Origin of the sequence: Actinomadura sp. RB99, from assembly GCF_014706005.1 — a bacterium.
GTDB lineage: Bacteria > Actinomycetota > Actinomycetes > Streptosporangiales > Streptosporangiaceae > Spirillospora.
The window spans coordinates 1-57671 of the sequence record NZ_JABMCA010000020.1 but is presented as its reverse complement, the minus strand read 5'-3'; the positions used below and the strand labels follow the sequence as shown (position 1 = coordinate 57671).

The 57671-nt window shown below is 72.8% G+C and carries 52 protein-coding genes (1 of these 52 running past the window's edge); 33 read left to right on the top strand and 19 right to left on the bottom strand.

Annotated elements, in window-relative coordinates:
• Together amrb99_RS19940 and amrb99_RS19935 are read left to right on the top strand one after the other, a co-directional pair.
• Positions 1-1012, top strand: partial view of a SpoIIE family protein phosphatase gene (locus amrb99_RS19940; protein WP_190858004.1) — the final stretch only. 1124 nt of this gene lie to the left of the window's left edge; the window shows 1012 of its 2136 coding nt (coding positions 1125-2136); its start codon lies beyond the left edge, outside the window; the stop codon is at positions 1010-1012.
• Between the two features lie 261 nt (positions 1013-1273).
• Complete coding sequence (locus amrb99_RS19935; protein WP_190858002.1) at positions 1274-2926, top strand: RNA polymerase sigma factor; 1653 nt, start codon at positions 1274-1276, stop codon at positions 2924-2926.
• Between the two features lie 87 nt (positions 2927-3013).
• On the opposite strand, the gene amrb99_RS19930 is transcribed toward amrb99_RS19935, so the two are convergent.
• Positions 3014-3754, bottom strand: coding sequence for a peroxide stress protein YaaA (locus tag amrb99_RS19930; RefSeq protein WP_190858000.1), 741 nt, complete (start codon positions 3752-3754; stop codon positions 3014-3016).
• A 26-nt stretch (positions 3755-3780) separates the two neighbouring features.
• Between amrb99_RS19930 and amrb99_RS19925 the strand changes: the two genes are divergently transcribed.
• Positions 3781-4524: a GNAT family N-acetyltransferase gene (locus amrb99_RS19925; protein WP_190857998.1), complete on the top strand. Its 744-nt coding sequence runs from the start codon at positions 3781-3783 to the stop codon at positions 4522-4524.
• Positions 4525-4712: 188 nt separating this feature from the next.
• Here the strand turns inward: amrb99_RS19925 and amrb99_RS51205 are convergent, their stop codons facing one another.
• The 3 genes from amrb99_RS51205 to amrb99_RS19915 form a co-directional block, all read right to left on the bottom strand.
• On the bottom strand, positions 4713-4943 hold the full coding sequence (locus tag amrb99_RS51205; protein WP_347256757.1) for a hypothetical protein: 231 nt from the start codon (positions 4941-4943) through the stop codon (positions 4713-4715).
• 140 nt (positions 4944-5083) lie between these two features.
• Complete coding sequence (locus amrb99_RS19920) at positions 5084-6157, bottom strand: ABC transporter permease (protein ID WP_347256756.1); 1074 nt, start codon at positions 6155-6157, stop codon at positions 5084-5086.
• On the bottom strand, positions 6154-7056 hold the full coding sequence (locus tag amrb99_RS19915) for an ABC transporter ATP-binding protein (RefSeq protein ID WP_190857996.1): 903 nt from the start codon (positions 7054-7056) through the stop codon (positions 6154-6156). Before amrb99_RS19915 ends, amrb99_RS19920 begins: the two co-directional genes overlap by 4 nt.
• A gap of 250 nt (positions 7057-7306) precedes the next feature.
• Here amrb99_RS19915 and amrb99_RS19910 point away from each other — a divergent pair, with 250 nt between their 5' ends.
• Positions 7307-9373 (top strand): DNA topoisomerase IV subunit B, encoded by a 2067-nt coding sequence (locus tag amrb99_RS19910; protein WP_190858164.1) that lies wholly within the window; start codon positions 7307-7309, stop codon positions 9371-9373.
• 108 nt (positions 9374-9481) lie between these two features.
• Here the strand turns inward: amrb99_RS19910 and amrb99_RS19905 are convergent, their stop codons facing one another.
• Positions 9482-10354, bottom strand: coding sequence for a hypothetical protein (locus tag amrb99_RS19905; RefSeq protein ID WP_190857994.1), 873 nt, complete (start codon positions 10352-10354; stop codon positions 9482-9484).
• A gap of 255 nt (positions 10355-10609) precedes the next feature.
• Here amrb99_RS19905 and amrb99_RS19900 point away from each other — a divergent pair, with 255 nt between their 5' ends.
• The 4 genes from amrb99_RS19900 (at position 10610) to amrb99_RS19885 (ending at position 13505) form a co-directional block, all read left to right on the top strand.
• Complete coding sequence (locus amrb99_RS19900) at positions 10610-11092, top strand: DUF1453 domain-containing protein (RefSeq protein WP_190857992.1); 483 nt, start codon at positions 10610-10612, stop codon at positions 11090-11092.
• Positions 11089-12225, top strand: coding sequence for a sensor histidine kinase (locus amrb99_RS19895; RefSeq protein ID WP_206700018.1), 1137 nt, complete (start codon positions 11089-11091; stop codon positions 12223-12225). Before amrb99_RS19900 ends, amrb99_RS19895 begins: the two co-directional genes overlap by 4 nt.
• 28 nt (positions 12226-12253) lie before the next feature.
• Entirely contained in the window at positions 12254-12916 is a 663-nt protein-coding gene (locus amrb99_RS19890; RefSeq protein WP_190857990.1) for a response regulator, read from the top strand.
• Positions 12917-13037: 121 nt separating this feature from the next.
• Entirely contained in the window at positions 13038-13505 is a 468-nt protein-coding gene (locus amrb99_RS19885; protein WP_190857988.1) for a hypothetical protein, read from the top strand.
• Here amrb99_RS19885 and amrb99_RS19880 read toward each other — a convergent pair.
• Positions 13502-14155, bottom strand: coding sequence for a TetR/AcrR family transcriptional regulator (locus tag amrb99_RS19880; protein WP_190857986.1), 654 nt, complete (start codon positions 14153-14155; stop codon positions 13502-13504). The two genes, amrb99_RS19885 and amrb99_RS19880, sit on opposite strands and share 4 nt — an antisense overlap.
• Positions 14156-14291: 136 nt before the next feature.
• Here amrb99_RS19880 and amrb99_RS19875 point away from each other — a divergent pair, with 136 nt between their 5' ends.
• From amrb99_RS19875 to amrb99_RS19860, 4 genes are all read left to right on the top strand, one after another.
• Positions 14292-14654 carry a nuclear transport factor 2 family protein gene (locus tag amrb99_RS19875; protein ID WP_190857984.1) on the top strand — a complete coding sequence of 121 codons (363 nt, stop codon included), beginning with the start codon at positions 14292-14294 and terminating at the stop codon, positions 14652-14654.
• 45 nt (positions 14655-14699) lie between these two features.
• Positions 14700-15251, top strand: coding sequence for a flavoprotein (locus amrb99_RS19870; RefSeq protein WP_190857982.1), 552 nt, complete (start codon positions 14700-14702; stop codon positions 15249-15251).
• 195 nt (positions 15252-15446) lie between these two features.
• Positions 15447-17126 carry a histidine kinase gene (locus tag amrb99_RS19865; RefSeq protein WP_190857980.1) on the top strand — a complete coding sequence of 560 codons (1680 nt, stop codon included), beginning with the start codon at positions 15447-15449 and terminating at the stop codon, positions 17124-17126.
• Positions 17123-17719, top strand: coding sequence for an isochorismatase family cysteine hydrolase (locus amrb99_RS19860; RefSeq protein ID WP_190857978.1), 597 nt, complete (start codon positions 17123-17125; stop codon positions 17717-17719). Before amrb99_RS19865 ends, amrb99_RS19860 begins: the two co-directional genes overlap by 4 nt.
• A 52-nt stretch (positions 17720-17771) precedes the next feature.
• Here amrb99_RS19860 and amrb99_RS19855 read toward each other — a convergent pair whose 3' ends face one another.
• On the bottom strand, positions 17772-20285 hold the full coding sequence (locus tag amrb99_RS19855; protein WP_190857976.1) for a DNA topoisomerase IV subunit A: 2514 nt from the start codon (positions 20283-20285) through the stop codon (positions 17772-17774).
• A gap of 175 nt (positions 20286-20460) precedes the next feature.
• Here amrb99_RS19855 and amrb99_RS19850 point away from each other — a divergent pair, with 175 nt between their 5' ends.
• On the top strand, positions 20461-21627 hold the full coding sequence (locus amrb99_RS19850; protein ID WP_190857974.1) for a lactate 2-monooxygenase: 1167 nt from the start codon (positions 20461-20463) through the stop codon (positions 21625-21627).
• Here amrb99_RS19850 and amrb99_RS19845 read toward each other — a convergent pair.
• A complete protein-coding gene (locus amrb99_RS19845; RefSeq protein WP_190857973.1) occupies positions 21581-23134 on the bottom strand; it encodes an FUSC family protein in 1554 nt (517 codons plus the stop codon). The two genes, amrb99_RS19850 and amrb99_RS19845, sit on opposite strands and share 47 nt — an antisense overlap.
• A 40-nt stretch (positions 23135-23174) precedes the next feature.
• On the opposite strand from amrb99_RS19845, the gene amrb99_RS19840 reads away from it, so the two are divergent.
• From amrb99_RS19840 to amrb99_RS19820, 5 genes are all read left to right on the top strand, one after another.
• Complete coding sequence (locus amrb99_RS19840) at positions 23175-23618, top strand: MarR family transcriptional regulator (RefSeq protein ID WP_206700017.1); 444 nt, start codon at positions 23175-23177, stop codon at positions 23616-23618.
• 53 nt (positions 23619-23671) lie between these two features.
• Positions 23672-24964 (top strand): alpha-amylase family protein, encoded by a 1293-nt coding sequence (locus amrb99_RS19835; RefSeq protein ID WP_190857971.1) that lies wholly within the window; start codon positions 23672-23674, stop codon positions 24962-24964.
• Between the two features lie 91 nt (positions 24965-25055).
• A complete protein-coding gene (locus amrb99_RS19830; RefSeq protein WP_190857969.1) occupies positions 25056-25760 on the top strand; it encodes an ABC transporter ATP-binding protein in 705 nt (234 codons plus the stop codon).
• A gap of 122 nt (positions 25761-25882) precedes the next feature.
• The gene (locus amrb99_RS19825) at positions 25883-27019 is read left to right on the top strand and encodes a histidine kinase (RefSeq protein ID WP_190857967.1); all 1137 of its coding nucleotides are present in this window, start codon (positions 25883-25885) and stop codon (positions 27017-27019) included.
• Positions 27016-27621 carry a response regulator transcription factor gene (locus amrb99_RS19820; protein ID WP_190857965.1) on the top strand — a complete coding sequence of 202 codons (606 nt, stop codon included), beginning with the start codon at positions 27016-27018 and terminating at the stop codon, positions 27619-27621. Before amrb99_RS19825 ends, amrb99_RS19820 begins: the two co-directional genes overlap by 4 nt.
• Before the next feature lie 306 nt (positions 27622-27927).
• On the opposite strand, the gene amrb99_RS19815 is transcribed toward amrb99_RS19820, so the two are convergent.
• The 5 genes from amrb99_RS19815 to amrb99_RS19795 form a co-directional block, all read right to left on the bottom strand.
• Positions 27928-28617: a class I SAM-dependent methyltransferase gene (locus amrb99_RS19815; RefSeq protein WP_190857963.1), complete on the bottom strand. Its 690-nt coding sequence runs from the start codon at positions 28615-28617 to the stop codon at positions 27928-27930.
• 38 nt (positions 28618-28655) lie between these two features.
• A complete protein-coding gene (locus tag amrb99_RS19810; protein WP_190857961.1) occupies positions 28656-29417 on the bottom strand; it encodes an SDR family oxidoreductase in 762 nt (253 codons plus the stop codon).
• Positions 29418-29618: 201 nt separating this feature from the next.
• Positions 29619-30200, bottom strand: a complete 582-nt coding sequence (locus tag amrb99_RS19805; RefSeq protein WP_190857959.1) for a TetR/AcrR family transcriptional regulator — start codon at positions 30198-30200, stop codon at positions 29619-29621.
• A gap of 39 nt (positions 30201-30239) precedes the next feature.
• The gene (locus amrb99_RS19800) at positions 30240-30812 is read right to left on the bottom strand and encodes a hypothetical protein (RefSeq protein ID WP_190857957.1); all 573 of its coding nucleotides are present in this window, start codon (positions 30810-30812) and stop codon (positions 30240-30242) included.
• Positions 30813-30907: 95 nt separating this feature from the next.
• Positions 30908-32092, bottom strand: a complete 1185-nt coding sequence (locus amrb99_RS19795) for a hypothetical protein (protein ID WP_190857955.1) — start codon at positions 32090-32092, stop codon at positions 30908-30910.
• Positions 32093-32265: 173 nt separating this feature from the next.
• Here amrb99_RS19795 and amrb99_RS19790 point away from each other — a divergent pair, with 173 nt between their 5' ends.
• The 12 genes from amrb99_RS19790 to amrb99_RS19735 all read left to right on the top strand — a co-directional run bounded on the left by amrb99_RS19790 (position 32266) and on the right by amrb99_RS19735 (position 44058).
• The gene (locus amrb99_RS19790; protein WP_190857953.1) at positions 32266-33537 is read left to right on the top strand and encodes a sensor histidine kinase; all 1272 of its coding nucleotides are present in this window, start codon (positions 32266-32268) and stop codon (positions 33535-33537) included.
• A complete protein-coding gene (locus amrb99_RS19785; protein ID WP_190857950.1) occupies positions 33525-34172 on the top strand; it encodes a response regulator in 648 nt (215 codons plus the stop codon). The genes amrb99_RS19790 and amrb99_RS19785 overlap by 13 nt, the downstream gene beginning before the upstream one ends.
• Entirely contained in the window at positions 34169-35041 is an 873-nt protein-coding gene (locus amrb99_RS19780) for a DUF4097 family beta strand repeat-containing protein (protein WP_190857948.1), read from the top strand. The genes amrb99_RS19785 and amrb99_RS19780 overlap by 4 nt, the downstream gene beginning before the upstream one ends.
• 667 nt (positions 35042-35708) lie before the next feature.
• Positions 35709-36773 (top strand): ATP-binding cassette domain-containing protein, encoded by a 1065-nt coding sequence (locus amrb99_RS19775; protein ID WP_190857946.1) that lies wholly within the window; start codon positions 35709-35711, stop codon positions 36771-36773.
• Positions 36770-37426, top strand: a complete 657-nt coding sequence (locus tag amrb99_RS19770) for a methionine ABC transporter permease (RefSeq protein ID WP_190857943.1) — start codon at positions 36770-36772, stop codon at positions 37424-37426. The genes amrb99_RS19775 and amrb99_RS19770 overlap by 4 nt, the downstream gene beginning before the upstream one ends.
• A 32-nt stretch (positions 37427-37458) precedes the next feature.
• A complete protein-coding gene (locus amrb99_RS19765; protein WP_190857940.1) occupies positions 37459-38274 on the top strand; it encodes a MetQ/NlpA family ABC transporter substrate-binding protein in 816 nt (271 codons plus the stop codon).
• A gap of 113 nt (positions 38275-38387) precedes the next feature.
• Positions 38388-39362 (top strand): STM4015 family protein, encoded by a 975-nt coding sequence (locus tag amrb99_RS19760; protein WP_190857938.1) that lies wholly within the window; start codon positions 38388-38390, stop codon positions 39360-39362.
• A 34-nt stretch (positions 39363-39396) separates the two neighbouring features.
• Positions 39397-40470 (top strand): STM4014 family protein, encoded by a 1074-nt coding sequence (locus tag amrb99_RS19755; RefSeq protein WP_347256755.1) that lies wholly within the window; start codon positions 39397-39399, stop codon positions 40468-40470.
• Positions 40467-41258, top strand: coding sequence for an STM4013/SEN3800 family hydrolase (locus amrb99_RS19750; RefSeq protein WP_241755713.1), 792 nt, complete (start codon positions 40467-40469; stop codon positions 41256-41258). The genes amrb99_RS19755 and amrb99_RS19750 overlap by 4 nt, the downstream gene beginning before the upstream one ends.
• Positions 41255-42547, top strand: coding sequence for an STM4012 family radical SAM protein (locus tag amrb99_RS19745; RefSeq protein WP_347256754.1), 1293 nt, complete (start codon positions 41255-41257; stop codon positions 42545-42547). The genes amrb99_RS19750 and amrb99_RS19745 overlap by 4 nt, the downstream gene beginning before the upstream one ends.
• Entirely contained in the window at positions 42547-43401 is an 855-nt protein-coding gene (locus tag amrb99_RS19740; protein ID WP_190857931.1) for an STM4011 family radical SAM protein, read from the top strand. The genes amrb99_RS19745 and amrb99_RS19740 overlap by 1 nt, the downstream gene beginning before the upstream one ends.
• Positions 43402-43671: 270 nt before the next feature.
• Entirely contained in the window at positions 43672-44058 is a 387-nt protein-coding gene (locus tag amrb99_RS19735) for an ATP-binding protein (protein ID WP_347256753.1), read from the top strand.
• Positions 44059-44193: 135 nt separating this feature from the next.
• On the opposite strand, the gene amrb99_RS19730 is transcribed toward amrb99_RS19735, so the two are convergent.
• Genes amrb99_RS19730 through amrb99_RS19720 form a run of 3 tightly spaced genes read right to left on the bottom strand, consistent with a single transcriptional unit; the run spans position 44194 to position 47092 of the window.
• Positions 44194-45345 carry a DUF6745 domain-containing protein gene (locus amrb99_RS19730; protein ID WP_241755712.1) on the bottom strand — a complete coding sequence of 384 codons (1152 nt, stop codon included), beginning with the start codon at positions 45343-45345 and terminating at the stop codon, positions 44194-44196.
• A gap of 12 nt (positions 45346-45357) precedes the next feature.
• The gene (locus amrb99_RS19725; protein ID WP_190857927.1) at positions 45358-45684 is read right to left on the bottom strand and encodes a hypothetical protein; all 327 of its coding nucleotides are present in this window, start codon (positions 45682-45684) and stop codon (positions 45358-45360) included.
• Positions 45685-45739: 55 nt separating this feature from the next.
• A complete protein-coding gene (locus amrb99_RS19720) occupies positions 45740-47092 on the bottom strand; it encodes a threonine/serine exporter family protein (RefSeq protein ID WP_241755711.1) in 1353 nt (450 codons plus the stop codon).
• Positions 47093-47259: 167 nt separating this feature from the next.
• On the opposite strand from amrb99_RS19720, the gene amrb99_RS19715 reads away from it, so the two are divergent.
• Entirely contained in the window at positions 47260-49353 is a 2094-nt protein-coding gene (locus amrb99_RS19715; RefSeq protein ID WP_190857920.1) for a RecQ family ATP-dependent DNA helicase, read from the top strand.
• 47 nt (positions 49354-49400) lie between these two features.
• On the opposite strand, the gene amrb99_RS19710 is transcribed toward amrb99_RS19715, so the two are convergent.
• On the bottom strand, positions 49401-50306 hold the full coding sequence (locus tag amrb99_RS19710; RefSeq protein ID WP_190857918.1) for an NADP-dependent oxidoreductase: 906 nt from the start codon (positions 50304-50306) through the stop codon (positions 49401-49403).
• Positions 50307-52257: 1951 nt separating this feature from the next.
• Complete coding sequence (locus amrb99_RS19705; protein WP_190857916.1) at positions 52258-52467, bottom strand: hypothetical protein; 210 nt, start codon at positions 52465-52467, stop codon at positions 52258-52260.
• A gap of 183 nt (positions 52468-52650) precedes the next feature.
• Between amrb99_RS19705 and amrb99_RS19700 the strand changes: the two genes are divergently transcribed.
• Positions 52651-53676 (top strand): LysR family transcriptional regulator, encoded by a 1026-nt coding sequence (locus tag amrb99_RS19700; protein WP_206700016.1) that lies wholly within the window; start codon positions 52651-52653, stop codon positions 53674-53676.
• A 283-nt stretch (positions 53677-53959) separates the two neighbouring features.
• Here the strand turns inward: amrb99_RS19700 and amrb99_RS19695 are convergent, their stop codons facing one another.
• Entirely contained in the window at positions 53960-54883 is a 924-nt protein-coding gene (locus amrb99_RS19695; protein WP_190857913.1) for a sugar kinase, read from the bottom strand.
• A 163-nt stretch (positions 54884-55046) separates the two neighbouring features.
• Between amrb99_RS19695 and amrb99_RS19690 the strand changes: the two genes are divergently transcribed.
• Positions 55047-57500: a GNAT family N-acetyltransferase gene (locus tag amrb99_RS19690; protein WP_347256752.1), complete on the top strand. Its 2454-nt coding sequence runs from the start codon at positions 55047-55049 to the stop codon at positions 57498-57500.
• Positions 57501-57671 lie beyond the last annotated feature (171 nt).

The following is a 57671-nucleotide window of genomic DNA, read 5'->3' as shown; positions in this document are numbered from 1 at the left end:
GACCGTCATGTCGGTGGCGGTGCGCGAGAGCCGGCCGTTCCTGGCCGAGCATCCCGACAGCCTCCGCCTCCAGCTCGGCCGCGACGAGAAGGAGCTGTTCGCCCAGCACCCCGAGGAGCGCGCCTGGGTCGGACTGCCGCTGCTGGCGGCGGGCGCCCCGATCGGCGCGCTGCGCTTCTCCTTCACCCGCCCCAGGGAGATCACCGAGGAGGAGCGGGTCTTCCTGGAGGCCCTCGCCGGGCAGTGCGCCCTGGCGGTGGAGCGCGCGCTGCTGTTCGAGCGCGAGCACAGGACCGCCGAGGAGCTCCAGCGCAGCCTGCTGCCCAGCGACCTTCCCCAGCTCCCCGGAATGGTGCTGGCGGCCCGGTACAACCCGGCCACCCGCCATGTCCAGGTCGGCGGCGACTGGTACGACGTGTTCCGCCTCCCCGACGACCGGCTCGCGGTCGCGGTGGGCGACGTCATGGGCAAGGGCGTGCTCGCCGCGGCCGGAATGGGACGCGTCCGCAACGCGCTGCGCGCGCTCGCGCTGAACGACCCGCGGCCCGCCGCGGTGCTCGCTGGCCTCGACCGGCTGTTCAGCGCCACCGAGGACGAGGAGCAGTTCACCACGGTCGCCTACGCGGTCATCGACCCGGAGACCGGACGCGGCGCCTTCAGCAACGCCGGGCACCCGCCACCCCTGCTGATCTCCCCGGACGCCCCCGCGCGCGTGAGCACGCGGGAGCCCGGCACGCCGCTCGGCTGGCCGAGCCAGCGGCAGCAGACAAGTTTTTCCATCGAGACCGGCAACACTGTGGTCTTCTATTCCGATGGACTTGTGGAGAACCGTAGGCGTGGGGTGGACGCCGGGCTCGAGGAACTCGTGGCCACGGCCGCGGACGCCCCACCTGAAGTGGTAGGAGATCCCGAAAGACTCGTCGACTTCCTGGTCGATCGGATGCTTGCCGGGTACGAGCAGGTAGACGATGTGACCGTGCTTGCGCTGCACGTCCCGCCCAAGTCCAGGTGAAACCGGGGTGAAGCCCGCCGGAGACGGAGAGAAGTCGGTCCCGTCCGTACGAAGGACCGTCCGGCGCCCTCTAAGGTGGAGTGTTACCGGGTAGGACATCAGGGTGGAATGCGCAGCAGTGCCAGAATGCTTGACCCAGTCAGAGCGGGTACGCTGCGGTCCCGCACCGGAGGTCCGCCGTGTGTGGTCCCACCCAGTGTGAGGCCGGGCCCGTCAGGGCACTTGGGTCAACCAAGCCACACGTTCGTTCGAGAGGTATTTGTGTCGCCTGCTAGCTCGACCTCGAAAGCGTCAGATCTGCACGATCACGTCATCGCGCAACTGATCGAGCGTGGACGGTCCCAGGGTTACCTCGAAGCCGACGACGTACGCCGTACGTTCGAGGAGGCCGACATCCCCGTGTCGAAGGCCTCCAGCATTCTGCGGAGCCTCAGCAAGGAGGGTGTGACCGTCGTGGTGAGCGCTGCCGATTCCGCGGCGCCCAAGCGTTCGCGCAAGCGCGCGGCGCCGCCGGCGCGTAGGCCCAGGACCGCTGCTGCCGCGAAGGAGCAGCCCGACACGGTGACCGCGGTCGTCGCCGACGACGCGGCGCCCGAGGAGCCCGCGCCGCGCCGGGAGGCCCCGCGGCCCGCGGCGCCCAAGCCCGCCCCGCCGAAGTCGGCCAAGGCCAAGCCGAAGAAGGCCGCGCCCGCCAAGAAGGCCGCCGCGGAGCCCGCCGCCAAGGCGGCCGCCCCGGCCAAGAAGGCCGCCGACGACCCCGAGCTCGAGGACGACGTCGACGTCGACCTCGACGAGGACCTGAACGACCTCGAGGTCGACCTCGAAGAGGACGCGCCCGAGGTCGAGGAGGCGCCGGAGAGCGACGAGGAGGAGGCCCCGGCCGTCTCCGCGGAGAAGGCTCCGGCCGGCAAGAAGCCCGGCGACACTCCCACCGAGGAGGAGGGCTTCACCCTCGGCGACGACGACGAGGACGCGCCCGCCCAGCAGATCGCCGCGGCCGGCGCCACCGCCGACCCGGTCAAGGACTACCTCAAGCAGATCGGCAAGGTCCCGCTGCTCAACGCCGAGCAGGAGGTCGAGCTCGCCAAGCGGATCGAGGCCGGCCTGTTCGCCGAGGAGCGGCTCGCCGCCGACGGCCCCGCGCTGTCGGAGGAGGACCTCGAGGACTTCGAGTGGATCGCCGAGGACGGCCGCCGCGCCAAGAACCACCTGCTGGAGGCCAACCTCCGGCTGGTGGTCTCGCTGGCCAAGCGCTACACCGGGCGCGGCATGCTGTTCCTGGACCTGATCCAGGAGGGCAACCTCGGCCTGATCCGCGCGGTCGAGAAGTTCGACTACACCAAGGGCTACAAGTTCTCCACGTACGCCACCTGGTGGATCCGGCAGGCGATCACCCGCGCGATGGCCGACCAGGCCCGCACCATCCGTATCCCGGTGCACATGGTCGAGGTCATCAACAAGCTGGCCCGCGTGCAGCGCCAGATGCTCCAGGACCTGGGCCGCGAGCCCACCCCGGAGGAGCTGGCCAAGGAGCTCGACATGACCCCGGAGAAGGTCGTCGAGGTGCAGAAGTACGGCCGCGAGCCGATCTCGCTGCACACCCCGCTCGGTGAGGACGGCGACAGCGAGTTCGGCGACCTGATCGAGGACTCCGAGGCGATCGTCCCGGCCGACGCGGTCAGCTTCACGCTGCTGCAGGAGCAGCTCCACTCGGTGCTCGACACGCTCAGCGAGCGTGAGGCGGGCGTGGTGTCGATGCGGTTCGGGCTGACCGACGGCCAGCCGAAGACGCTGGACGAGATCGGCAAGGTGTACGGGGTGACCCGGGAGCGCATCCGGCAGATCGAGTCCAAGACGATGTCGAAGCTGCGCCACCCGTCCCGCTCGCAGGTGCTGCGGGACTACCTCGACTGACACATTTTCCTTACTCGGAAGCCCCCGTCCGCTGGACGGGGGCCTTCGAGTACGTGCCGTGGGCGGCCCCCCTGCGCGGGGGTCTCGTCAGGACGTGAGGATCACGTCGAGGTGGGTGCCGTTGAGCTCGACGGTGTATCCGAGGTCGGCGACGGTCTTCAGCAGCTCCTCGGGCGTGGCGGGGTCGGCCCCGGCGTCCAGCAGGTCATGGGCGATCGCCCCGCGGGTCGCCTTCGCCATGTGGCTGACGACCGTCCGCTTGGGGACTCCGCCGGTGACCGTCTCGCGGAACACGCGGACCGCCACGGCCGGTATAGGGGCCTTCCACGCCGCCGCGTACGGCCCGGAGCGCATGTCGACGATCAGCCCGGACGGCCGGAGGGCCTTCGTCATCGCCGGCTTCCAGAACGTCCCCAGACGGCCGAGGGGCGGGAGCGAGACCGACATGGACAACCGGTACGGCGGGACGCGGTCGGTGAGCCGTAGGGCGCCCCACAGGCCCGAGAAGACCACGACGCGCTCGGCGGCGGCCTCCGGGTCCAGGCTCGGCAGGTCGAGGTTGTCGTAGAGGACGCCGGTGTAGAGCCGTGCCACGGGCAGCGCGGGCGCCTCCTTCAGCGCCTTGTTGCGCGCGAGGGCCTCGTCGACCTGGCCCGCCGGCAGGCCGAGCGTCTCGGGCGCGTCCCTGCGGCGGCACGCCCTGGTCAGGGCGGTGATGACCCGCTTGCGCGCCGCGGTGAGCTCCGGGAAGCTCAGCGAGGCCAGGTCGAGGGGCGGGCCGTCGCCCTCGATAGCCTTCTTCTCCGACGGCGGCAGCAGGATGTGCACGATCCCCCCGAAAGCGGTGCTCTTCGATGACTCGGTGCGCGGCGGTCCCCGGGCCGCGGGACCTGGACGGACTCGTGGGCGCGGCGTGGCCGGCGCGGTCCGTCCAGGATATTGGCGGGTGGCTGCTGCGCCACGCCGACGGTGTCACCAAGCGCGCCAACTCCGTCCTGCCCCTGGACGCTCCCCGCGACCTGGACGCCGCGCTCGCGCGCGCGGAGCTCTTCTATGGGGAGCGTGGGCTGCCGACAGTGTTCTCGCTGAGTGAGAGGGCGCGGCCGGAGGGGCTCGACGCGGTCCTGGAGGCGCGGGGCTACGAGGTGGTCGACCCCACGCTCGGCATGGCGGCCGATCTCGCGGGCCCGTACGAGCGGGACGGCGTGGAGATCGCGGACGAGCCGTCCCCCGGCTGGCTGGACGTGTGGTGGTCCGTGGACGGCCGGTACGACCACCAGCTGCCCGTCGCGACGGAGATCCTCACCGGCGTGCCGGCCGGATACGCGTCCCTGGACGGCGTCGCCGTCGGACGGGGCGTGCCGCAGGGGGAGTGGCTCGGGATCTACGCGATGGCGGTGGCGCCGGAGGCGCGCCGGCGCGGGCTGGGACGGCGCGTCCTGCGCGCGCTGCTCGGCTGGGGCCGGGAGCAGGGGTGCGAGCGGGCGTACCTGGTGGTGGTCGAGCGGAACGCCGCGGCGCGTGCGATGTACGCGGCCGAGGGGTTCGCCGAATCCGGCGGATACCACTATCGCGTGAAGACGATCAGCGGCGGCTGAGAAAACGGCGAACGCGTGGCGGCGCGTCACCCGGGCGCGTGAAAGTTCGATACGCAGAGTGAGGAATTGATCACTCTGTGAATCCATTTCGCGATGCCCCGTGATGGGGGCCGATGGGGGTGGCGACTGAAATGCGAACGGCGGCCACCGTCTCCGGTGGCCGCCGCAGCGGGCGTGCTATTCGATCCCTACCGCTCATCTTCCGTAGCGGTAGCCGGGGTTTCGGTCAGCCTGTCGGTCTCATCCTGTATGTCGGCCCCGTTGGCGCGCAGGGCCTCCGCGTACTTACGCCCGTGGTGGGCGCAGAACAGAAGGTCGCCGCCGCCTACAAGGACCGCACGGACGTAGGCCTGGGCGCCGCAGCGGTCGCACCGGTCGGCGACGGTCAGCGGCTTGGTCGGGGCAAGGGCTCCAGTCACGGCACCTTCCTCATGCTCGGGGTCGGTACTTAGGACAACATCTAACCCGACGTGGACGTTCCCAACCTGTTTCTTCGTACGCCCACAGCGGAATGGCTCGATTAGTGACCGAGGTCACACCGTCCCGCCATGGTGGAATGTCACGCGCTGTCCCAGCGGAAGAGGCGCATGGCGACGAGCCCGCCCACCACCGCGAATCCGAGCAGGATTCCCATCTGCGGCAGCGCGGACATCGGCCCCAGTCCGCGGCCCATCACGTTCAGCATCCCGGTGTTCAGGTACCGCAGCGGGAAGATGTACGCCAGCGTCCGCATCCACGGGGGCGAGGCGTCCAGCGGGAAGAACGAGCCGCCCAGGAACGCCATCGGCAGCACCACCAGCTGCGTCACGGCCTGCGCCGTCTCCTGCGTCTTCGCCCAGGCGCCGATCACCATCCCGATCGCCAGGAAGGCCAGCACCCCCGACATCACCATCGGGACGGCCATCCACCAGTAGTGGCCGAGCTTCAGGCCGAAGAACGGCAGCTGCGCTACCGCCACGAACAGGGCGAACTGCACCAGCGCCACGGCCAGGCTCACGGCCACACGCGCGGCGAACACCGTGGGGATCGGCGCCGGGGACAGCTGGAGGCGGCGCAGGATGCCCTTCGTGCGCCACGTCACGAGCGTCTGGGAGGCCCCGAACACGCCCGCCGACGCCAGCGCCCAGCCGAGCAGGCTCGGGGTGAAGAACTGGATCGCCTTCAGCGAATCGTCCTCCACCTGCTGCGAGGCAACCTGGTAGGCGGGCGGCTTGCCGGTCGCCGCCTGGTTCGCGCCCTGGACGATCGAGTTCATCAGGCCCTGCACGGTCCCGGACTTCACCTGGTCGGCCGCCGAGTAGTGCACGACCAGCCGGTTCCCCTGCTGCTCCACCGCCGCGTCGGCGTCGCCCTTGGTGACCTTGTGCAGCGCGTCGTGCCGGTCGGAGGTCCTGGTCAGCTTCATGGTCTTGCCCAGGTCGGCCGACTTGTCCGCCATCGCCTGGTCCAGGATCGGCACCCGGCCGATCTCCTGCACCTTGACCTTGGAGGTGCTCTGGTGGCCGAACACGCCACCGAAGATCACCAGGAACATCAGCGGGAACAGCACGGTGAAGAACAGCGCGCCGCGGTCCCGCCGGAAGCCCAGGAACATCGCCCGGGACAGGCTCTTGAAACTCTCGAGTGTGCTCACGCCCTGTACTCCCGTCCGGTGAGCTCCAGAAAGACGTCCTCGAGGGTGGCGCCGCGGATCTGCACCCCGTCCAGCGCGTCCTTCGCGGCCATGGCCGCCACCACCGCCGAGGGGTCCCGGGTGGAGATGATCAGCGAGACGCCGTCGTCCTCGACGTCGTCGGCGCCCGGCAGCGCGCGGGCGTCCGCCGCGTCCAGCAGGCCGCTGGCGATGCTGATCCGGGCCGGCGCGTCGAGGCCGCGCACCAGCACCGCGGGCGGGCCGAGCCTCAGGATCCGGCCCGCGTCCATGATCGCGACGCGGTCGCAGAGCGCCTCCGCCTCGTCCATGTAGTGGGTGGTGAGGACGATGGTGCGGCCCTCGGTGTTGATGGCGCTCAGCACGTCCCAGAGGTTGCGCCGGGCCTGCGGGTCCAGCGCGGCGGTCGGCTCGTCGAGGAAGACCAGCTCCGGGTCGTGCACGAGCGCGCAGGCGATCGACAGCCGCTGCGCCTGCCCGCCCGACAGCTTCTCCACCCGCACGTCCGCCTTGTCGGCGAGACCCACGGTCTCCAGCATCGCGTCGGCCTTCTTCGCCGGGACGCCGTAGAGCGACCCGAACGTCTGGAGCTGCTCGCGCGCGGTGAGCCGCTCGAAGAACGACGACGCCTGCAGCTGCACGCCGATCCGGGGCAGCAGCCGGGGGTTGCGCGGCCACGGCGGGAGCCCGAGGACGGAGACCGCGCCCTCGTCGGCCTCGCGGAGCCCCTCGACGATCTCCAGGGTCGTCGTCTTGCCGGCCCCGTTGGGCCCGAGGATCCCGAAGAACTCGCCCTCGGCGACGGAGAAGGTCACCCCGTCGACCGCGTTGACGTCCCCGTAGCGCTTGCGGAGCCCGCTGACCTCGATCGTTTCTGCCATGACCAGGACATTAGGGAAATCACGCGACCCCGTGCACCCACCTAGAGGTGGACGTTGCGGTACTCCACCCTGGGTTGGGCGGGAAACGCCCGGACGGCGCGGCGGCGCCCGCGGGCTCGGTGCCGCGGAGGTGCCCGGACGCCCGCGGCGGCGAGCCTTTCGAACGTTTGTCGGTGCTCGGGGGTACCCTCGTGCCGAATGTCCTACCCCCGAGGAGCACACGCAGTTGACCGCCGCGACCGCCGAAGCGATGACCGATGACCCGCACGGCTACTCCGCCCGGCACCTCTCGGTGCTGGAGGGGCTGGAGGCCGTGCGGAAGCGACCCGGAATGTACATCGGGTCGACCGACAGCCGTGGCCTGGCGCACTGCCTGTGGGAGATCGTCGACAACAGTGTCGACGAGGCCCTGGCCGGGTACTGCACGCACATCAGCGTGACGCTGCACGCCGACGGGTCGTTCGAGGTGGGCGACAACGGCCGCGGCATCCCGGTCGACCTGGAGCCGAAGACGGGCCTGCCCGGCGTGGAGCTGGTGATGACCCGGCTGCACGCGGGCGGCAAGTTCGGCGGGGTGTCCTACACCGCCTCCGGCGGCCTGCACGGCGTCGGCGCCTCCGTGGTGAACGCGCTGTCGGCCCGGATGGACGTCGAGGTCGACCGCGAGGGCCACACCCACGCGATCAGCTTCCGGCGCGGGCTGCCGGGCGAGTTCGCCGACGAGGGCCGCCCGAACGCCCGGTTCAAGAAGAAGTCGGGCCTGCGGCAGATCCGCAAGGTCGCCAGGAAGGTCACGGGCTGCCGCGTCCGGTTCTGGCCCGACATGCAGATCTTCCTCGCGGACGCGACGGTCGAGCAGTCCCTCGTCCTGGACCGGATGCGCCAGACCGCCTTCCTCATCCCGGGCCTCACCATCGACGTCCGCGACGAGCGCGGCGAGGAGGTCGTCGAGGAGACGTTCCGCTTCGACGGCGGCATCAGCGAGTACTGCACCTACCTGGCCAAGGACGCCGCCCTCATCGAGGTGCTGCGGCTGCAGGGCCGCGGGCACTTCACCGAGACCGTCCCGGTGCTGGACGAGCAGGGCCACCTGACCCCCACGGACGTCGAGCGCGACCTGGAGGTCGACGTCGCGCTGCGCTGGGGCACCGGCTACGACACGACCACCCGGTCGTTCGTGAACGTGATCGCCACCCCGAAGGGCGGCACCCACGTGCGCGGGTTCGACCGGGCGGTGCTCAAGGTCGTCAACGAGCAGCTGCGCGCGACGAAGCTGCTGAAGAACGGCGACGAGGACGTCATCAAGGAGGACGTCCTGGAGGGCCTGACCGCCGTGGTGACGGTCCGGCTGCCCGAGCCGCAGTTCGAGGGGCAGACCAAGGAGATCCTCGGCACCTCGGCGGCCACCCGGATCGTCTCGCAGGTGGTCACCCGGGAGCTGAAGGCGGTCTTCGAGAACCCGCCGCGCGGCCAGAAGCAGCCGCTGCGCGCCGTGCTGGAGAAGGTCGCGGGGGCGGCCAAGACCCGGATCGCGGCCCGCACGCAGCGCGACAACCAGCGCCGCAAGAACGCGCTGGAGAACTCGGCGCTGCCGGCGAAGCTGGTCGACTGCCGCAACGCCGACGACCGCAGCGAGCTGTTCATCGTCGAGGGCGACTCGGCGCTCGGCACCGCGAAGCTGGCCCGCAACTCCGAGTTCCAGGCGCTGCTGCCGATCCGGGGCAAGATCCTCAACGTGCAGAAGGCGTCCGTCGCGGACATGCTGAAGAACGCCGAGTGCGCGGCGATCATCCAGGTGATCGGGGCCGGGTCGGGCCGCACGTTCGACCTCGACGCCGCCCGCTACGGGCGGATCATCCTGATGGCGGACGCCGACGTCGACGGCTCGCACATCCGCACCCTGCTGCTGACGCTGCTGTTCCGCTACATGCGGCCGATGCTGGAGGCGGGGCGGGTGTTCACGGCGGTCCCGCCGCTGCACCGGATCGAGCTGGTCAAGCCCAAGAAGGGCCAGGACAAGTACGTCTACTGCTACAGCGACGGCGAGCTGACCCGCAAGCTGGTGGAGTTCGAGCGCAAGGGGCAGCGCTGGAAGGAGCCCGTCCAGCGCTACAAGGGCCTCGGCGAGATGGACGCCGACCAGCTGGCCGAGACGACGATGGACCCGCGCCACCGGATCCTGCGCCGGATCCGGGTGGAGGACGCCGACGCGGCGGCGAAGATCTTCGATCTGCTGATGGGCAGCGACGTGGCGCCGCGCCGGGAGTTCATCACGGCCGGCGCGTCCGAGCTGGACACCGAGCGCATCGACATGTAGCCGGGCCACCGGGGGTGGTGCGGGTGCCACCCCCGGCCGGGTCACGCGGTGCCGCGCCGGTGCGGGGCCGGGGCCGTCAGGTCGTGCACGGCCCCGGGGAGGGGTGCGTCAGCTCTTGATGTGCAGGTTGCGCAGCTGCTGGATCGGGTCCTGCGCCGCCTTGCGCCGCACGGCGGCCGAGGGCCACGGGGCGTACGGCGCGAGGGCGAGGTAGGTGTCGAACGACGCGGCGTTGTTGCCCGCCGCCGAGGGCAGCCCGGCCTTCCAGTCGATCACCGGCCCGAACAGCCCGCAGCCGTCCGTCTTCGGCACCGCGAAGGCGTTGTCGGCGGCCGGGGTGTGCAGGATCGGCGGGTGGTGGAACGAGTCGGCGGGGTCGCCCTCGTCGACCACGCTGATCTGGCCGAGGTCGACGCCGAGGTTCAGCTTGACCGGGTCCTTCTTGGAGCCGATCGTGCAGCCCTTCCCGACCGCGTCGTTGATGATCTTGATCTTCATCTCCAGGCCCGCGTTCGGCAGGTTGAAGGTGAAGCCGCCGGTGTACTTCGGCTGCACCTGCACCTTGTTGAACGGCAGGTCGTCGAGGCCGGGCACGTTGAGGCCGAGGAGGCCGAGCACGCCGCCGGGGACGGTCATCGGCTTGCCGGTCAGCGTGACGCTGGTGAACTCCGAGTTCGACGAGGCGTCGGCCTGCACCGACTGGACGGTGATCCGCATCGGCTGGGTGATGGTCTGGCTGATCCCGCCGAGCTTCATGGAGCCGCCGGTCACCACCATCTGCATGCACAGGCCGAGCGTCGGGTCGATGCCGGCGGGCAGCGGCGGGCAGTCCTTGGCGAAGTCGAACGCCGGGACGCCGGGGGCCTGCGCCTCGGTGGCCGTCGCGGGGGCCTGGGGGGACGCCTGGGCCGGTGCGGCGACCGCGCCGAGCGCCAGGGTGAGGGGCGCCGCCACGGCGGCGGCGCGGAGGAGGGATTTCACGGGTTCTGGACGCGCCTTTCGGTGGAGATGCGCGGACGGCGTTGGGGCGATCCACGCGCGGTTGGTACCCGATTCAAAAACGCGAACGTTTCTCGAATCAAGATCGCACACCTGACCGGATTCGGCCAGCTCGCACTGGCGGTGTCCGGGTGGTGAGCCGCCGCTCACGGAGGGTTCTCCACCCGCCGGTGGAGACCCCGATGTCCAGCCGCGCGCCGATCCCCGGGCCGGCCGCCCCGGCCTACCGTCGATCCCATGAACACCGCCGACAACGTGCTCCTCGCGCTCGCCGTCCTCGGGCTGGTCCTCTACCGGCAGCTGCGCTCCCGGCCGGTCGGCGAGCGGCGGCTCTACACCGTCCCGGCCGTCCTCGCCGTGGTCGGCGTGGCGCAGGGCGGCCTGCTCGACGACGCGCACCCGGCGCTCAGCGTCGCGCTCCTCGCCGGGGAGGTCGTCGCCGCGGTCGCGTTCGGCGCGCTGCGGGCGCTGACCGTCCGGCTGTGGCGCGAGAGCGACGGCGAGCTGTGGCGCCGCGGCACCGGCTGGACCCTCGCGGCCTGGCTCGTGTCGATCCTGAGCCGCGTCGGGTTCCTCGCCGCCGGGCACGCGCTCGGCCTCAGGCTCGGCTCGAACCTCTTCCTGCTCTTCCTCGCCCTGACGCTGATCGTCCAGAACCTGCTGGTGGTGTGGCGTGGACGGCGGATCACCGTGACCGCACCGGCTAGCGTCGCATCGTGAGGTTCGGACCCTTCACCCTCGAGGACCGGCTCGTCCGGACCATCGCGATCACGATCGCGCTGATCTGGGGAGCCGTGGCCTACCTCCGCGGGCTGCTGCACTCGACCCCCGCGCCGGCCCTGCACGGCACGGGCCTCGCGGTGGTCCTCCTCAACACCGCGACGTTCGCCCTCCTCGGGACCGGCCTGTGGGTGGGGCGCGCGAAGCGCTCCCGCCTGCGCTCGGCCGGTAACGCGCTGCTCCTGGGCGCGATGGGCACGTCGCTCTCGCTGTACGCCGTCGCCCCGCACGGCGGCGGCGGGTACTTCTTCTCGCTGGCCGCCATGTGGGCCCTGGTGATGCGGACGAAGGTGCGCTGGGGCCTCGCCATCGGCGCAGTCACCGTGATCGTCGTGGCCGCGCTGGGGGAGGCCTACGACAGCGGTCCGGACTACGGGCTGCTGGCCGCGTTCATCGGCCTGACCCTCGGCGCCCTCGCGAGCCGGCAGAACGTCCTCGCGCAGGAGGCCACCCGCCGCGCCGAGGCGGCCAACGCGGTCCTGGCCGAGCGGTCGCACATCGCGCGCGAGATCCACGACATCCTCGCCCACTCGCTGTCGGCGCAGATCGTCCACCTGGAGGGCGCGCGCCTGCTGCTGTCGCGGGACGGCGACCGGGTCCAGGCCCTCGACCGGGTCGAGCGCGCGCGCAACCTCGCCAAGTCCGGCCTGGAGGAGACCAGGCGCGCGCTGGCGACGCTGCGCGGCGAGATCCCCGAGCCGAAGGAGGTCATCGCGGAACTGGCGGAGGAGTTCTACGCCAGCACCGGCCGCCCCTGCGACGTCCGGGTGACCGGTGTGCCGCGCGAGCTGCCCCCGCAGGCGGGGCTCGCGGTCGTCCGGACCGCCCAGGAGGCGCTCACCAACGTCCGCAAGCACGCGCCCGGCGCCCGCGCGCGCATCACGCTGCGCTATCTCGGCGACGCCGTCGGGCTGGAGGTGACCGACACCGGCGCGACCGAGCCGGTCCTGGAGATCGAGGGCGGCGGCTACGGGCTGGTCGGCATGCGGGAGCGCGCGGAGCTGATCGGTGGGACCCTGGAGACCGGGCCGGAGGGCAAGGGGTTCCGCGTCGCCCTCCGGGTGCCGGCGTGACGCGGGACGGGGCACGGGACGAGGCACGGTGAGCGACGAGACGAGGATCCTGGTCGTCGACGACCAGACGGTGGTGCGGGAGGGCCTGGTCCTGCTGCTGGAGCTGCTGCCGGGCATCGAGGTGGCCGGGTCGGCGGGCGACGGCGAGCAGGCCGTCGCCATGGTCGCCGAGCTGCGGCCCGACGTGGTGCTGATGGACCTGCGGATGCCGCGGGTGGACGGGGTGGAGGCGACCCGGCGGATCAAGCAGGCGCACCCGGAGGTCGAGGTCGTCGTGCTGACCACCTACGCCGACGACGAGTCGATCTTCGCGGCGCTGCGCGCCGGGGCCCGCGGGTACCTCACCAAGGACGCCGGCGCCGACGAGATCGCCCGCGCGGTCGCCGCGGTGCGCGGCGGCGCGGCGCAGCTCGACCCGGCGATCCAGCGCCGGCTGGTCGAGGCGGTCGCCGCCGACCAGCGGCCCGTGCGCGCCGCCCGCGGCGAGCTGCCCGACGGGCTGACCCGGCGCGAGGCGGAGGTGCTCGCGCTGATCGCGCAGGGCCGGTCGAACACCGAGATCGCCGGCGACCTGTTCATCAGCGAGGCGACGGTGAAGACCCACATCAACAACCTGTTCGCCAAGGCGGGGCTGCGGGACCGCGCGCAGGCCGTCACCTACGCCTTCCGGCACGGGCTGGCCGGGTCCTAGGCACCGCCGCCGGGCCGGGACGATCAATCGGTCAGCGGGCGGCAAGACCTCGGTCAAGGCGCCCGCCCGCCGGCGGCGCCGTCCGCAGCATGGGAGGTCCCGGAGACCGGAAGGACCTCGCGTGCACCGAACCGTGATGATCGCGGAGTACCTGCGCCCGTACGCGCAGTGGCGGATCGCCCGCCCCGACCCCGCCGACGACTGCCGCAACGCCCGCGCCGCGATCGGGCTCATCGACGCGGCCGCCTACGTGGCCGAGCTGGACGACTGCGACCGCGTGATCGTCCGGATGGCCGTCGCCGGCTGCTTCGCCAAGGGCCGCTTCGACCCCGGCCCCGAGGGGGAGGCCCTCGTCCGCCACTGGCACTACGACGAGGCCGCCGGCGGCGCGGCGGACCTTCTCGAGGGCCTGGCCGCCTGCGCCGAGCGCGCCGCGTCCGACGAGCCCGCCGGGCGCGCCGCGTCCGAGGAGCGTGCCGGGGGCGCGGTGTCCGTCGAGCGCGCCGCGTCCGTCGAGCACGCCGCGTCCGTCGAGCGCGCGGTGTCCGTCGAGCGCGCCGGGCGCGCGGCCGCCTTCAGCCTGCGCTAGGGCGCCGGCGGTTCGGCGGCGGCCTCCTCGCGCTCCAGCGCGCGGACGAGCGCCTCGAACCCGGCGTCGGCGCCGCCGGCGTCGCCGCTGATCAGCCGCTCCAGCAGGAACCCGCGCAGCGTCGCGAGGATCATCTCGCCGACCTGGAGCCTGCGCGCCTCGGACCAGTCCGGCGGGCAGAAGGATCCCAGGATCGGGATGTACTGCCGGGACGCCCCGCGGCCGAGCTCGCCGTGCCGGTCCACGTCGTACATGGCGAGGCCCATGGCCTGGTCGAGGACCCGCCGCAGTCCCGGGTCCTCGTCCGTCAGGGACCGCCAGACGGCCCGCACCCGGTCCGCCAGCGTCCCGCCGCCGTGCTCCGCGGCGGCGGCGAGCGCGTTGCCGATGCGCCGGTCGCGCAGCCGGGCGACCGCCTGCCGGAGCAGGTCGTCGGCGCCCTCGAAGTGGTAGAGCAGGACCTTGTGCGTGGTTCCGGCCGCGCGGGCGGCGCGCCGCAGCGAGAAGTCGACGAGCCCGTTCACCGCGAGGTCGTCGGTGACGCGTTCGAGCAGCTCGCGCCGCCTCGCCTCGCCGCGCGGCGATCCCGCCGACCGCCGGTAGGCCGCCTTCTTCGGCGGCTCCCCGGTGGCCCGTGCGGCGTCCGTCATCGCTCCTCCGGTTCGTGTCGGGCCTTCCCGTCACGCAGCAGCCTAAGGTCGCCGCCCTCCGCCCGGGCAGGCGTGGCCATCATGACCCGGATGCCGCGAACGGGTAGCCAAGCGGGCGCTTGGTAGCCTCGGTCGCATGCCGACCCAGGAACAGATGAAGAGCACGCTCCAGGCCTATGTCGACGGCTTCAACTCCGGCGACCCCGCGGCCGTCACCGGCCTGTTCGCCGACGACGCCGTCGTGGTCGACCCGGTCGGCAACCCGCCGATGGAGGGCCGCGCCGCGATCGACGAGTTCTACGGCAACGCCGTCGCCGCCGGCGCGAAGCTCTCGCTCGACGCCCCCATCCGCGGCTCGCACGGCGACCGCGCCGCGATGGCCTTCACCGTGACGGTCCCCGGCATGCGCGTCCGCGTCATCGACGTCATGACGTTCGGCGCCGACGGCAAGATCGTCCGCATGGAGGCGCACTGGGGACCCGACGACGTCGAGACCTGACCCGGACGTGGGAGGCTGGAACCCGATCGGAACCGAGGAGGTCGGGTGCCCGCACGTCCGGTGCTGTACGTGATCGCCTGCGGCGGGCGCCCCGCCGCGGAGCTGCCCTCGTTCGTCGAGCGGCTCCTCGGCGACGGCTGGACGGTCTGCGCCGTCGCGACGCCGGCCGCCACGAGGTTCGTCGACGCCGCGCGGCTGTCCGAGCTGACGGGCCTGCCCGTCCGCTCGGACTACAAGCGGCCCGAGGAGCCCGACGTCCTGCCGCCCGCCGACGCGTTCGCCGTCGTCCCGGCGACGTTCAACACCGTCAACAAGTGGGCGCACGGCATCAGCGACACGCTGGCGCTCGGCCTGCTCAACGAGGCCGTCGGCCAGGGACGCCCGATCGTCGCCGCGCCGTGGCCCAACGCGGCGCTCGCCCGCCACCCGGTCTTCTCGCGCAGCGTCGCCGAGCTCCGCGCCTGGGGCGTCACCGTCCTCCTCGACACCGACCGCCTCCCGAACCCCGACTCGGACGAACCGAGCGGCGCGACGTTCCCCTGGGCGGACCTGCGCGACCACCTGCGCTCACTCCGCGCCCGCCTGACAGAGGGGTGACTCCGGCGGCAGGACCGGCCGAAACCCGCCGCGACCCGGCGCATGCGGCCCCCGCCGGTGCGAACCCGCACGCCAGAGCCCCTTCGCCGCGCGACGAATCGGCGTAACGGGGCGCAACGGGTTCCGACACCCCGGAGAAACATCCCGTTCCTAGCTTCTGCGGTGCCCGCCGCCCCGCTAGGAAAGGAGCCGGGTTTGGATCTGGCAGAGAACCCGCAGATGGAGGACTACTCCCTGCGGTACACGCCCAGCGCGTTCCGCACCTGGTCGCCGTGGATGGTGTTCCTGAGCTGCCTGGTGGGCCTGTCCGCCATGGCGGGATACGCGCTGGACGCCGCGTTCGTCAACGAGTTCGGCTTCGGCAGCTCGCTGCTCGGGTTCGCCGTCGCGAGCGTGGTCACGCTGCCGCTGACCGTCGTCATCGCGTTCGCCATCACCCGCAGGCACATCGACATTGACCTGCTCACCCGCGGCTCCGGGTTCGGCTACCTGGGCTCCACGGTCACCTCGCTGGTCTACGCGACCTACACGCTGATCTTTCTCGCCTACGAGGGCGCGATCATGGCGCAGGCGGTGACCGCGCTCTTCCACGTCGACGTGCACATCTCGTACGTGATCGTCTCGGCCGTCATGGTGCCGCTGACGCTCTACGGGATGACCTTCAGCTCGAAGTTCCAGGCGTGGACGTGGCCGCTGTGGATCCTGCTGATCGGGTTCGCCCTGGTCATCGCGGCGACCTCGCCCTCCGCCGGCCACCACATGGTCCACCCGGTCACCGCGCACGGGGCGGCGGCCGTCGGCGGCCTCACGCTGACCGCGGTGTTCACCATCGCCGCCGCGCAGCTGTCGTTCGCGGTGCAGATCGGTGAACAGGGCGACTACCTGCGGCTGATGCCCGACCCGAAGGGCGCGGCGGGGCGCCGCAGATGGCGGCTGGCGGTGCTGATGGGCGGCCCCGGCCTGTCCCTGTTCGCCATCGTCATCTTCTTCGCGTCCACGCTGCTCGTCGGCTACGCCGGCACCGAGACGACGCCCGACCACGTCGCGGTCCCGGTCGACCTGTTCACGGTCGTGTACGAGCGCGCGGTCGGCGACCACACGGTGGCGCTCGTCCTCGCGGGCGTCCTGGTGCTGCTCTCGCAGATCAAGATCAACATCATGAACACCTACTCGGGCTCGCTGTCGTGGTCGAACTTCTTCTCCCGGCTGCTGCACCGGCACCCCGGCCGCGCGGTGTGGGTGATCCTCCAGGTCGCGCTCGCGCTGGTCCTCATGGAGATCGACATCTTCGCCCACATCGTCACCGTGCTGGCCTGGTACGCCAACATCGGCATCGCCTGGATCGCCGCGATGGCGTCCGACCTGGTCATCAACAAGCGGTGGCTGGGCCTCAGCCCGCCCGAGGTGGAGTTCCGCCGCGCCCACCTGTACAACGTGAACCCGGTCGGCTTCGGCTCGATGGTCGCCGCCGCGGCCGTCTCGATCGTCGCCTACTACGGCGCGTTCGGCTCCACGGCCGCCGACCTGTCGCCCTTCATCGCCTTCGTTCTCGCACTGGCGCTGCCGCCCCTCGTCGCGGCGGCCACCCGGGGCCGCTGGTACATCGCGCGGACGAGCGTCTTCCCCGAGGGCGTGACCGAACTGCCCTGCGCGGTGTGCGGCGGGTCCTACGACGTCGCGGACATGGCCACCTGCCCGTTCCACGAAGGGCACATCTGCTCGCTGTGCTGCTCCACCGAGGGCTCCTGCCGGGACGCCTGCAAGCCCAGCGCGTGGCGTCCGCCGAAGGGCCCCGTCCTGCTCGGCATGCCCGGCACGGCGCCGGCCCCGTCCGTCTCCACCTCCCTCGAACAGACCCCGGAGGCACTCCGATGACCAGCGTCCTCATCGTCGTCGACATGCAGAACGGGTTCGTCCACCCGGACGGATCGCTCCCCACCCTCGGCATGGCCCTCGCCGACACGGGCCGCGCCGTACGGCAGTGCGCCGCGGCGGTGGCCGCCGCCCGTGCCGCGGGGACGCCCGTGGTCTTCACCCGCCACGTCTACCGGCCAGGCCGCGCCGACGAGGGCGCCAACCTCGGCGGCGCCCACCCGGCCCTGGCGGAGATCTCCGCCCTGGCCGCGGGCAGCTGGGACGCGGAGGTCGCTGACGAGCTGGGCTGCGGCCCCGACGACCTGGTGGTGGACAAGGCCCGTTTCGACGCCTTCCTCTGGACGTCCCTCGACCCGCTCCTCCGCGGCCTCGGCGCCGACCACCTTCTCGTCTGCGGCGTCGTCACCAACATCTGCGTGGAGTCCACCGTCCGGGCCGCCTACATGCGCGACTACCGGGTCACGGTGCTCGGCGACGCCTGCGCGGCCCTCACCCCGCGCCTCCACGAGATCGGCCTGGAGGTGATGCGCGACTGCGGCTTCGCCACCGTCACCACGGTGACCGAAGCCCTCACCGCCGCCCCCGCCGCCTGACCGCCACGAGCCGATGTGAGCCGGGCCCGCCGACCGCGGGCCCGGCTCACCGTCATGCCTCGTCGGCGTCGGTGTCGGCCTCGGTGCCGGTGTCGGTGTCCGGCGGGACGGGGCCGATCGGGCCGCTGATCGACACGATGCGGGTGCTCAGCTTCTCGCCCGACCCGTCGCGGCGGCCGAGCGTCGCGTTCAGCGTCGCGGGCTTGCCGTTCGCGCCGGCGGCGCGCAGCGGCGTCGGCGCCGCCCACGCCTGGAGCAGCACGTCCTCGCCCTTCAGGAACCGGTGCGCTCGGACGCCGCCGGTCGCGCGGCCCTTGGCGGGGAAGTCCGCGAAGTCGGCCAGCTTGATCGCGCCCGTCTGGGTGCCGGGCAGCGCCGACGACGACCCGGAGACCGTGATCACCCGCGCCTCGCGGCCGGGGTCGAGCGCGCCGAACCACAGCACCTGGGCCCCGGCGGCCAGCTTGATGCCGGCCATGCCGCCGGCGGCGCGGCCCTGCGGCCGCACGTTGGACGCGGCGAAGTGCAGCAGCTGCGCGTCGGTGGTGATGAAGACGAGGTGCTGGTCCTCCGACAGCAGCTGGACGGCGCCGATGACCTGGTCGCCCTCCTTGAGCCCGATGACCTCGAACTCGTCGCGGTTGGCGGGGAAGTCGGGGACGACCCGCTTGACCACGCCCTGCGCCGTGCCGAGGGCGAGCCCGCCGCCCTCCTCCGACAGCGCCGCCACGCCCACGACCGTCTCGTCCGGTTCCAGGTCGACGTACTCGGTCACCGGCGCGCCGCCCGCCAGGGACGGCGGCGTCGCCGAGGGCGGCAGCGTCGGCAGGTCGAGGACGTCGACGCGGATCATCCGCCCGAGCGAGGTCACCGCGCCGACCTGGCCGCGGGCCGTCGCCGGGACGACCGAGATCAGCACGTCGTGCGGCGCGCGCGGGCCGCTGTCCGGCAGCGGCTCGGGGCCGTGTGTGCGCGCCATCAGCCCGGTGGACGACAGCAGCACCGTGCACGGGTCGTCCGCGACCTCCAGGGGCACGGCGGCCGCGGCGGTGTGGCCGGAGGACTCCAGCAGGATCGTGCGGCGCGGGGTGGTGTACTCGGAGGCGACCTCGCCGAGCTCCTTGGACACCAGGCCGCGCAGCTTCCGCTCCGACTCCAGGATCGCGGTCAGCTTCGCGATCTCCTTGGCCAGCTGCTCCTTCTCCTTCTCCAGCTCGAGCCGGTCGTAGCGGGTGAGGCGGCGCAGCGGGGTGTCCAGGATGTACTGGGCCTGGATCTCCGACAGCTCGAAGATCTGCATCAGCCGCTGCTTGGCCTGCCCGGCGTCGTCGCTCTGCCGGATGACCTGGATGACCTCGTCGATGTTGAGCAGCGCGACCAGCAGGCCGTCGACGAGGTGGAGGCGGTCCTCGCGCTTCTTGCGGCGGAACATCGACCGGCGCCGCACGACCTCGATGCGGTGGTCGACGTACACCTGGAGCAGCTCGCGCAGGCCGAGCGTGCGCGGCCGGCCGTCGACGAGCGCGACGTTGTTGATGCCGAAGGTCTCCTCCATCGGCGTGAGCCGGTAGAGGTCCTGCAGGACGGCCTCAGGGTTGAAGCCGTTCTTGATCTCGATGACCAGGCGCAGGCCGACGTTGCGGTCGGTGAGGTCCTTCAGGTCGGCGATGCCCTGGATCTTCTTGGCGTTGACCAGTTCCTTGATCTTGGCCTTGACGCGCTCCGGGCCGACCGCGTACGGCAGCTCGCTGACCACGATGCCCTTGCGGCGCGGCGTGACGTTCTCGATGGTCGTGGTGGCGCGGGTGCGGAACGTCCCGCGGCCCTTCTCGTAGGCGTCGCGGATGCCGTCCAGGCCGACGATCATGCCGCCGGTGGGCAGGTCGGGGCCGGGGACGAAGCGCATCAGGTCGTCGAGCGTGGCGTCGGGGTGGTCGATCAGGTGCCGGGCCGCCGCGACCACCTCGCCGAGGTTGTGCGGGGCCATGTTGGTGGCCATCCCGACCGCGATGCCGGACGCGCCGTTGACCAGCAGGTTCGGGAAGGCGGCGGGCAGCACCTCCGGTTCCTGCTCCTGGCCGTCGTAGTTCGGCCGGAAGTCGACGGTGTCCTCGTCGATGGAGGCGACCATCATCAGCGCCTCGCGGGACATGCGGGCCTCGGTGTACCGCATGGCGGCGGGCAGGTCGTCGCCGCCGAGCGAACCGAAGTTGCCGTGCCCGTCGACCAGCGGCATCCGCATCGCCCAGGGCTGGGCCATCCGCACCATCGCGTCGTAGATCGCGCTGTCGCCGTGCGGGTGCAGCTTGCCCATGACCTCGCCGACGACGCGCGCGCACTTGACGTGCCCGCGGTCGGGGCGCAGCCCCATCTCGTTCATCGAGTACAGGATCCGCCGCTGGACGGGCTTCAGCCCGTCGCGGGCGTCGGGAAGCGCCCGCTGGTAGATCACCGAGTACGCGTACTCGAGGTAGCTGCCGCGCATCTCCTCGGAGACGTCGACGTCGACGATGTTCTCCTCGAAGTCCGGCGGCGGGGGAGGGGCTTGGGATCCGCGTCGTGCCATGCCCCACATTGTGGCCGGTCCCGCCGACATCTTTCGCCCGCCCCACCGGATGGGCCGCGGATCGGATCCCGGCGCCCTCGCCCCGCGCGATCCGGTCAGCGGCCGTGGCAGATTGGTCCCGGACGGTTCCCACCCCGCGGCCGCACCCCGGCCGCGTCCCCCGCGGAGGTACCCGATGAGCGCGCTGGCCGACTTTCAGAACTCGATCTACCTGCAGGGACTCGGTGACGTGCGGCCGCCGCTGCCGACCGACCTGACCAAACTGGAGGGGCTCGCCGAGGGGGTCCTGTCGGCGCAGGCGTTCGGGTACGTGGCGGGATCGGCGGGCAGCGAGGCGACCGCGCGGGCCAACCGGGACGCGTTCGACCGGTGGCGGATCGTCCCGAGGTTCCTGCGCGACGTGGCGCACCGCGACCTGTCGGTGGAGGTCCTCGGCACCGCGATGCCCTCGCCGGTCCTGCTCGCGCCGATCGGCGTGCAGTCGATCTTCCACCCGGACGGGGAGCTCGCCACCGCGCGCGCGGCGGGCGCCGAGGGGCTCACCATGGTGCTCAGCACCGCCTCGTCCCACTCCATCGAGGAGGTCGCGGAGGCCAACGGCGACGGCGCGCCCCGCTGGTACCAGCTCTACTGGCCGAAGGACCGGGACCTCGCCGTCAGCTTCCTGGAGCGGGCCAAGGCGGCGGGCTACAGGGCGCTCGTCGTCACGCTCGACACGTTCACGCTGGCGTGGCGGCCCCGCGACCTGGACCAGGCGTACCTGCCGTTCCTGCGCGGCATCGGGGTCGCCAACTACTTCAGCGACCCCGTCTTCCAGAAGGCGGTCGGCGGGCCCGTCACCGACGCCAACCGCGACACCGCGCTCCTGCACTGGGTCGCCAACTTCGGAAACCCGTCGCTGACCTGGGACGACCTGGCGTTCCTGCGGGACCACTGGGACGGGCCGATCGCGCTGAAGGGCGTCCAGCACCCCGACGACGCGCGCCGCGCGGTGGACGCGGGGATGGACGGCGTGATCGTGTCCAACCACGGCGGGCGGCAAGTCGACGGCGCCATCGCGTCGCTGGACGCCCTGCCCGGCGTGGTCGACGCCGTCCGCGACCAGGCCACCGTGCTGTTCGACAGCGGCATCCGCACCGGGTCGGACGTCGCGAAGGCGCTCGCCCTGGGCGCCAAGGCGGTGCTGCTCGCGCGCCCGTACGCCTACGGGCTGGCGCTCGGCGGGCAGGCCGGGGTCCAGCATGTCCTGCGCTGCATCCAGGCCGAGCTGGAGCTGACCATGGCGTTGTCCGGTGTCACCCGGCCGGACGAGCTTTCTCCGGAGACTCTGGTCCGCGCTTAGAGACCGCCGTGCGCGAGAGCTCTGTTGCCGCTGAGGGCTCTGTCGTGGGGGAGGGCTCTGCTGCCGGGGGATCGGTTGGGGGCGGTGCATAGATCGCGTGGATGCGGGCCAGTCCCGCATCGATGGCGTGTGCGGCTGTGGCGTCGTCCAGCGCGAGCCGCTTGTACGGCGTGCCGTCATGGCGCCGGGCGATCGCGCGCCGTACGGATCCCACGTTGGCGCGCAACGCCCTGGCGTCGGGCCCGGCGGCACGGACGTGGGGCACCATCTCGCGTAGGGCGTCCACGACATCGGCATGGTGGGGCCGGGCGCGGCTCACGAGCCGGTGCAGCCGCAGTGGTCCGTAGACGGTGTCCAGCTCGGTGACGGAGCTCTCAAAGCGCGCGCGGGCGTGCGGTTCGTCCCGCAGGACGTCGGTGAGAGCGGCTAGGCACTCGGCTGCACGGCGGCGCAGGACGTCCCTGGTGCGGAACGGCAGGATGGCCCAGGCCGCCGCGACACCGATGACGCCGCCGACGAGGATGGCTTCGAGACGCGTCTGGAGGAGCGGGCCCGCGGATTGGCCGTAGTACACGTACAGCAGCGACAGAGCGGCCGTGACGCCACCGGCCCAGTAGGCGTAGCTCCGCTGACGCAACCACGCCGCCAGGCCCAACACGACGAAGATGAGGACGACCGTGTCGGGGTCCCTGGGGGCGAACAACCCGGACGCCAGCGCGGCCAGGACCGTCCCTCCGGCTGCGCCGAGCGCGCGCAGCAGGCCCTTGTGGAGGGCGTCGCCGCGTCCGCGCGCGCCATTGCACACGATGAACGCCGTCAGGACGACCCACGACCAATGGTCGGGGAACAGCCGGTGGCCGACGGCGAACGCCGCGCAGAGGCCGATCCCCGTCTGCGCCGCCATGCGGGTGCTGACGCGCACCCCTTTGCCTGCGGCGGGCGCGGGCGCGGGCGCGGTCGCTGTCGCGGGAGCCTTCGTGCGGGCCGCGCGCCATGGGCGTTCCACAGCGACCTGTACGGCGGTCACCCAGAAGCAGGCGATGAGCGCTATCACGGGCGCCCACATGAGGTGGGTCGAGGACGCGCCGGGACCGCCGTGGGGGATGACGAGCAAGGCGATGGCTGGGAGCATCATCAGCGTGCCGGCCTTGGTGAAGCGGGGTCCGAACCGGCGGATCCAGATTCCGGACGCGACGAGGGCGGCGAAGGCGGCGTCGCCCGCGAACGCGTCGTTGCGCATGAGGTCGCCGAGGCCCACCGACGCGACGGCTACGGCGGGCATGACGACGAACCCGATCAGACGGTCCGGTATGGGCGCGCCTCTATGCGCCCTGGAAAGGGTGACCGACAGGACGACGGCCTGTATGACGGAGTCGATGTGCAGGTGGGCCGCGTGCTCCAGCAGGAGCGTCGACCCGTAGGCCGCGAGGACTGCGGCCATCGTGGCGGCCGCGACGGCGACCGGCGCCTTCGCGGCGGCGAATGTCCGGACCGTGCCCACCGTCATGGCCCACCTCTCAAGAATTAGTAAGGAATAGCGTAACATTATGGCGAGCGAGGCGAGTGATCGGCCCGAGGTGCCGAGGGAAGCGGTGGTGGAGATCCGCAGCGGGGTGATGCGGATGGCGCGCCGGATGCGCGCCTCCCGCTCCCCGGACGCGCTGAGCAGCAACAAGCTGGTCGTGCTCGGACACCTGGCCCGCAACGGCCCCAGCTCGGCCGGCGAGGTGGCGGCCGCCGAGAAGCAGCGCCCGCAGTCGCTGACCAGGGTCTTCGCCGAGCTGGAGGAGTCCGGGCTGATCCTGCGCGCGCGCGACGAGCGGGACCGCAGGCAGGCCGTGCTGACCATCACCCCGGCCGGGATCGAGGCGCTCAGGCGCGATCTGGACGAGCGCGACGCGTGGCTCGCCGGGGCGCTCGGCGAGCTGGGCGAGACCGAGCGCGAGGTGCTGCGGCTGGCCGCCCGCCTGATGGAGCGGCTGGCCGAATAGTTCATTAACTCTTACTATTTTGGGAGCGATGATTCCCGGGTAAGGAGACGCGCATGCGCTGGCCTGATCACGCCATCTGGTGGCACGTCTACCCGCTCGGCTTCACCGGCGCCGAACGCGCCGCCCTCCCGTCCGGGTCCCCGCCCGAGCACCGGCTGGAGCGGATCGCGGGATGGCTCGACCACCTGGTGGCGCTCGGCTGCAACGGCCTCGCCCTCGGGCCGGTGTTCGCGTCCGAGACCCACGGCTACGACACCGTCGACCACTTCCGCGTCGACCCGCGCCTCGGCGACGAGGACGACCTGCGGCGGCTCGTCGAAGCGGCGTCGGAGCGGGGCGTCCGGGTCCTCCTCGACGGGGTCTTCAACCATGTCGGCCGGGGCTTCCCGCGCTTCGCCGACGTCGAGGCGCGGCGCGGCGCGTCGCCGTACGCGGGATGGTTCGTCCCTGAAGGCGACGGCGGCTTCCGCACGTTCGAGGGCCACCACAAGCTCGTGGCCCTCAACCATGACGAACCGGCGGTCGCCGATTACGCCGTCGAGGTCATGAGTCACTGGCTGGAGCGCGGCATCGACGGATGGCGGCTGGACGCCGCGTACGCCGTCCCGGCGGAGTTCTGGCGGACGGTGACCGACCGCGTCCGCGCGCGCTTCCCCGACGCATGGCTCGTAGGGGAGGTCATCCACGGCGACTATGCGGGCTTCGTGGAACGCAGCGGACTGGACTCCGTCACACAGTACGAACTATGGAAGGCCATCTGGAGCTCGCTGAACGACCGCAACTTCTTCGAACTGGCCCATGCCCTCACCCGCCACGACGGGATGCTCGGCACGTTCGTCCCGCAGACCTTCGTCGGCAACCACGACGTGACGCGCATCGCCAGCCGCCTCGACGACGAACGCCACCTCGCGCACGCGCTCGTCGTCCTCCTCACCACCGCCGGCGTTCCCTCCATCTACGCCGGTGACGAGTTCGCCTTCCACGGCGTCAAGGAGGAACGCGAAGGCGGCGACGACGCCATACGTCCCGCCTTCCCTGTGCGCCCCGACGAGACGCCCGGTTACGGTGCTCCCCATCATCGCCTCCACCAGGACCTCATCGGCGTGAGGCGCCGCCACCCATGGCTCGTCCGCGCGCACACGAAGGTCGCCACCTTGACCAATACGGCGCTCTCCTACACAGTGGGGCAGGGCGATGAGCGACTGGGCGTCGTCCTCAACCTCGCCGACGAGCCCGCCAAGGCCGACCTCCCCGCCGCCGGATGGACCCGCATCGCCGGAGACGCCGACTTCCACGGCGAAGGCGCCCTGATACCCCCGCGAGGCTGGGCCATCGCCCACCCATGACAGATGTCATGTCCGGCCCCTGCGAACTTCATGGCCCGCACCTGACGTCCGTGACTGCACGCGGAGATCGTCCGTCGGCAGCATGGGACCCATGAAGGCACCCGTGATCGAGGTACGCGACCTGCAGCTGAACGAGGCCGTGCGAGACGTCTCGTTCACCGTGGCGAAGGGCGAGGTGTACGCGCTGCTCGGCCGGTACGGATCGGGCAAGACCACCCTGCTGGAGATGCTCGCCGGCCTGCGGCGCCCGACCGGCGGCACGGTCCGCGTCCGCGGCGCCGACCCCTACACCGACCGCGACGCCGCCCGGTCCGGCACCGTCTGGCGCGACGGCGGCCTGTTCCCCGGGCTGACCGTCGCCGAGATCATCGACACCTGGCGGCGCTGGACCCTCGACCCGGTCACCCGCGACGAGGCGCTGCGCCTCGCCCGTCTCACCGGCCACGCCGACGTCCCCTTCGAACGGCTCGACCCGGGCCGCCGGCGCCTGCTCGACCTCGCGCTCGCCCTCATCGGCCGCTCCGACGTGCTCTTCCTCGACGAACCCACCGCCGGGCTCGACGAGGCCGCCGCCCGCGAGGTCTGGTCCGTCCTGCTCCTGCTGGCCGCGCACGGCAGCACCGTCGTGATCACGACCCGCGACACCGGCGAGGCGTGCCGCGCCGACCGGGTCGGCGTGCTCGACGACGGCCGCCTCGTCACCGGACGCGCCTCCGCCCGCCTCGGCAGCCCCGCCCCGTCCGGCACCGCCAGCCGGTCAGGCAGCGCCGCCCGGCACGCCCCGCGCGCCGCCTGACCGGCGCCGGAAGCGTGGACGACGGCGGCCGGACCCCGCTCCTGCGCGCGCTCGGCGGGATCGTCCCCGCGCACCGGCCTCGGCGGCGCCCCGATCCCCTGACACCCGCATACTCTGGGCGCGTGCAGCCGAGGATCCCGCGCCCCACCGTCATCGCCGCGATCATCGTGGGGATGACGGCGGTCACCCTCGCCGGGTTCCTCCTGCCCGCGCTCTGGTACGAGGTCTTCGACCGCCACGACCCCGCACGCGTCGCGTTCTCCGCCGCCGGCGTCGCCATCGCGTTCGCGCTCTACGCCCGGATGCTGTGGCTCAACATGATGCGCCGCACCGCCCCGGGGCACCGCTTCGGGCTGGCCGCGATCGCCGCGATCTGCTGGACGCTGCCGCTGCTCGGCGTCGGCCACGGCTGGGGCAACGCCCTCCTCGTCCCCGCCGGGCTGATCGCCGTCGTCCTGCCGCTCCGGCAGGCGATCCCGGTGGCGGCCGCCGCGGCCGTCCTCACCCCCGTCTACGGCGTCGTCCTCGGCCTGCCCGCCTTGAGCGTCCTCTACGAGATGGTCGGCGTGCCGCTCGCCGCCTTCTCCGGATACGTACAGGTATGGCTGTTCCACGTCGTCCAGGAACTGCGGGAGGCGCGCGCCGAGGTGGCCCGGTCCGCGGTGGGGGAGGAGCGCCTCCGCTTCGCCCGCGACCTGCACGACGTCCTCGGCCACAGCCTCCAGGCCGTCGCGCTCCGCGCGGAGGTCGCCGAACGCTACCTCGACCGCGACCCCGGCCGCGTCCGCAAGGAGCTCACCGAGATCCAGACGATGGCGCGCGACTCCGTCCGCGACGTCCGCGAGGTCGTCCGCGGCTACCGCGCCACGTCCCTGCGCACCGAGCTGGACGGGATGTCCGCCGTCCTGCGCGCCGCCGGCATCCGCTGCGACCGGCCCGAGGTGTCCCCCGAACTCCCCGCCCACGTGCACGAACCGCTCGGCTGGGTCGCCCGGGAGGCCGCCACCAACGTGCTCCGGCACTCCAGCGCCACCTGGTGCGAGATCACCGTGCGCGCCGACGGCGACCGCGTCCGCGTGGAGATCGTCAACGACGGCGCGCCGCGCCGCGCCGCGGGCGACTCCGGCAGCGGCCTGACCGGCCTCGCCGAGCGGATCGCCGCCGCCGGCGGCCGCTTCAGCGCCGGGCCGTCCGGCGACGGGACCTTCCGGGTGACCGCCGCGGTCCCGGCGGCCCCCGCACCGAGGGGAGAGGCATGATCCGCGTCCTGCTGGCCGACGACCACCTGCTGATCAGGGAGGCCCTCGTCCTGCTGCTGGAGACCGAGGACGGTATCGAGGTCGCCGCCGACGTCGGCCGCGGCGACGAGGCCGTCGACCGCGCCCTCGCCCTCCGGCCCGACGTCGCCGTCCTCGACATCGACATGCCGGGCCTCGACGGACTCGCCGCCGCCGAACGCCTCTCCCGCGACCTGCCCGGCTGCCGCCTGGTGATCGTCACCGCGCACGGCCGGCCCGGCAACCTGCGCCGCGCGATGGCCGCCGGCGTGCGCGGCTTCCTCGGCAAGGACGCCCCCGGCGCCCGGCTCGCCGAGGTCATCCGCCAGGTCGCCGCCGGCGCCCGCTACATCGACCCGCAGCTCGCCGCCGACGCCCTCGCCGCCGAGGAGTGCCCCCTCACCCCCCGCGAACTCGACACCCTGCGCGCCGCCGCCGACGGCGCCCCCGTCTCCCGCATCGCGCGCGGTCTCGGCCTGTCCGAGGGCACCGTCCGCAACTACCTGTCCGCCGCCGTCACCAAGCTCGGCGTCCACAACCGCCACGCCGCCGTCACCACCGCCCGGGATCTCGGCTGGCTCTGACCCTCCGCCCAGCCACCGACGGCGACCGACGTTGATGATCGGCATTGCGGACGACTCGTTAGGGCTGGCCTTGAGGGGCGGCCTAAAAAAGGCGGCCTTATGGGAGCGCCTTCAGGGCTGGCCTCAGGGGCGGCATGGAAACCTGCCTCGGGACCAGCGTCGGAGTTGGCGTCGGAGTCGGCGTCGGGGCTGGGCGTCGGGGCTGGGCTGCCGGGCTGGGGGCGTGGGTTGGGCCGTGGGGTTGGGCTGCGGGTCGGTTGTTGGGGAGCCGATCAGGCGTTGAGGGCCGCCGTGGTCTCTGGGGGGTCAGCGGCGGGCGAGGAGGAGGGAGCCTCGCTTGGTCACCGGGAGCGGGGTGGGGAGGCGTGACGCCGCCTCGGCGGCCTGGGGACGGGGGACGCGCCGCGCGATCAGGTAGTCGCGGATCGCGGCCCGGTCGGGCAGCGTGATCAGCGGGGCGTCCCAGCGCTCCACCTCCACCTCGTCGAACACCTCGCAGACCCGCGCCGGCGCGTCCTCGGCGTCGAAGGTGGACGGCTCGGGACGCCAGACCGGCGCCAGCTCCGGGCTGTCGGTCCGGCAGATCGCCGAGACCAGCAAGGTCCCGCCGGGCGCCAGCACCCGGCGCGCCTCCCGCAGGGCGATGCGCGGTTCGTCCAGGTGGTACAGCATGTTCACCGCCACGGCCGCGTCGAAGGCGCCGTCGCGGAACGGCAGACGCAGCGCGTCGGCCCGAAGGCGCGGCGCGGGGTGGGCGCGCAGGAGCGCCGCGGACGCGTCCAAGCCCACGAACCGGAAGCGCGGCGAGTCGGGGAGGGCGCGGCGCAGCGCGCCCTCCCCGCAGCCGATGTCCAGCACGCGGGAGGCCCCGGCCGCCAGCAGCTTGGCGGCGATGTGGTCGTGCAGGCTCCGCGCTCCGATCAGGTATTGGCGGGTGACCCGCGCGGCGAGGCGGAAACGCTCCGGGTCTGCGTCGTAGTCGGGCGTCAGAGCCATAGGGTGAGTCTGCCCACCGGGGCCTTGGGGATGCCTCGTCAGGCGGTGGTGCCGCCGTCGACGACCATGTCGTGGCCCACCAGGTAGGCCGACTCGTCGGAGGCCAGCCAGAGGACGGCGTCGGCCACCTCCGAGGGGTCGCTCGGCCGTCCCGCCGGGATGGCCGACTTCAGCCGCGCGTCGCGCTCCGCCCTGGTCTCGCCGGGACGCAGCGACATAGGGGTGTCGCTCGCGCCGGGGCTGACCGCGTTGACGCGCACCCCGTCGGCGATGTGGTCGATGGCCGCGGAGCGGGTCAGGATGCTGACGCCCGCCTTCGACGCGGCGTACGCGGCCATCCCCGGCCTGCGCCCGTGCACGCCGATGTTGGACGCGATGTTCACGATCGTGCCGCCGCCGTGCGCGCGCATGTGGGCGATCTCGTGCTTCATCGACAGGAACACGCCCGTCAGGTTCACGTCGAGGACCGTGCGCCAGGCGTCCTCGTCGAGGTCGGCGACGGGACCGACGGGCCCGAGCGTTCCGGCGTTGTTGACCGCGACGTGCAGGCCGCCGTGGCGGCCCGTGACCGCGGCGACCATGGCGGCGGCGTCACCGGGGACGGTCAGGTCGGCGACCACGTGATCGGCGCGCCCGCCGCCGGCCTGGATCTCCTCGACGGCCTGGACGAGGGCCTTCTCGTCGCGTCCGGACAGGACCACGGTGGCCCCCTCCTCGGCGAAGGCGCGGGCGGTGACCCGGCCGATCGCGCCGGCGCCGCCGGTGACCAGGACGACCCGCTCGGCGAAGCGTTCTCTCATGGCATCTCCCAATTTCAGAATGATCGGTCTTGAATAAGGGCAAGGCTTGGACGGTCAGAGGCATGGGCGTCGACCCGTACGGGCGGCGCGGTCGCGCGGGTCGGCCGCGTTAGTGCGTCGGGCATGCGGGGCGCCCGGCGACAGTGCGGCGAGCGGGCCGGGCGGCGCCGGCATGGAGGCCGCCGGGGCGCCCGCGAGGGATCAGGCGAGGAGGGCCTGGGCCTGGCGGGCGGCGTCCCGGATCCGGGCCTCCTCCGCCGGGGCCCGGCCCAGGACGCGCATGCCCTGGAAGATCACCAGCAGCAGCCGGGCGAGGCCGCGCGGGTCGGCGCCGTCGGGCAGCTCCCCCTGCGCGCGGGCGCGGGTCAGCGCCGACGTCAGGGTCGCCTCGAGGAAGTTCCAGCTGGACTCCACCAGGCGCGCCGCCTCGGCGTCCCGGGGGGCCAGCTCGACCGCCGTGTTCACCACCAGGCAGCCGAGGCGCGGGCGATCCCGGCCCGCCTCATCGGCGTAGCGGTCGATCAGCGCGCGCACGGCCGGCAGGACCGGGCCGGGCTGCGACAGCGCCTCGGCGATCTTCGGATCGGTCGTCTCGAGATAGCGCTCGAGCGCCCGCAGGAACAGCTCGTGCTTGCCGCCGAACGTCGCGTAGACGCTCGCGCGGGCGATGCCGAGATGCTCGACGAGGTCGGCCATGGAGGTCGCCTCGTACCCCCGCTCCCAGAACAGCTCCAGCGCGCGCAGCAGCGCCGCGTCCGGATCGAACTCCTTGGTCCGCGCCATGGGTCGACCGTACGGCTATTGAGAACGATCAGTCAAATATCAGGCGTCCGAGCGCGCCGGGACGGCGGGACTGTCGAGGTCCAGCGTGTCCAGCACCGAGCCGTCCGCCGCGAGCGCCTCGACGACGGGACCGCGCCGGGCGCCCCACACCACGACGATGTGCCCGTGCGGCGGGACGTGGAGGAACCGCTTGCCCACCCGGACCCGCGTCACCTCGGCCGAGGCCCGCAGCCGCGCCTCGTTCACCCACTTCGCGCCCCACGGCAGCAGCCGGTTGGCGTTCCGGACCGTCCGTCCCGTGCCGTACTTGTACAGGTAGCGGCCCATCTCACCGGACGAGCGGCGCACCAGGGGCTCGTAGGGCGCCGAGCCGCCGCCCCCGCCGAGGCCCATCCACTCGCCGTCCCGCCGGTGGAACGTTCTGCCCTCGATGAACGGGTCGACGCCGCCCCCGCTCCACTGGTGGAGGAACGTGACAACGGCGACGTCGCCGTCCATGTCGAGGCCGAGCGGAAGGAAGTCCCGTTCCTCGTCGAAGGTGTCGGGGGCGGGATCGGGCATGCCGTCCCGAAGGAGCCGCAGGCACTCCTCATGCACCTCGTGGTCGTTCATGTTCGGGGACCTCTGATCGTGCAGGCAGGGGTAGGGGCCCTCCCGCGAGAGGGCCCCGACGTTCGACTCACTCTAGAGGTCCGGCTCGTCTGGTTTCACCCGTCTGGCGTACTCCCGTCGATGCTTTGCCATCTGTCCTTCATCGCCCCGTCGTTCGCATCTTCGGCGCCTGTTCCGCCCCCGTATCCGCCGAGGTCCGAGCCCTTCGCCCCGTCCGCGATGGCCCCTCCCGCACCCTCCGCGCACTCTCGAACACCGCCCCTTCCCTGATGCCCCGAAGGCGCCCCGCCCTCACCCGCCACCCTTTCCCCACGGACGCCGCCGCTCAGGCCCTCCCACCGAAAGGCCGCCGGATGCTCGCCGCCCGGTCGCGCGGGCGGAAGGGAAGTCGGGCGGGCGTTGCCGGTCGCGGCGTGCTGGCCAGGCGCCGAGCGCTTGTCGTCGGTCCCGTTCGGCAGGACGGGTTTCGGGCGGTCTTGGTCGGCTGCTGCGGGCTGGGCAGCCACCGAGCGGTTGTCGTCGGTTCCGCTTATCGGGACAGGCTTCGGGTGTTCTCGGTTGGCTCCTGCGGGCGAGGTGAGCGCCGAGCGGTTGTCGTCGGTCCTGTTCGGCGGGACGGGTTTCGGGTGGTCTTGGCTGGCTCCTGCGGGCGGGGCGGGCACCGAGCGGTTGCCGTCGGTTCCGTTTGGCGGGACGGGCTTCGGGCGGTCTTGGCCGGAGGCTGGGGGCTGGACGGGCATCTGGTGGTTGTCGGATTCGGTGGGCTGGGCGGGTGCCGGGGTGGGGGACAGGGAGCGAACGGCGAGGACTGCGCAGGCGCAGGCGAGCGGCAGCTCCAGCCCGGCGGCCATCGCCACGGCCAGGGCGCGCTCCGCGCCGGGGGCGGAGGTCAGGACGTCGAACCACGCGTCCATGGCCAGGAGGGCGCCGGTGGCGGCGGCGGGCAGGCCGTGCCGCGGGTCGCGCCGCGCCAGCAGCACACCGGTGCCGAGGAGCCCGGCGCCGATCAGCACGTCCAGCCCGACCCAGGCCATCGACCAGTTCGACACCTGGGTGGTGGACGGCAGCGTGCGGGCCAGGACGAACATCCAGGGCACCATCATGACGCCGCCGGCGGCGAAGCCCAGGCCGATCCAGCGCTCCCGCTGTCCGAGCGCCCCGCCACGGGTCAGCGCGGCACGGGACAGCGCGGCACGGGAGAGGGGCCGCCGAGGGCGGGGACGGGAGAGGGGCCGGGGGCGGTGGCCGGGGGCGGGGAAGGGGACGGTGTTCGCGACCATGACTGGACTCCCTGGTGATCTCGCACCGCTGACCGGGTGCACGATCAAGCCTGGTCGCGAACCGGCTCACGATCAGTAGCGCGCATATCCGACCGGGGGTGGTACCAGGTTCACCTTCGTCCCGGATGTTCGCTTCATGGCGGCGCCCCAACTGGGGCAATACGGTTGCGTCCATGGCATCCATCTCTCCGGCCCGGCGTGCCCTCGCGCACGCTCCGTGGTCGCCGGCGGCGTGGCGCGACACCACGTTCGTCGCCTCGGGGGTGCCGCTGCAGTTCGCCGGCTGGGCCGTCCTCTGCTCGGTCTGGCCGTTCTGGGCGCCGGTGGACCTGACACCGGTCCTCCTGGTGCTGGCCGGGTCGTGCGCGCTGACGCTGCTGGCGCTGCGGCCGCTGACGCGCTGGCAGCGGGAACGCTGCTGGGCGATGCTGGGGCTGCACATCCCGCCCATGCCGGGCTTCGACGAGGGCCGCGCATGGGAGGTGCTGCGCGGGCTCCGCAGGCCGGAGGTGTGGCGGGTGCTGCGGTACCACCTGCTCGTCGGGCCGATCCTGGCGTTCGGGGGGCTGGCGACGATCGCCGCGTGGACCGGCGGGGCGATTCTCGCGTCCGCCGGCGCGTACACCTGGGCGCTGCCCGGCACGAGCCCGCTGAGCTCGGTGGACAAGGCGCACGCCGTCCGCGTCGGGATCCTGTCGGTCGTCGGCGTGCTGCTGCTGGTCGCGGCGCCGTGGGTCGCCGCCGGGGTCAGGCGCCTGGACGCGCGCGCGGCGGTCGCGCTGCTCGGGCCCGACCGGGCCGCCGAGCTGGAGCGGCGGGTCGAGGACCTGGCAGAGAAGCGCGCCAGCGTCGTGGACGCCGCCGACCTCGAACGCCGCCGCATCGAGCGCGACCTGCACGATGGCGCGCAGCAGCGGCTCGTCTCGCTCGCGCTGAACCTCGGGCTGGCCCGCGAGACCCTCAGCGGCGTGCCCGACGACGCCATGCGGGTGATCGTCGAGGCGCACGAGGAGGCCAAGGAGGCGCTGACCGAGCTGCGCAACCTGATCCGCGGTCTGCATCCGGCGGTGCTGGAGGACCGGGGCCTGGACGCCGCGCTGTCCGGCGTCGCGGCCCGGGTGCCGCTGGAGGTCCGGCTGCGCGTCCAGGTGGAGCCGCGCGCCTCGTCGACCGTCGAGGCGGTCGCGTACTTCGTCGTCTCGGAGGCGCTCACCAACGTCGTCAAGCACGCGGAGGCGACCGCGGTGGACGTCGCGGTGATCCGGGAGGGCGAGCGGCTGCGCGTGACCGTCGCCGACGACGGCGTGGGCGGCGCGGACCCGGCCCGGGGGACGGGCCTGACCGGGCTCGGGCGCCGGGTCAGGTCGGTGGACGGTACCTTCCGGATCACCAGCCCCGCCGGGGGGCCGACGACCGTCACCGTGGAGTTGCCGTGCGCATTGTGATCGCCGAGGACTCGGTCCTGCTGCGGGCCGGGCTGATCAAGCTGCTGGAGACCTCGGGGTTCGAGGTGGCGGCGGCGGTCGGCGAGGCGGAGGGCCTGCTGGCGGCCGTGCGCGAGCACCGCCCGGACGCGGCGATCGTCGACGTGCGGATGCCGCCGGGCTTCACCGACGAGGGCGTGCGCGCCGCGCTGGTGATGCGGCGGGAGTCGCCGGAGGTCGCCGTCCTGCTGCTGTCGCAGTACGTCGAGGAGCGGTACGCGGCGGACCTGCTGTCGACGAACACCAGCGGCGTCGGGTACCTGCTGAAGGACCGGGTCGCGGACGTGTCGGTGTTCCTGGACGCGCTGCGCCGGGTGGCCGCCGGCGGCACCGCGCTGGACCCGGAGGTCGTCTCGCAGCTGCTCCTGCGCCGTCATCGCGACCCCCTCGACCGGCTGACCCCGCGCGAGAAGGAGGTCCTGGCGCTGATGGCCGAGGGGCGTTCGAACGCGGGGATCGCCGCCGCCCTCGTGGTGAGCGAGAGCGCCGTCGCCAAGCACATCAACAACATCTTCGCCAAGCTCGACCTCCCGCACGCCGAGGGCGACCACCGCCGCGTGCTGGCCGTGCTGCGCTTCCTGGACGGGGAGACATGACCGCCACCGGGACCGGCGCCGCCGCGCCCGACGCCGGCCCGCCCCACGAGGGCCCGGGCACCGGCTCGCCGGCCGCCGCAGGGGACCGGCCGCGGCGCCGCGGCGTGTGGATCTTCCTCGCGGCCGCCACCGCCGCCGTCGTGGTCGTCCCCGTCTGCCTGGCGATGGGCGGACGGGCGATGCGGCGGACCGCGGAGTACGTCACGCCGTACCATCACGCGATCAAGGAGCTCCGCGTCGAGGCCGGCAGCGCCGAGGTGTCGATCGGGACGGGCGCGGACGGCCGGGCGCGCGTCTTCAAGCGGCTGAAGTGGGTGCTGCGGAAGCCGGTCGTGGCGGAGTCGCTCAATGGCGACGTGCTGTCCATCGCCGTGCGGTGCCCCGGCGCGGCCAGCCTCTACGGTGGCTGGGAATGCGGCGCCGACATCGACGTCCAGGTTCCGGCCGGCGTGCGCGTCTCGGCGGCGTCGGGCTCGGGGGAGATCACCGTGCGCGGCGTGAACGGCGACCTGGACCTGCGCACCGGGTCGGGGGAGATCAGCGTGGTCGGCTCGCACGGCGCGCTGCGGGCGCGGGTCGGCTCGGGGACGATCCGCGGCACCCGGCTGGCCTCGGCCGACACGGAGGCGGTGGTGGGCGCCGGGGAGCTCGACCTGCGCTACGCCGAGCCGCCGCGGACCGTGGACGTTTCGGCCGACGCGGGCTCGGTGAAGATCATCGTGCCTGCGGGCTCGCATTACCGGGTCCAGGGCTGGACCGGCTCGGGTGATACGCATCTCAACCGGGCGCTCGCCGACGACCGGTCGGACCGGTCGATCTCGGTCCGGAGCGGATCGGGCTCGGCGTACCTCGACTACTACGACAACTGACCCGGTCCCCGCGACCGTGCAGGGTGAGCGCACCGCTCCCGGCGCCCGGCGGGCGTCGGCCGGGTGCCCGGCGGCGGCCCGCCGCGTCCGGCTCTCCGGCGGTCCGGGAACGGGTCGCGGGCGGCTGACCGGCGCGTTCGCGGCCGCGGCGCGATTTGCGTCATTTGTCGTTGGTTGGTTGACTGCTGACATGAGCCTCGTACGCCCCCGCCGTGAGCGCGGCCCGCTGACGCAGCGGGCCATGCGGCGTACGTGCTGCCGGCGAATGTGTGACCGCTGAGGGCCCCCGCCTGAGCCTCGCGCCCCGAAGCGAGCGAACTCCGAGACCCGAGCCGCACATGAACTTCCAACGCCACCTGCTGAGCCACACCCCGTATCCCCCCGGTCGGACCTGACCGGCCGCGCGCCCGATCGAGCGCGAGGCCGCCTCCGCCGGACCCGGTCGCCACGGCCGGACCCGCTGAGGACATCGTCGGGCGGCCGTCCCGGACGCGGAAGTGGAACCGTGTTCTGTGGATAACCGCCGGCGCCGGCCGCCCGGGCCCGCCGGGCCCGGCTCCCGCACGACCGGACGCCGCGGCACCTGATCGGACACGCACCGGAGCTGCCCCGTCCACCCCCGCACCGCCCCGACCAGGGCGGCGCCCGTCCGCACGGATGATTCTCTGTGATCCAGATCGAAAAACTCAGGAAGGTCCACCGCGCCCGCGGGCGCGAGGTGACCGCCGTCGACGGCGTCGACCTGACCGTCCGCGAAGGCGAGGTCTTCGGCGTGCTGGGTCCGAGCGGCGCCGGCAAGAGCACCCTGCTGCGCTGCGTCAACCTGCTGGACCGCCCGGACGAGGGCCGCGTCGTGATCGGCGGGCGCGACCTGCTCGCGCTGCGGGGCGCCGAGCTGCGCCGCGCCCGGCAGGGCATCGGCATGATCCACCAGCACTTCGGCCTGCTCGGCAGCCGCACGGTGGCCGGCAACGTCGCGTTCCCGCTGGAGGTCATGGGCGTCCCGCGGCGCGAGCGCGCCGAGCGGGTCGCCGAGCTGCTCGACCTAGTCGGCCTCACCGGGCACGCGAAGGCGTACCCGGCGCAGATCTCCGGTGGGCAGAAGCAGCGCGTCGGCATCGCGCGGGCGCTCGCCGGGCGCCCGAAGGTGCTGCTGTCCGACGAGGCGACCTCCGCGCTCGACCCGGAGACCACCGCGTCGATCCTGGAGCTGCTGCGCGACCTGAACCGCCGCCTCGGCCTCACCGTCCTGCTGATCACGCACGAGATGGACGTCGTCAAGCGCATCTGCGACTCGGCCGCGGTCATGCGCGACGGCCGGTTCACCGAGTCCGGGCCGGTGACCGAGCTGCTGGCGCGTCCCGGGTCCGAGCTGGCGCGCGGGCTGTTCCCGCTGCCGCCCGCCGAACCCCGCGACGGCACGACGCTCGTCGAGGTCACCTTCGTGGGCGGGGCGACCGACCAGCCGTTCGTGTCGGCGCTGGCCCGCAAGTACGCGCTGGACGTCAACATCCTCGGCGGCGCCGTCGAGACGGTCGGCGGCGAGCGGGTCGGGCGGCTCCAGCTCGAGCTGCCGGGCGACCCGTCGGCGAACGCCGCGCAGCTCGCGTTCCTGCGCGAGTCCGGCCTCGCCGTCGAGGTGCGGACCCGCACCACCGCCGCCCCGGCGCCGCACACCGGCGCGCCCGCCGCCCCGACCGCCACCGCGCCCGCCGAGGAGGACGCCCGATGAGCTGGGACGAGGTCATGCCGCTGCTGTGGCCGGCCACCCGGGAGACCCTCTACATGACCGGCGTCGCGACGCTGTTCACCGCGGTGCTCGGGCTGCTGTTCGGCGTGCTGCTGGTGGTCACCGAGCGCGGCGGGCTGCTGCCCGCCCCGCCGGTCAACAGGGTCCTCGGCGTGGTCGTGAACATCGGCCGGTCGCTGCCGTTCCTGATCCTGATGGTGGCGATCATCCCGTTCACCCGGATCGTCGTCGGCACCAGCATCGGCAACGCCGCCGCGATCGTCCCGCTGACCGTCGGCGCCATCCCGTTCTACGCCCGGCTCGTCGAGATCGCGCTGCGCGAGGTCGACCCGGGCGTGATCGCCGCGGCGGACGCCATGGGCGCGACCCGCCGCGACATCGTCGGCAAGGTGCTGCTGCGCGAGGCCCGGCCCGGCCTGGTGTCCGGGCTGACCGTCACCGTGATCGCGCTGATCGGCTACACCGCCATGGCCGGCACGGTCGGCGGCGGCGGGCTCGGCAACCTCGCCGTCACCTACGGCTACGAGCGCTTCGAGACGAAGGTCATGGTCGCGACCGTGCTGCTGCTCGTCGTGCTCGTCCTGATCATCCAGGCCGTGGGGGACCTCGTCGCCCGCCGCCTCTCCCACAAGTGACACCGCTCTCACCGCACAGAAAGGCACTCCTCGTGCTTCGCAAGCTCACCATCGCGCTCGCCTCCGTCGGCCTGGTCGCGGGCCTGGCGGCCTGCGGCTCCTCGGGCGCGTCCGACGATCCGGACGCCCCGCTGAAGGTCGCGGTCAACCCCGTCCCGCACGGCGACATCCTGAAGTACGTCAAGGACAACCTGGCGGCCAAGGCCGGGCTCAAGCTGGACATCGTGACCTTCGACGACTACCAGCAGCCCAACACCGCGCTGAAGGAGAAGCAGGTCACCGCCAACTACTTCCAGCACGTGCCCTTCATGGAGGAGTACGAGAAGAAGGCCGGGACCAAGCTGAAGTTCGTCGCGCCCGTGCACCTGGAGCCGCTCGGCGTGTACTCCAGCAAGGTGAAGAGCCTGCAGGCGATCCCGCAGAACGCGACCGTGGCGGTGCCGAACGACCCGGCGAACGAGGGTCGGTCGCTGAAGCTGCTCGCCGACAACGGCCTGCTGACGCTGAAGCCGGGCGCGCCCACGAGCGCCACGGAGAAGGACATCGCGAGCAACCCCAAGCACCTGAAGTTCAAGCCGCTGAAGGCCGCGCAGCTGCCGCGCTCGCTCGACGACGTGGACGCCGCGGTCATCAACGGCAACTACGCGCTGGAGGCGAACCTGTCGCCGGTCAAGGACGCGCTCGCCGCGGAGAAGCCGGAGGGCAACCCCTACGCCAACGGCATCGTCACGCTGCCGGAGAACGCGAACGACCCGCGCGTGAAGAAGCTCGTCCAGCTTCTGCGCGGCCCCGAGGTGCGCAAGTACGTGCAGGACAAGTACAAGGGGTCGGTGCTGATGGCCTCCTGAGCGGCTCCTGGACGGCTCCGGAGCGCCCGGGGTGCGGCGGTGCGCCGAAATCGCCGCGGTTTGTCCGTCGGTCCTGATAGGACATGGTGCCGACGAACTTCCGAAAGGGACCCATGGGCGTTTATCGGCATCTAGAGGAGTACGCCGGCCTTCCGGTGGCCACCTTCGACTGCGAGACGGGGGTGGAGGACGAGGACGACGAGGACGGCGCGACCGGCGGGGAGGAGACCGACGAGGGTCTCCCGCCCGCCGGCGAGGCCGCCTGGTACGTCGGGACGATGTTCGACGAGGAGCCGTTCTCCGACACGTTCGCGCGGTTCCTGGAGACGGTCGACACCACCGAGGTGACGGCCCTCATCGTCGGCTACTGGGGCGCGTCCTACGACGAGAGCAAGTCCGACCCGGTGGCGCTGCTCACCGAGAACGCCGCGGCCTTCCCGAAGCTGAGGTCGCTCTTCTTCGGCGACATCACCGGGGAGGAGTCGGAGATCTCCTGGATCGAGCACGGCGACATCTCGCCGCTGCTCGCCGCGTTCCCGGAGCTGGAGCGCTTCGAGATCCGCGGCGCGCAGGGCCTCACCCTGTCCCCGATCAAGAGCACGCGTCTGCGCGTGCTGCGGTTCGAGTCGGGCGGCCTTCCGGCGCGGGTCGTCCAGGCCGTGGCGGCGAGCGAGCTGCCGAACCTGGAGCACCTCGACCTGTGGCTGGGGGAGGACAACTACGGCGGTGACGCGACCGTCGCGGACCTGGCCCCGCTGCTGTCCGGCGAGCGGCTGCCGGCGCTGCGCCACCTCGGCCTGGAGGACAGCCAGATCCAGGACGAGATCGCGGCGGCGGTCGCGGGCGCGCCCATCGTGGCGCGGCTGGAGTCCCTCAGCCTGGCGATGGGCATCCTCACCGACCAGGGCGCGGAGGCGCTGCTGTCGGGGCAGCCCCTCACCCACCTGCGCAAGCTGGACCTGCACCACCACTTCCTGTCCGACGCCATGGTCGAGCGGGTCGAGGCCGCGTTCCCCGGAGTCGAGGTCGACCTGAGCGAGCAGGAGAAGCCGGACGGCGACTGGCGCTACATCGCGGTGTCGGAGTGAGCGTTCGCCCAGCGGTGGGCCGATGAGGTTCGTCGTGGTCGGGACGCCGGGCGACCGGCGTCCCGCGCTCTTCGCGCAGGCGTGCCGGTCCTGCGGCCTGCCCGAGCCTCGGCTCATCGCCTGGACGGACGTGCTGCGCGGCGCCGACGTCGTCCTCGCTCCGGGCGACGTGCTGCGCATCGACTCCCCAGGGGAGGACCCGGCGGCGGACGCGCTCCTGCGCGGTCCCGGCGACCCGTCCCGTGTGGGTGGGGGCGCGCGCTGGTACTCGACGTTCGTTGCGGCGCTTGACCGTATCCAGGACGTCGCCGCGCGCGCGGGCGCACGGCTTCTCGGCGACGTCGAGGAGATCGCGGTCATGTTCGACAAGCGGCGGTCGCACGCGCGCATGGCGGCGGACGGCGTACCGGTTCCGCAGGCGCTCCCACCAGTGCGCTCCTACGAGGAACTGCGCGCGCACATGGACGGACTCGGGGAGCGGAGGGTCTTCGTCAAGGCGGCGCACGGTTCGTCGGCTTCCGGCGTGGTCGCCTTGCAGACGGCGCTGGGCGGCCGCGTCAAGGCCGTCACCTCGACCGCCATGAACGGGACGGGCCTGTTCAACTCGTTGCGGGTGCGCGCGTACGAGACGGAGAGGGATGTCGCGGCGCTCGTCGACGCGCTGGCGCCCGACGGCCTGCATGTCGAGCGGTGGCTGCCCAAGGCGTCGCTCGGCGGGCGCGTGTTCGATCTGAGGGTGGTCGTCATAGGCGGCACGCCTACGCACGTCGTCGCGCGGACCAGCCGCAGCCCTATGACCAACCTTCATCTCGGCGGTACGAGGGGCGATGTGGCGGTGGTCCGGCGCGCGCTCAGGCCGGACGGATGGCGGCGGGCGCTCGACGTGTGCGCGCGGGCGGCCGCCTGTTTTCCGCGAAGCCCAATGGTGGGAGTGGACCTGCTCGTGCTCCAGGGCATGAGGCGCTTCGCCGTGTGCGAGGTCAACGCGTTCGGCGATCTGCTCCCCGGGCTCACGGGCCTGGCCGGAGGCCCGGCCGAGGGGCTGGACACCCACACTGCCCAGGTCAGAGCCGCTTTGCCGGAGATCGCCCCCGTATGTACGACATGAACGAGGTCATCGGCAGCCACGACGTGCTGCTGGTGACGCTCGACACGCTGCGCTACGACGTGGCCGCCGAACTGGCGGCCGCCGGAGAGACGCCCACCCTGGCCTCGTTGCTTCCAGGCGGCCGCTGGGAGCGCCGCCATACGCCGGGCAGCTTCACCTATGCCGCCCACACCGCGATGCTGGCCGGGTTCCTGCCCACACCCGCGTCCCCCGGCCCCCACCCGCGGCTGTTCGCGGGGGCGTTCCCGGGCAGCGAGACGACCGGCGCCGGAACATGGACGTTCGACGCCGCCGACCTGCCCACCGGGCTCGCGTCCGCCGGCTACCACACGGTGTGCGTCGGCGGCGTCGGCTTCTTCAACAAGCGCACACCGCTCGGCTCCGCTCTGCCGTCGCTTTTCGCCGAGAGCCATTGGGAACCCGGATTCGGAGTGACGGACCCGGCCGCGCTGCCCAACCAGCTCGACCGGATAGCCGACGTCATGGCACGGCTGCCCGCGGACCGTCGCCTGTTCCTGCTCCTGAACGTCGCGTCCCTGCACCAGCCCAACTGGTTCTACCTGGACGGCGGTACGCGCGCGCACGGGGACACTCGCGCCAGTCACGCCGCCGCCCTCCGCCATGTCGACGCTCATATAGGGCGCTTGTTCGACCTGATGCGCCGTCCGTGCTTCGTCATCGTCTGCTCCGACCACGGAACGGCGTACGGAGAGGACGGCCACACCGGTCACCGCATCGGCCACGAAGTCGTGTGGACCGTTCCGTACGGGGAGTTCGTTCTATCGTGACCACCACCGGGCCGTACCAGGCGTACGTCTACGCCTACCCGCACAAGACCGCCTACCGCCCGCTGACGCCGCAACCCGCATTGCGAGAGGTGTGGGCGAAGGAACCGCTGGACGCGCTCTTCCTCTACATGCATGTGCCGTTCTGCGAGATGCGGTGCGGCTTCTGCAACCTCTTCACGCGGACGGGCGCCCCCGAAGAGCTGACCGGCGCCTACCTGGACGCGCTCGACCGGCAGGCGACCGCCGTACTGGAAGCGCTGGGCGACGGTGCCTCGTTCGCCACCGCGGCCTTCGGCGGCGGAACGCCCACCTACTTCACCGCGGCGGAACTGGAACGGCTCTGCGGCATCGCCGGCAGGTTCCCCGGATTCGGCGAGATCCCGCTCGGCGTGGAGACGTCCCCGGCGACCGCGACCACCGACCGGCTCGCCGTCCTCGCCGAACGCGGCACCAGCCGGGTGTCCATCGGGGTGCAGAGCTTCATCGACGAGGAGGCCCGCGCCGCCGTCCGCCCGCAGAAGCGCGCGGAGGTGGAGGCGGCTCTCGACCGGATCCGCGCCGTGGGCTTCCCGACGCTCAACATCGACCTCATCTACGGCATCGACGGACAGACGCCCGCCACGTGGCTCCACTCCTTGAACGCCGCACTGGAATGGCGTCCGGAGGAGCTCTACCTCTACCCGCTCTATGTGCGCCCCCTCACCGGACTGGGGCGCCGCCCGCAGGACTGGGACGACGAGCGCCTCGCCCTTTACCGGCTCGGCCGCGACCATCTCCTGAGCGAAGGCTATGAGCAGGTCTCGATGCGCATGTTCCGGCTGCCGAACGGCGCGACCGGCGGCACCGAATACTGCTGCCAGACCGACGGGATGGTCGGCCTGGGCTCGGGAGCGCGCTCGTACACGAGCAACCTGCATTACTCGTTCGAGTACGCGGTCGAGCAGCGGCACGTCCGTTCCATCATCGACGGCTACGTGCGCGAGGACGACTTCACCACCGCGCGCGTCGGGTTCGAACTGGACGAGGGGGAGCGGCGCCGCCGCCATCTCCTCCAATCGCTCCTTCAGGCCGACGGGCTCGACCGGGACTCCTACAAGGCCCGCTTCGGCACCGACCCGTGCGCCGACTTCGCCACGGAACTGGCGCCGTTCGACGACCTCGGCTGGCTGGAGACCACGGAGGCGGTCCTGAGGCTCACGCCCGAAGGGCTCGCCCATTCCGACGCGATCGGACCAGCGCTCTTCTCGTGGCCCGTCAGGGAACTGATGGCCTCCTACCAGGCGCGCTGATGCAGCACCTCACGATCCTCTACCGGGGCCCGCTCGCCAGCTGCGATTACGACTGCCCCTACTGCCCGTTCGCCAAACGGCGCGACACACCGGAACAACTCCGCGCGGACCGTGCGGCCCTCGAACGCTTCACCGCTTGGGTGGCCGCGCAGGAGCACCCAGTGTCGGTCCTCTTCACGCCCTGGGGAGAGGGGCTCGTCAGGTCCTGGTACCGGCGGGCGTTGACGGAGCTGAGCCACCTTCCGCACGTCGAGCGGGTCGCGATCCAGACGAACCTCAGCCACCGCGTGTCGTGGACGTCCGACGCAGACTTGTCCAAGCTCGCCCTGTGGGCGACGTACCACCCCGGTCAGGTCACCTACGACCGCTTCCTGGGGAAGTGCCGCGAGCTGACCGAACGCGGCGTCCGCCACACCGTCGGGATCGTCGGCGAGCCGAGCCACCTGGACGCGGCGCGCCGCCTCCGCGGAGAACTACCGGCCGACACCTACCTGTGGGTCAACGCCGCGGAAGGGCACGCCTACAGCGACGAGGAAGCCGCCGCCTGGACGGCGATCGATCCGCTGTTCCCGGTCAGCCGGCACCCCCACGCCAGCCGCGGTCTCGCCTGCCGCACGGGCGAGACCGTCGTGTCGGTCGACGGTGAAGGGACGGTCCGCCGCTGCCACTTCGTCCCGGCCGTCCTGGGCAACCTCTATGACGGCTCGTTCCGCGACGCCCTCGCACCCCGCCCTTGCCCGATGGACACGTGCGACTGTCACATCGGTTATGTCCACCTCAAGCCGCTCGGCCTCTACGACACCTTCGCCGGCGGCGTCCTCGAACGCATCCCCGCCCTGCTCGGCGAGATGTAGCCGCGAGGTGACCCACCTCTGCGACCTGCCACGGCGCCGTCCGATCGCGGACGGGACGGGCGTTCGCGGACGCCTTGCAATTCTCCGTCCGTGCCGCCACTCTGTGGATGGTCCCGCATGGTCACCAAACGGAGCTGAATGACTGCGAACAGTGAACGACTCAAGCGGTGGTCGAGCCGCGCGGACGGTCATGACATAGGGAGCGGTTCCCGTGCACGACCGCCCTGGAGGGCGCATGCTGGCGATAGCAGGCGACCGTTAGGCGATGCCGTGGACTATTTCGAACGCCCCCACTTCCTCCTCGCGTTGAAGCCGGCGGACACGTCGGTGCGCGCGGCGCGCGACGTCGTCCGCGCCGCGCTGGAGGGCTGGGACCGCCCGGACACCACGGGCGACGTCGAACTGATCACCAGCGAACTCGTCACCAACGCGATCCGTCACGCCAGCACCGTCACCCTCGTGCTCTACCTGCCGGACGACAAGACGGCCATGGTGGAGGTATGGGACGACAACCCCGAGGGACCTGTCGAACCCCCGCACGACCTGCAGGCCGAAAGCGGCCGCGGGCTCTTCCTCGTCGGCGCCCTGTCCCGCTCCTGGGGCTGGCGGCCGACCGGTGAGGGCAAGGTGACCTGGGCGCAGGCCGCGACGACGTGACCCCTTGACGGGAACGGGAGGACGGGAACGCGAGGACGGGAGCGGGCGGGCGCCCCTTGGTGACTGGGGAAGTGCTACCAAGGGGCTCCCGCCACGAGGACGGACGGCGCGGGCCCGCCGGAGGCCGTCCAGGGGTCAGGTCTGCTTCTGCGGGCGGTAGTCGGCCTCGTCGACGCCGAACGTCCATGCCACCCCCGCGCGCGCAGTGCGCGTGGACGGCGGGACCCGCAGGTAGTAGGTGCGGTGCGTGCCGTCCGGTTCGGGCGTGGAGTTGACCACCTCGACCATGACGACGGGCTCGTCCCCGGGCAGGTCGATGGACCACAGCACGCCGGCCTCGTCCTGGTGCAGGGGCCGCGCGCCCGTCTCCGCCAGGTACCGGTCGTAGCCGAAGATCTCCAGCATCACCCGGCGCAGCTCGGCGTTCTCCTCGGCGGAGATGCGGTCGGCCGTGAGGCCGGTAAGGGAGGCCACGAAATCCGGCGGGATCGGCATGCCGCGCCAGGCGTGCAGCGAGAACCCGTCGGGGTAGGCGAGGGCCGGTCCGTCTCCGCGGTGCAGCCGCCCCGGTTCGTCGCGGTGCAGTTCGCAAGGGCGCTCCGACATGATGACCAGCCGCTCGTAGGGCCACCACCAGCCGGACGAGCGGGCCGCCTCCGCCAAGCCCGCCAAAGGCCCGTCCAGCCGGCCCACCGATTCGAACAGCGCCAGCCACGGCGCGTCGTGCTGGCCCAAGACGGCGTCGAGCGTCGCGGCGCGCAGGATGCTCTCGGCCGCGTTCTCCTCCGGCGTCGGCATCAGGTCGCCCGCCCTGGCCGACCGACCCTGTGCCTGCTCACCGACGGCGCTGCGCACCCGTGTGACCAGCGACTGGACCTGGTTCCAGAGCAGGCCGCCGGTCTCGGCCCACGTCCGCGGCCACTGCTCCGGCCCCTGTTCGGAGCAGGCCGCCGTTCGTTCGGCCTCCCACGGGCGGGTCCGCACGTCCGCCAGGACGCTCGCCCCCGCCGCGCCTTCGCCGAGGTCGGCGCGGGCCCGGTCGAGCAGGTCGTCCAGCCCGGCCTTGCGCAGCGCCGCCTCATGCCCGCCCAGCACGGCGGCCGCGACGGCCCCGCGCGCGGGGGAGGGCACCCACACGAACCGCTCGGGAGCGGCCAGGCCCGCGGCCGCGTAGGCGGCGGCCACCCCGGCCTCCGCCCGCGCCCGGTCGGCGGGATCGGTGCGGAAGGCGTCCGCCTGCCAGTCGCCGACCACGTAGTGCGGCTCGCGCAGCATCTCGGTGACCATCTACGCCGCCCCTCAGTCCGCCACGACCCGGACGGCGCCCGGCACGTACTCGCGCTGCCGGATCACCTTGTACCAGCCCTTGGGCAGGGTTATCGCCGCGTGCTCCTCGTGCACGAGCCGGCCGCCGGACGGCAGGTGCAGGTGGTCGGGCGCGAGCGGATCGGGGACCCGCAGCAGCGAACCCGGCGCCGTGAGCGCGTGCGCGTGACCGGTGGCCTCGCCCAGCGCCAGCACCATGCGCCCCCGGCCGTCCCTCGGGGACGGTGGCAGTTCCCGCACGGACTGCGGGACCTCCGCCTCCGGCACGGGCAGGATCAGGATGTCTCCCTGTCGGTACATGCCGCGAAGGTAACGCCCGCCACCGACAGTTTCCGGGGCCGTGGAGAGCGGGCTGTCAGAAGCCCCGCGTCCGGCGGGCCGCAGGACGCGCCCAGCGTCCCCCCGCGGTGAGCCCGACGCGCTGGAACGCGCGCACGAACTCGCCGCCGAGGTTGACGCCGGCGCCGAGCGCGAGGGCCACGGACAGGGCGCCGATGAGGCTCAGTACCCCGGACTGCGGGGAGCCGGTGTTCAGTTCGACCATGCCGCGGTAGAGCGCCGTCCCCGGCAGCAGGGGACCGATCGCCGGCACCACGAACGGCATCACGGGCGCGCCGTGGCGCCGGGCCAGCCAGTTCGCCAGCACGCCGACGACGATCGCCGCCACCGCCGAGGCCAGCACGGGCGGAACGTTCCATCCTCTGAGCAGCACGTAGATCGTCCAGATCAGCGCGCCGCCGAGGGCGGACGCCAGGAGCACGTCGCGCGGCGCCGCCAGCGACACCGCGAACGTCACCGAGACGGCGGCGGCCGCCATCAGCTGGACGGGTTTCAGCGTCACCGGGGCCGTTGGCAGGTGGCTCACGTCGATCGGCACGTTCAGGTTCACCGCGATGTACACCACCGCGCCGAGGCCCGCGACGATGGCCGCGATCATGAAGAAGACCTCCAGCCCGCGCGCGGCGGCGCTGACGAGGTCGCCGGTGATGCCGTCCTGGATGCTGGCCACCAGGGGCCGCCCGGGCAGCAGGGCGAGGATCGCGCCCGTGACGATGGTGGAGGCATGCTGCGGGTTGCCCGCCGCGACGACGATGGCCGCGGCCGCGGCGCCGATGGCGGCGGCCACCGTCAGCTGGAAGAACTCCGCGATGCCGCGGCGGGCGAGGGCGGCGGCCGTCCGGTCGCCCAGCAGGGTGGCGACGAACGCCGTCCCCGCGACCAGGGGGCCGCCGCCCGACAGCACACTGGCCGAGGCGGCGATGAGACCCAGCGCCGCCACGATGAGCCAAGGCGGGTACGGGCCGCGCCCCCGCTTCATCTCCGCGAGCTGCTTGTGGGCCTCATCGAGCTCCAGCATCCCGATGGACGCCTCCTGGACGAGGGCGTGCAATTTGGTGAGGCGCCAGTAGGCGGGCGTACGGCGCCGGATGGCGCGCGATCCCGTCACCGGCGGCGCGCCCCTGCCGGGGTGGGCCGACACCAGGATGCTGGTGAGCGTCACCTGGACCTCGCAGCGGGGGAGCTCGTAGGCGACCGCGAGGCCCAGCATCGCCTCGTTCACGCGCTCGGTGGTCTCGCCGCTGGCCAGAAGGAGTTCGCCGACGCGGAGGACGAGGTCCACCGCGCGCGGGTCGACGACCTCGCTCGGCTCGTCCTCGGGGGGCTCCGGCGGCGATCCGTCCCACAGGACATGCCACGTCCGCCGCAAGCGTTCCGCCGCTCCCATCCCCCGCTGGTGTCCCTTCCGCCATGAAACCGATCTTCCACGCAGGCTACCCATGGCGCCACCGACCGTCACCGCCGGGTCGGCGCAGGGTTATCCACAGAACGAGGTTCTGGTGCGAGTGCTCGCCCGCCGCTGGTACCAAAGGGGGCATGAGCACTCCCGACGGACTCCGCGACGACGCCGAGCGGTGCCTGCGCGCCCTCGCCGGCGAGCACGCCAGGCTCCGCGACGACCAGTGGACGGCCATCCGCACCCTCGTCGTCGACCGGCGCCGCGCCCTCGTCGTGCAGCGCACCGGTTGGGGCAAGTCCGCCGTCTACTTCGTGGCGACGCGGCTGCTGCGCGAGCGCGGCGCCGGCCCCACCGTGATCGTCTCACCGCTGCTGGCGCTGATGCGCAACCAGATCGAGGCCGCCGACCGGGCCGGCATCCACGCCCGCACGATCAACTCCGCCAACACCGAGGACTGGCAGCGGATCTTCGCCGAGGTCGAGGCCGGCGAGGTCGACGTCCTGCTGGTCAGCCCCGAACGGCTCAACAACCCCGACTTTCGCGACCTGGTCCTGCCGCGGCTCGCCGCCGGCGCCGGGCTCGTCGTGGTCGACGAGGCGCACTGCATCTCCGACTGGGGGCACGACTTCCGTCCCGACTACCGCCGGTTGCGCACCCTGCTCGCCGAGCTCCCGCCGGGCATCCCCGTCCTCGCCACCACCGCCACCGCGAACGCCCGCGTTACCCAGGACGTCGCCGAGCAGCTCGCCGGCGACGACGCCCTCGTCCTGCGGGGGCCTCTGGAACGTGACTCGCTCCGCCTCGCGGTCGTCTCCGTGCCCACCGCCGAGCAGCGCATCGCCTGGCTCGGCGAGCACCTGGCGTCGCTGCCGGGCTCGGGGATCATCTACACCCTCACCATCGCCGCCGCCCACGAGATCACCGGCTACCTCCGCGACCGCGGCCACGAGGTCGCCGTCTATACCGGCCAGACGGAGCCGGCCGAGCGGCTCCAGGCCGAACAGGACCTCCAGGGCAACCGGCTGAAGGCCCTCGTCGCCACCAGCGCCCTCGGGATGGGGTTCGACAAGCCGGACCTCGGCTTCATCGTCCACGTCGGCGCGCCGCAGTCCCCGGTCGCCTACTACCAGCAGATCGGGCGCGCCGGGCGCGGCGTCGACCGCGCCGAGGTGATCCTGCTGCCCGGCCGCGAGGACCGCGAGATCTGGGCCTACTTCGCCAGCCTCGCGTTCCCGCCGGAACCCGTCGTCCGCACCACCCTCGACGTCCTGGACGCCGCCGACCGCCCTTTGTCGACCGGCGCCCTGGAACCGCAGGTCGACCTGAGCCGCAACCGCCTGGAGATGATGCTGAAGGTCCTCGACGTCGACGGCGCGGTCCGCCGCGTCAAGGGCGGCTGGACGTCCACCGGACTCCCGTGGGCCTACGACCGCGAGCGCTACGAGCGCGTCACGGCGGAACGCCGCCGCGAGCAGCAGGCGATGCTCGACTACATCGCGACGGGGGCCTGCCGCGAGGAGTTCCTCCGCCGCCAGCTGGACGATCCCGCCGCGGCGCCCTGCGGACGCTGCGACAACTGCACCGGCGAGCACTGGCCCGCCGACGTCACCGACGAGGGGACCACCCGCGCCCGCGACCGCCTGCATCGGCCCGGCGTCGACGTCGCCCCTCGCCGAATGTGGCCCACGGGTGTCAAGGACGACCTCGGCGTCTCCGGCCGTATCCGACCGGAGCTGCAGGCGGAGACGGGGCGCGCCCTCGGCCGCCTCACCGACATCGGCTGGGGCAACCGGCTCCGCGAACTGTTCGCCGGCGGCGACACCGATGTCCCCGCCGACATGGTCGACGCCGTCGTCAAGGTCCTCGCCGCGTGGGACTGGGCCGCCCGCCCCACCGGCGTCGTCACGATCGGCTCGCGCTCCCGGCCCCGCCTCGTCGGCACCTTCGGCCGGCGCATCGCGGAGATCGGCCGCCTGCCCTTCCTCGGCGAACTGGTCCCCGTGGGCGAGCCCGTCCCGCGCCGGCACAACAGCGCCCAGCGCCTCCGCTCGGTCTGGGACTCGCTGGCGCTGCCCGAGCCCGTCGCCGTCGCCGTGAAGGAGGCGGCCGGGCCCCTGCTCCTGATCGACGACCGGATCGAGACCGGATGGACCATGACCGTCGCCACCCGCCTGCTGAGAGAGGCGGGCGCCCAGGCGATCCTCCCGCTCACCCTGGCCACCCCCAACTGACCCGCCCGCCGCGGCGGCGGGCGGCGACCGCCGGGGAATCGCCGGTCTCAGGGGATCAGAACGATCTTCCCCGCTCCGCCCTTCTCGACCTGCTCGTGCGCCTGCGCGGCCTGGTCGAGCGCCATGCCGCGGGTCGCGGGCGGGGTGATCCGCCCTTGCGCTGCCGCCTCCAGCAGCGTGCGCAGCACCTCCGCCGTCTGGTCCTCCGGGCCGCCGGACAGGAACGGCACGCCCAGGTCGAAGGCGGCGGGGTCGGCGATCGTCACCACGCGGTCCACGCCGCCGCGCAGGGCGATCGCGTCTGGAAGCGCCCCGTGCCCCGCCGCGTCCAGCACCGCGTCCACCCCCTGCGGCGCCAACTCGCGGACGCGGTCGGCCAGGCCGGGGCCGTACGTGGTGGCGGTCGCCCCCAGCGCCCGCACCCGGTCCAGGTTCGCCGCGCCCGCCGTGCCGACGACGGTGAGGCCGTCGGCCACGGCGATCTGCGTCGCGAGGGCGCCCACGGCCCCGGACGCACCGTTGATCAACAAGGTCTCCCCTCGGCGGGTCTTGAGCGCGCGCAGCGAGCGCACCGCCGCCTCGCCCGCCACGGGCAGCGCCGCCGCCTGCTCCCAGGTCAAGGCGTCCGGCTTCGCCGCGTAGACGGACAGCAGCGCGTACTCGGCATAACCGCCGCCGACGGGCCACCCCGCGACGGCGTCGCCCACCGCCGCGTCCGCGACCCCGTCTCCCACGGCGTCCACGACACCGGAGACCTCGAAGCCCAGGCGACGGGGCGCCGCGAGCGGCTTGCCGCCCGACATGGACCCCGAACGCAGCTTGACGTCGATCGGGTTCACCCCGGCGGCGCGGACGGCCACCCGCACCTGCCCGGGCCCGGGCTCGGGCCGCTCGGTCTCCACCACTTCCAGGACGGACGGGTCACCGTACTCGGCGAATATGACAGCACGCATGTCGGCTCTCTCCTTCGGTCGTATGCGGGCGCCCGGTCCGAGCGCTCACCGCCGGCGTAGGTGGCAAAGCCGAACAACGCGCGCTCTGTTCCCCCGCACCCCCGAACGTCCCACCTAACCCCGCCAACGAAACGCAAGCCCACCCTCAACGCCCACCTTCGCTACCGACACTCCATGCCCACCCCGGACGCCCACCCGCGACGCGCCACAACCAGCGTCGTCAACACCCACTACAGACACCCACCACAGACGCCCCGCCACGGGCACGGGCACGTCCACGGACGCGCGACACAGGCGCCTGCCCTGGATGCGCGGCACGGCGCACGCGCGGCACGGCGCACGCGCGGCACGGCGCACGCGCGGCACGGCGCACGCGCGGCACGGCGCACGCGCGGCACGGGCGCCTGCCTGGACACGCGCTGCGTGCGAGCAGCACAGACGCCTGCCCCGGGCGCTGCCACGGACGTCCGCTAAGGGCGCGCGGCACAGTTGCCCGCCCGGCCGCCTGCCACGGCGTGGCACGGGTGCCGCCACGGGCGCGCGGCGTAGGCGCCTGCCACCGACGCCTGCCCTGGATGCGCGGCATGGTACGGCGCGCGGCATGGCACGCGGCGCAGCTCAGCGGGGCGTGTGGCACGGGCGCTTGCCTGGGCGCGCGCTGCGTGCGCGCAGCACGGATGCCTGCTATAGGCGCCTGCCTCGGGCGCCGCCACGGACGTCCACTACGGACGCGCGACACAGGCGTCTGCCCTGGATGCACGGCACGGCGCGCGGCATGGCGCGCGGCATGGCGCGCGGCGCGGCGCGGCGATCCCGGACGGGGACGAGTCGTGGTGCGAGCCGCTGGACGGCGACGCGACCGGGGCGTGGACGGAGGTGCGGGCGGCGACGCCCGGGTCGGTGCTGCACGTCCCGCCGACGTGGCGCGGCGTGCTGGTGGTCTGCGACGGCGCGGTCAACGTCAAGCGGTGGCGGCGGCGCCGGTGGCGGGGTGGGGGGCACGGGCGCCTGGCTGGACGTGCGCTACGTGCGCGCAGTACGGACGCTGCCATAGACGCCCGGCTCGGGCGCTGCCACGGACGTTCGCTACGCACGCGCGGCACAGGCGGCCGCCCGGCCGCCCGCCACGGACGAGGCACGGGTGCCGCCCACTGACGCCTGCCCAGCGCTCGGTACGGTGCGCGGCACGGCAGGTGTGCGGCACGGCAGGCGTGCACCACGGCAGGCGTGCACCACGGCAGGCGTGCGCCTCGGACGCCTGCCCCGGACACCCGGCACGGCGTGTGGCACGGGCGCCTGCTTGGACGTGCACTACGTGCGCGCGGCGCGGGTGACTGCTCCGGACGTCCGCCATAGACGCCTCCCTGTGCGCCTGCCCCGGGCGCCCGTCACGGACGCCCGTCACGGACGCCCGTCACGGCGTGCGGCGCGGGCGCCTGCCTCGGGCAACTGCCTCGGGTGCCTGGCTCGGGTGCCTGGGGTGGGTGGCGTCACGGGTGCCTCGCCGTTGAGGCCTGGCCTTGACGCGCGCTGCGGACCCTTGACGGGCGGCGTGGAGGTGCGGCACAGGCGCTCGCTATTGACAGGACCCTTGATAGGCGTGCTCGACGGGTGCCACTCCGGGCGCGGGGGAGGAAGTTGCGGGAGGGTCTGTTGGCTGTGCTCGCCTGCCGGGGGCTGGCTTGCGAGGGACTGCTGAGCCAGGAGGGCGGGCCTGCTCAACGAGTGCGTGTTCGGGGTGCTGAGCCGGGTGCCGTTCTCTTGGTCGGCCGGGCCTGCGGTGAGGCGGGGAGCGGCCCGGCCGTGACCTTGAGGACGCCGCCCGCGCGCCCCTGTAGGCGCGGGCGGAGATGGTGGACCGGCCCGTGCGCGCGGCCCCGCGCACGGACCGGCGACCGGTCCGGGCGCCGCGGCGGAGAAGAGCCGCGGCGAACCGGGGTCGATGGGGCCTCTAGGGGCGGACCCCGAGGCCTCCGGGGCCGCCGCCCGAGAGCCGAGGCCGAGGGCTGTGCCGTCCGGCCGGCTCGTTCCGCACGCCCGAGTAGACGAGCCGGTCGCCCGGCTGCTGCGGAACGGACGAGGGCAGCACCGGGACGGCGATCTTCTCCGGCGGTCCGCCGTCGGTCGACGGGACGGAGGGCGCGGGGGCGGTCGGGGTCACGGATCTGCTTCCTCGGGTACGGGTGGCGACGGGAGAAAGTGTTCTAGAGGTTAGAAAACCCTGTCCAGCTGTTTGAGAGAACATCTTGAGATAAGTTCAGCGGGAAATGTCATCATTTCCCGCTCAGGTGAACGGACGGCCATTTCGGCGGGACGAAGGAGGTAGGTAGTAATGTCCCTCCCCGTGTCATTGACCCTCGACGCGCTCCTCGATTGCCCGCCCGGCCTGCTGGACGCCACGTTCGACCAGCTCCGGACGCTGTTGGTGGTCCACGAGACGGGGTCCGCGCTGCGCGCCGCCCGGGCGCTCGGGCGGGAGCAGTCCAGCGTCCAGAAGCAGCTCGACACGCTGAACCGCAACAGCCAGGCGCTGTGCGGGGAGGTGCTGACCGTCCGGCAGGGGCGCGGGAAGGACTTCCTGTTCACCCCGACCGGCGAGACGACGGTGGAGCTGGCGCGGACGACGATCGAGAACTGGCTGGAGTCGATCCACTGGAGCCGGCGCCGCCTCGGCCGGATGCTCACGGTCGGCACCACCGAGTTCACGCTGCCGATCGTGTCGCGCGCCTGGGCGCGGGTGTCGGAGGAGTTCCGCCAGCGCGAGGTCGAGTTCAAGGTCGCGCACGTCCGCACCAAGGACCTGTGGTCCCGGTTGGAGACCAAGCAGGTCGACCTGGTGTGCGGCAGCATCGTCAGCACGCCGGAGGGCGACCAGCGGCTCAAGGAGTACGAGGTCATCGAGTACGCGCGCGGGCAGGCGCTGCTGCTCACCAACCTGCCGGAGAGCGAGTTGCCCGACGGACCGGTCCGCACCAGCCGGCTCGGCGGCGTGCCGCTGGTGCTGCCGCCCGCCGGCCTGGTCGCCGACCTGCTGGCCACCTGGTACGGCCCCGCGTTCCGGGACCGGCTGAACGTCGTCGCGGACATCGACGACGTGCACTACGGGCTGTCGCTGCTGCGCTCCGGCTTCGTCCGCGGCTGCATGATCGTCACCGGCTCGATCGGGCGCGGGATGGCGGGTCGCGACGACCCGGACGCCGCCCCGCTGCGCGCCATCGGGCTGCACGACGACCTGGAGCCGAAGGCGGAGCTGATGACCGGCGCCTTCGTCCGCCGGGCCGACCTGGAGCGCTACGACGCCGGCCACCCGCTGAACCGCCTCTGGGCCGCCGTCCACGAGGACGTCCGCACCTACACCCCCTTGGCCTGACCCGCCTGGCAGTTGGTCGAGCGGGGCCGGGGGAGTTGCTGAGCACCGGTCCGCAGAGTCGGCTGGGCCGGGGTCATGGGATCTGGGAGTCGGTTGAGCGGCGGTATGGAAGAGCGGAGCCCGGCCGGGGTCGCGGGCGGGCACGCGGAGCGAGCGCCGGCGAGCGCAGCGGGCCTGCCCGACGGCTGACAGGCTGTTTCGCCGCGGAGCTCCAGCGGAGCGGGGAAACGGCCTGCCAGCCGTGACGGGGGTTCCAGGGGGTCGTCCCCCTGGGCGAACACTCTTACTTGATCTGGTTGTCGACCACGTCGAGGGAGGGGCGGGCGCCGAGGTGCTGGGTGGCCTGGGCGGCGAGGCGGCAGCCGGCGGTGAGGGCGTCGGCGGGCTGCTTGCCGTCCAGCCAGGGCGGCAGGAACCCGGCGATGAACGCGTCGCCGGCGCCGGTGCCGTCGACGACCTTCTCGACCGGTTCGGCGGCGACGGTGACGGGCTCGGGGCGGCCGTTGGTGTACCAGAGGGCCCCGTCGGCGCCGACCTTGATGACGACCTGCGGGTACCAGGCGGTGAGCACCTTGGCGGCGGCGGCCGGGTTCTCGCGGCCGGTGAGGATCTCGGCCTCCTTGGCGGTGACCACCAGGAGGCGGGCGCCCTGCGTCCACTCCAGGAACGGCTCGGCGCCCATCCGCTTGAGCGGGGAGGACGAGCCGCCGTCGACCGACACCGACATCTGCGCCTGGCGGGCGAGTTCGAGGGTGTGGATGGCGGCCTTGCGCGAGCCCTCGTTGATCAGCGAGTACCCGGACATGTGCAGGTGGGTGCCCTGCGAGAACAGGTCCTTGCAGCGCTCGATGTCCTCGGGGAGGAGGGCCGCGTTGGCGCCCGGGTCGGACAGCATGGTGCGGTCGCCCTTGTGGGTGACCATGACCACGCAGGTGCCCGTGGGGCGCTCCTGGTCCATGACGAGGCGGGCGTCGACGCCGTACCCCATCAGCTCCATGTCCCGGTTGCGGCCCGCGATGTCGGAGCCTCGGCGGCCGACGAAGGCGACCTCGATCCCCTCCAGGGCGAGCCAGGACGCGACGTTGGCGCCCGATCCTCCCCCATGGGTCGTCACGGCGGCGGGCGTGTCACTGCCCTTCGCCAAAGGGAACGCGGCACGAGCCACGGTGTCTGTCATGAGATCGCCGACCACGACCACGCGCGTCATGGAGTCATCACCTCGATCAACACGGCCCGCGCGAGCGGCTTCAGGGCGTGGAACGACGGTAACAGCTCTTGGCCCCCGATTAGGTCTCGAACGCGCAGCGAAACCCGGGAACCTGGTTTTTCCCTCAGCGTGCCGCCGGCGCCGCGTGCCTTACGCTCGGTACGTGACCGAGGGTTATCCGGACCAGTGGGAGGCCGACGTCGTCCTGAGCGACGGCGGGACGGCGCATCTGCGGCCCATCCGGAGCGAGGACGCCGATCTCCTGCGGGTCTTCTACGCGCGGCTGTCGCCGGAGACGATCTACTACCGGTTCTTCTCGCCGCGCCCCTACCTCACGGACCGTGAGGTCGAGCACTTCACGGGAGTGGACTACGACCGGCGTGTCGCGCTGATCGCCACGATCGGCGAGGAGATGGTCGCGGTCGTCCGGTACGACATGCTGAGCGACCGGCCGGAGACGGCGGAGGTCGCGTTCCTGGTGGAGGACGCCCACCAGGGGCGGGGGCTGGGCGCGGTGCTGCTGGAGCACATCGCGGCGGCGGCGCGGGAGCGGGGCGTGCGCCGGTTCGTGGCGAGCGTGCTGCCGGACAACCGGCGGATGACGCGGGTGTTCCGCGAGGCGGGCTACCGGGCGGAGCAGCGGTTCGAGGAGGGCGTGATCGAGCTCGTCCTGGACCTGGAGCCGACGGAGACGTCGGTGGAGGTGATGGCGGCGCGCGAGCACCGGGCGGAGTCGCGGTCGATCCAGCGGCTGCTGTTCCCGTCGTCGGTCGCGGTGGTCGGGGCGAGCCGCGCGGAGCACAGCGTGGGGCAGACCGTCCTGCGGAACCTGCTGAGCGGGGACTTCACGGGCCCGGTGTACCCGGTGCATCCGACGGCGACGGCGGTGGCGGGGGTGCGGGCCTACGCGTCCGTCCTGGACATCCCCGACGACGTGGATCTCGCGGTGGTCGCGGTGCGGGCGGACGCGGTCCGCGAGGTCGTGGAGCAGTGCGCGGGGAAGGGCGTCCGGGGCCTGGTCGTCGTGTCGTCGGGGTTCGGCGAGACGGGCCCGGAGGGGCGGGCGGACCAGGAGGAACTGGTGCGGCTGGCCCGCGCCTACGGGATGCGGGTGGTCGGCCCGAACTGCCTGGGCATCGCCAACACGGACCCGGACGTGCGGCTGAACGCGACGCTGGCGCCGACGATGCCGGGCCGGGGCCCGGTGGGCTTCTTCTCCCAGTCGGGCGCCCTCGGCATCGCGATCCTGCAGCGGACGGCGGAGCGCGGCCTCGGGCTGTCGACGTTCGTGTCGGCGGGGAACCGGGCGGACGTGTCCGGCAACGACCTGATGCAGTACTGGGAGGAGGACCCGGCGACCAAGGCGGTGCTGCTCTATCTGGAGTCGCTGGGGAATCCGCGCAAGTTCGCGCGGCTGGCGCGGCGGCTGGGCCGCCGCAAGCCGATCGTGGCGGTGAAGAGCGGTCGCAGCACGCAGGGCGTCCCGATCGGGCACGCGGCGCGCGCGCTGACCCTGCCGGACCACGCGGTGAGCGCGCTGTTCCAGCAGGCCGGCCTGATCCGGGTGGAGGACCTGGCGGAGCTGTTCGACGTGGCGCAGTTGCTGGCCTACCAGCCGCTGCCGTCGGGCGACCGGATCGCGATCATCGACAACTCCGACTCGCTGGGGCTGCTGGCGCAGGACGCGGCGGCGGCGCTGGGCCTGGAGGTCCGCCCGCGCGTCGACCTGGGGCCGCGCGCGGACGCCGACGACTACGAGGCGGCGCTGGCGGGCGCGCTGGCCGACGATTCCGTGGACGCGATCGTGGCGCTGTTCACCCCGCCCACGATCGGCGGGTACGACCTGCGCGTCCCGGAGAAGATCCTGCGGCTGGCGGCGGAGGGCCGCAAGCCGATCGTGGCGACGTACCTGGGGTCGGAGGGCATGCCGGCCGACCTGCGGATCACCGGCCCGGACGGGACGGCGGCGGAGGGCTCGGTGCCGTCCTACGCCGCGCCGGAGGACGCCGTCCGCGCGCTGGCCTACGTGGTCCGGTACGCGCAGTGGCGGCGGACGCCGGCGGGCCGAGTGCCGGAGCTGGACGGCATCGACCGCAGGCGCGCGCGGGCGCTGGTCGAGGAGTGGCTGGGGGCGGGCGATCCGGTGCGGGCCACGCCGGAGCAGGCCGCCGAGCTGCTCGGCTGCTACGGCATCGAGGTCTCCGGGGACGCGGCGGGCGGGGGAGTGCCGACGCGGGTCGTGACCATGGAAGACCCGTCGTTCGGCGCCGTCGTCTCCTTCGGCCTCGCCGACGAGACCGCCGCCCTCCTCGACGACCGCGCCTACCGCCTGGCACCCCTCACCGACGTGGAGGCCGCGGAGCTGATCCGGGCGATCCGGACGGCGCCGCTGCTGCTCGGCCATCGCGGTGCGGAGCCGGTGGACGTCGCGGCCCTGGAGGAGCTGCTGCTGCGGGTGTCCCGGCTCGGGTACGACCTGCCGGAGGTGGCGCGGCTCGAACTGAATCCGGTCATGGCGGACGTGTCCGGCGTCGCGGTGCGCGGCGTCGCTCTCAGCCTGGCACGCCCGCTGGGTCCGCGCACGGAGCTGGCCCCTCGGCGCCTACGGCAGTTCTAGGGCCCGGCGGTTCCAGAGTCGGCGGTTCTAGGGCCGTCCGGGAGGCGGCGGCGGGCTGGGCGCCGGGGTCGGCGGGATCGGGTCGGGCTCGGGGCCGGGCGGGACCGGGTCGGGGTCCGGCGCGGGCGGCGTGGGCTGCGGTGCGGGTCCCGGCGGGGTCGGCTCCGGTGG

Excerpts from the sequence above, each read along its gene's own strand:
- amrb99_RS19840 (WP_206700017.1), top strand. The coding sequence starts at position 23,175 with ATGGCGAGCGAGGCGAGTGATCGGCCCGAGGTGCCGAGGGAAGCGGTG.
- amrb99_RS19830 (WP_190857969.1), top strand. The coding sequence starts at position 25,056 with ATGAAGGCACCCGTGATCGAGGTACGCGACCTGCAGCTGAACGAGGCC.
- amrb99_RS19790 (WP_190857953.1), top strand. The coding sequence starts at position 32,266 with ATGGCATCCATCTCTCCGGCCCGGCGTGCCCTCGCGCACGCTCCGTGG.
- amrb99_RS19770 (WP_190857943.1), top strand. The coding sequence starts at position 36,770 with ATGAGCTGGGACGAGGTCATGCCGCTGCTGTGGCCGGCCACCCGGGAG.
- amrb99_RS19760 (WP_190857938.1), top strand. The coding sequence starts at position 38,388 with ATGGGCGTTTATCGGCATCTAGAGGAGTACGCCGGCCTTCCGGTGGCC.
- amrb99_RS19805 (WP_190857959.1), bottom strand. The coding sequence starts at position 30,200 with ATGGCGCGGACCAAGGAGTTCGATCCGGACGCGGCGCTGCTGCGCGCG.
- amrb99_RS19910 (WP_190858164.1), top strand. The coding sequence starts at position 7,307 with ATGACCGATGACCCGCACGGCTACTCCGCCCGGCACCTCTCGGTGCTG.
- amrb99_RS19875 (WP_190857984.1), top strand. The coding sequence starts at position 14,292 with ATGCCGACCCAGGAACAGATGAAGAGCACGCTCCAGGCCTATGTCGAC.
- amrb99_RS19925 (WP_190857998.1), top strand. The coding sequence starts at position 3,781 with ATGACTCGGTGCGCGGCGGTCCCCGGGCCGCGGGACCTGGACGGACTC.
- amrb99_RS19915 (WP_190857996.1), bottom strand. The coding sequence starts at position 7,056 with ATGGCAGAAACGATCGAGGTCAGCGGGCTCCGCAAGCGCTACGGGGAC.
- amrb99_RS19695 (WP_190857913.1), bottom strand. The coding sequence starts at position 54,883 with ATGACGCGCGTGGTCGTGGTCGGCGATCTCATGACAGACACCGTGGCT.
- amrb99_RS19835 (WP_190857971.1), top strand. The coding sequence starts at position 23,672 with ATGCGCTGGCCTGATCACGCCATCTGGTGGCACGTCTACCCGCTCGGC.
- amrb99_RS19725 (WP_190857927.1), bottom strand. The coding sequence starts at position 45,684 with ATGTACCGACAGGGAGACATCCTGATCCTGCCCGTGCCGGAGGCGGAG.
- amrb99_RS19815 (WP_190857963.1), bottom strand. The coding sequence starts at position 28,617 with ATGGCTCTGACGCCCGACTACGACGCAGACCCGGAGCGTTTCCGCCTC.
- amrb99_RS19730 (WP_241755712.1), bottom strand. The coding sequence starts at position 45,345 with ATGGTCACCGAGATGCTGCGCGAGCCGCACTACGTGGTCGGCGACTGG.
- amrb99_RS19780 (WP_190857948.1), top strand. The coding sequence starts at position 34,169 with ATGACCGCCACCGGGACCGGCGCCGCCGCGCCCGACGCCGGCCCGCCC.
- amrb99_RS19880 (WP_190857986.1), bottom strand. The coding sequence starts at position 14,155 with ATGACGGACGCCGCACGGGCCACCGGGGAGCCGCCGAAGAAGGCGGCC.
- amrb99_RS19810 (WP_190857961.1), bottom strand. The coding sequence starts at position 29,417 with ATGAGAGAACGCTTCGCCGAGCGGGTCGTCCTGGTCACCGGCGGCGCC.
- amrb99_RS19850 (WP_190857974.1), top strand. The coding sequence starts at position 20,461 with ATGAGCGCGCTGGCCGACTTTCAGAACTCGATCTACCTGCAGGGACTC.
- amrb99_RS19860 (WP_190857978.1), top strand. The coding sequence starts at position 17,123 with ATGACCAGCGTCCTCATCGTCGTCGACATGCAGAACGGGTTCGTCCAC.
- amrb99_RS19795 (WP_190857955.1), bottom strand. The coding sequence starts at position 32,092 with ATGGTCGCGAACACCGTCCCCTTCCCCGCCCCCGGCCACCGCCCCCGG.
- amrb99_RS19820 (WP_190857965.1), top strand. The coding sequence starts at position 27,016 with ATGATCCGCGTCCTGCTGGCCGACGACCACCTGCTGATCAGGGAGGCC.
- amrb99_RS19740 (WP_190857931.1), top strand. The coding sequence starts at position 42,547 with ATGCAGCACCTCACGATCCTCTACCGGGGCCCGCTCGCCAGCTGCGAT.
- amrb99_RS19750 (WP_241755713.1), top strand. The coding sequence starts at position 40,467 with ATGAACGAGGTCATCGGCAGCCACGACGTGCTGCTGGTGACGCTCGAC.
- amrb99_RS19715 (WP_190857920.1), top strand. The coding sequence starts at position 47,260 with ATGAGCACTCCCGACGGACTCCGCGACGACGCCGAGCGGTGCCTGCGC.
- amrb99_RS19845 (WP_190857973.1), bottom strand. The coding sequence starts at position 23,134 with ATGACGGTGGGCACGGTCCGGACATTCGCCGCCGCGAAGGCGCCGGTC.
- amrb99_RS19855 (WP_190857976.1), bottom strand. The coding sequence starts at position 20,285 with ATGGCACGACGCGGATCCCAAGCCCCTCCCCCGCCGCCGGACTTCGAG.
- amrb99_RS19710 (WP_190857918.1), bottom strand. The coding sequence starts at position 50,306 with ATGCGTGCTGTCATATTCGCCGAGTACGGTGACCCGTCCGTCCTGGAA.
- amrb99_RS19800 (WP_190857957.1), bottom strand. The coding sequence starts at position 30,812 with ATGAACGACCACGAGGTGCATGAGGAGTGCCTGCGGCTCCTTCGGGAC.
- amrb99_RS19900 (WP_190857992.1), top strand. The coding sequence starts at position 10,610 with ATGAACACCGCCGACAACGTGCTCCTCGCGCTCGCCGTCCTCGGGCTG.